A 56198-nucleotide genomic window follows, 5' to 3' on the forward strand; every position below is an offset into this window, starting at 1 on the left:
CCGACAGTGGAATTGCCGATGCCCAGGTGCTCGAGTTTGCGCATGATTTGCGGCAGGACCGCGTCGGAGGAAGCGGTGCCAAGGACGATGGTCAGCTCTTCGCGCAGGTACTTGATGAACGGCAGGATGCGCAGGCCCGACAGACGCATCACGCCACCGAGGATCAGCAGTACGAAACCGATGCAGGTCAGGTAGAACAAGGCGACCAGGCCACCCAGGTGCTGCAGCGATTCCAGGCCATATTTGCTGGTGGTGAAGGCGATGGCGCCGAACACACCAATCGGCGCCAGGCGCACGATCATGCCCATGATGCGAAAGATCACATGACTCAGTTCATTGATCAGCCGCGAGATCCCCGAGGCTGCTTCACCTACCAGGTTCAGGGCACTGCCGAACAGCACAGAAAACAGCAGCACTTGCAGGATGTTGTTGTCAGCGAAGGCACCGATCACTGACGTCGGGATCAGGTCCATCAGGAACGCGGCGGTGCCGTGGATGTGCTGGCCACGCTCGGCCAGATTGCCGGCTTCGGCGGTAGAGAGTTGGTCGAGGTGAATGTTGGCGCCGCTGCCGATCCCGGAGGTAAAGGCAAACACCAGGCCGATGACCAGGGCAATGGTGGTCAGGATTTCGAAGTAGATCACCGATTTCAGGCCGATCCGCCCGACCTTTTTCAAGTCACCGGCACCGGAAATACCGCTGACCACAACACAGAACACGATCAGCCCGATGAGCATCTTGATCAGCTTGATAAAGCCGTCACCCAGGGGTTTGAGCTGCAGGGAAACTTCGGGAAAGCTGAGGCCACAGGCGACGCCAAGCACCAGGCCGAGCACTACTTGGAGGAAGATCGAACGCGAGCACCATTTGAGCATGGGAGGGATCTCTGATCGGTGTCCTTGCTTCGATGCCGGGGAGGGCGAAAGAGCGGAGGACTTAATTATTGTGGTCTTACCGGTATGTCCAGTGCGGGCTCAGTGTAGGCGTGGATTTTCCAGCTTTGCAAGGGCTTTTCGGCTGAAAGGGAAGAAATTGGTTTTACCGGTCTGACCAGTTGAAATTCATCATGCTGATATAGCCAGTACAGGCCAGGTTCACCGTAGGGCGAAGCAGGGGCTAACGCTTGGACAGGGCCCGATCGACAGCCGCGATCAAATCGCCCAAGGCGTGGGACGGGGCATTGTGGATGACGCCGAACAGGTACGCGCGCTGTTCGTCTTCGTCGTCTTGATCGGCGAAAAAGGCTTTCAACTTGATGCCCAGGACTTCGGCAAAGACCAGCAGGGCGTCGACGCTAGGGGTGTAGGTGCCGGTTTCAAAGCGGCTGATGGTCTTGGGGTCGAAACCGGACCGCTCACCGAGTTCAGCCTGAGTAAGCCCTGCGACCTTGCGGTATCGCCTGATGGCCGAACCCAAACTTGAATATTTCATCGCTTGATTCCCATTTAGAATCAAGAACTTAACGGCAATCGTCGGGATAGCACAACGCCATAATTCGTCACATTTGTTTACGGAATGTGATGTAATTCATCCCATCAATGGGTTGGACAGGTCAAAAGCCATCAAGTTTCAACCCGGTTTCGTGGCTCGGATTGCTGAGTGGAGCCCACGACAGATCGCTTCAAAGGGAGTTTTTACGTGCGTCTCAACCTGCCGGTCACCTCTGTCGAACAGACGTTCGGAGATGACCAACGGCTCATTTCTGCCACCGATATCGCCAGCAACATCACCTATTGCAACGCTGAATTTGCCGCCATGAGTGGCTTCAGCCAGGCCGAACTGATCGGTAGCCCGCACAACCTGGTCCGTCATCCCGACATGCCCGCCGTGGTGTTCCAGCAGATGTGGCAGTACCTCAAGGCCGGCCAGAGCTGGATGGGGATCGTCAAGAATCGCTGCAAGAACGGCAACTTCTATTGGGTCAGCGCTTACGTCACGCCGATTCTCGAAGGCGGTCGCCTGGTTGGCTACGAGTCGGTGCGGGTCAAGCCGAGTCGTGAGCAGGTGCGCCGCGCCGAAACACTTTATGCACGTTTACGCGAGGGCAAGGCGGCGGTTCCTGCGGGCCGGCGTCTGGCACTGCTGGCGCAGGTCATGGCTGTACCGCTGCTGGCAGGCGCGGCGGCCATTGGGGCGCAGCAGTTGCTACCAGGCTGGCCTGGCCACGGCATTACCCTCGGGTTGTTCGGCGTGGTCGGTCTGTGGGCTCATCAGCGTCTGGGACGTCAGTTGGCGCAGATCGTTCAGGGTTCGAGCAACACCTTTGCCGACCCGGTCGTGGCGCTGACTTACAGCGATGCCCTGGGGCCAGCGGCGCAGTTGCAGATGATCCTGATCAGCGAAGAGGCGCGGTTGAAAACCGCCTTGACACGTCTGAGCGACCTTGCGGTGCAAATGAGTGAGGCGGCCAGAGACTCCAGCAGCCTGTCGCGCCACACCGAATCGGCCCTGCTTGAACAGCGCGCGGAAACCGACATGACCGCCACCGCGATGACCGAGATGACGGCGTCGATTGCCGAGGTCGCGCGCCATGTGCAGGAAACCGCCGGTGAAGCGCACACGGCCAATCAACTGGCCGGGCAGGGCAGTGCGGTGGCGGGCAGCATGCGCGAGGCGATCCAGCTGCTGGCCGGTACCGTCAGCCAGATCAATCAGGCGGTAACCCATCTGGCCGGCCAGACCCAGGATATTTCCCTGGCCGCCGAAGTGATTCGCGCGATTGCCGAACAGACCAACCTGCTGGCCCTCAATGCCGCCATTGAAGCCGCCCGTGCTGGTGAGCAGGGCCGCGGTTTTGCCGTGGTTGCCGATGAAGTGCGGGCGCTGGCCAGCAAGACCCGGCAATCAACCGTACAGATCCAGGGCATCATCGAGAGTTTGCGCGCCGGTGCCGACCAGGCCGTGAGCATTGCCAGTCTGGGCATCGATGAAGCGCAGCACGGTGTGGCGCGGGTGCTGGAGGCACAGCAGGCGTTGCAGGGTATCCGCGTGGCGGTGGAGCGTATCAGTGACATGAGCCAGCAAATGGCGGCGGCGTCTCAGGAGCAGTCGTCGGTGGCCGAAGAGGTCTGTGCGCAGATCAACAGCGTCGCCAGTACCGTGCAGCACACCGCGCAGAATGCCAATGCTGCCGCCACCCGCGGAGCAGAACTGGAACACATTTCTTCGGGCCTGCGTGCCCTGGTCGAGCGCTTCAATCGCTGAGCCTTCAGGGTACGAGATTTTCATGGACGACAATTACCGCACGGCCGTAGATGCGGCCGCGATCTTTTCCGAAACCGACTTGAGTGGTCGGATCACTTACGTCAACGAACAGTTCTGCAGCATCTCCGGCTATCGACGCGACGAGCTGCTGGGGGCCAATCACCGGATCCTCAATTCCGGTCTGCACGATCCGGCGTTTTTCGATGGCATGTGGCGTGCCCTGGTCGCCGGCAAGGCGTGGAAGGGCGAAATCTGCAACCGCGCCAAGGACGGTTCGCTGTACTGGGTCGACAGCACCATGGTGCCGTTGATCGATCCGGCCACTGGCCAGGTGCGCAAGTACGTGTCGATCCGCTTCGACGTGACCGAGAAGCGTCAGTTACTGCATACCCTGCAGTGGCGAGTGGGCCATGACGTGCTGACCGGTCTGCCCAATCGGGCCTATCTGTCTGACCTGTTGAATCAGGCGCTGGAGTTCTCGCGGCGCGAAGACATTGCCTTGGCCGTGTGCATGCTCGATCTGGATGGCTTCAAGGCGGTCAATGACGGCTACGGCCATGCCAGTGGCGACCTGTTGCTGGTGGAAGTGGCCAATCGCCTGAAAGGCATCTTGCGTGGCGGCGACGCGGTGGCGCGGCTTTCGGGCGATGAGTTCGTGTTGATCTTGCGTCACGTACAGGACCCTGCACAGTTGCAGCTGGCACTGCAACGGGTGCTCAAGGCGATTGCCGCGCCGTACTCGATCCGGGAGCGCGAGGTCAGTGTCAGCGCCAGTATCGGAGTGACCCTGTTCCCCCTCGACAATGAAGATGCCGACACCCTGGTGCGGCATGCCGATCAGGCGCTGTACGTGGCCAAGCAGAGTGGACGCAATCGCTACCACCTGTTCGATGTGTCGCTGGACCGCGAGGTCAAGGCCACTCACCAGACGGTGGCACGGGTGCGCCAGGCGCTGACCATGGGCGAGCTGTGTCTGCATTACCAGCCCAAGGTCAACATGCGCAGTGGCCAGGTCCTCGGATTCGAGGCTTTGCTGCGCTGGCAGCACCCGCTCAAGGGCTTGGTGGCACCGGCCGATTTCCTCCCGCTGGTGGAGCAGACCGACCTGATTGTCGACATCGGCGAGTGGGTCATCGACCAGGCCATGGCGCAGATGCAGCGCTGGCAGCAAGCCGGGCACGTATGGCCGGTGAGCGTGAACATTGCTGCCCGGCACGTTCAGCGCAGTGACTTTGTCGAGCGTCTCAAGCACCTGCTGGCGCGTCACCCGGGCGTGGCACCGCAGATGCTCGATCTGGAAATCGTCGAGTCGGTAGCGATCGAGAACATCCAGCGTGTCAGCCAGTGCCTGGACGCCTGCCAGCAGTTGGGCGTGCAGTTCTCGCTGGATGATTTCGGCACCGGCTACTCGTCGTTGAGCTACCTCAAGCGCCTGCCGACCCGCACGATCAAGATCGACAAGTCCTTCGTGCGCGACATCCTCCATGACCATGACGATCTGGCGCTGACCCGGGCGGTTATCGGTCTGGCCAGGGCCTTTGGGCGCCAGGTGATTGCCGAGGGCCTGGAGACCATCGAGCACGGTCAGTTGCTGATGGACCTGGGGTGTGATGTCGCCCAGGGCTACGGCATTGCCCGGCCAATGTCGGCCGAGGCGGTCGCCGACTGGGTTGCCAACTACGTACAACCGTCACAGTGGCTGGCATTGGCAGGGCACTAACGGCGTTCTTTACGCATTCTTTATGACCTGGCCAAGGTCCTGATCTCGCGCCTTTACAGCAGCTCTACCGACAATGACCGTCAGCGGCAAAGTGCCGTAAGGACGGAGAGTTTCGATGAGCATTCTGGACGGGGTGTCACTGCTGCTGGCAGTGGCGTTGATGATCTACCTGATGGTCGCGCTGCTGCGCGCTGACCGGGGTTAGGAGCGACCATGCACAGTTACGATTATGCGTTGCTGCTGGCGTTCTTTGCGCTGGTGTTGCTCCCGGCGCCCTGGCTCGGGCGTTTCTATTACAAGGTGATGGAGGGCCAGCGCACCTGGCTGACGCCGGTGTTGGGGCCGGTGGAGCGTGGCTGCTACCGGCTGGCCGGGGTCGATGCCGGGGACGAGCACAACTGGAAGCAGTACACCCTGGCCTTGCTGGCTTTCAACCTGGCCGGTTTCGTGCTGGTGTTTGCCGTGTTGCTGCTGCAAGGCTATCTGCCACTCAATCCGCAGCACCTGCCGGGTCAGGAGTGGTCGCTGGCGTTCAATACGGCGGTGAGTTTTGTCACCAACACCAACTGGCAGGCCTACAGCGGCGAAGCGTCGGTCAGCTACCTGAGCCAGATGATCGGCTTGACAGTGCAGAACTTTGTCAGCGCCGCCACCGGCCTTGCCGTGCTGGTCGCGCTGTGCCGTGGCATTGCCCGGCGCTCTGCCCACACCCTGGGCAACTTCTGGGTCGACATGACCCGGGCCACGCTCTACGGCCTGCTGCCGTTGTGCCTGCTGCTGGCTTTGTTGCTGGTCTGGCAGGGCGTGCCGCAGACCTTCGGTCATTACGTCCAGGCCCTGACCCTGCAAGGGGCTGACCAGACCATCCCGCTGGGCCCGGCGGCCAGCCAGATCGCCATCAAGCAACTGGGCACCAATGGCGGCGGCTTCTTCGGCGTCAACTCGGCGCACCCGTTCGAGAACCCGACGGCCTGGAGCAATCTGTTCGAGGTGGCCTCGATCATTCTGATTCCGGCGGCCCTGGTGTTCACCTTCGGACACTACGTCAAGGACCTGCGCCAAAGCCGGGCGATCATCGCCTGCATGCTGGCGCTGTTCCTGATCGGTGGCGGCACGGCGTTGTGGTCGGAATACCAGGCCAACCCGAGCCTGAACAACCCGCAGGTTGCACAGAGCGCACCACTGGAAGGCAAGGAGAACCGCTTCGGCACCACCGCCAGCGTACTGTGGACGGTGACCACCACTGCCGCCTCCAACGGCTCGGTGAACAACATGCACGACAGCCTCAACCCCATCAGCAGCATGGTCGCGCTGGTCAACATGATGGTTGGCGAGGTGATCTTCGGCGGTGTCGGTGCCGGGCTCTATGGCATGTTGCTCAACGTGCTGATCGCGGTCTTCCTGGCGGGCCTGATGATCGGCCGCACACCGGAATACCTCGGCAAGAAACTCCAGGCGCGGGAAGTGCAGCTGCTGGTGGCGACCCTGCTGGTGATGCCGGTCGGCGTGCTGATTCTCAGTGCCCTGGCGGCCAGCCTGCCAGGCCCTGCAGCCTCGGTCACCAACCCCGGTGCCCACGGCTTCAGCCAGGTGCTTTATGCCTACACCTCGGCCAGCGCCAACAACGGTTCGGCCTTTGCCGGCTTCGGCGCCAACACCACCTTCCACAACCTGATGCTTGGCTTGGGCATGTTGATCGGCCGCTTCGGCTACATCCTGCCGGTGCTGGCCCTGGCCGGCAGTCTGGCGCTGAAGAAGACCGCGCCGCTGGGCGAGAGCAGCTTCCCGACCCACGGTCCGTTGTTTGCCACCTTGCTGGTCGTCACCATTCTGTTGATCGGTGGATTGACCTTCCTGCCGGCCCTGGCTCTGGGCCCGATCACCGAACACCTGAGCCTGGGTTTCTGAGGAGCGAATCATGAATATGCCGATTCCTGAAGTGAAAGCGGCTCCGGCCCCGGCGGCACAGACTACCTTTGCCGCACTATGGCGCCCGGCGCTGCTGCAGGCGTTCGTCAAGCTCGACCCACGTCAGCTCAAACGCTCACCGGTGATGCTGGTGGTCGAGCTGACCGCCGTTTTCACCACCTTGCTATGCCTGGTGCCCGACACTGCTGTGCCGACCGCGGTGGCAGTGCAGATTGCCCTGTGGCTGTGGTTCACCGTGTTGTTTGCCAACTTTGCCGAAGCCCTGGCCGAAGGCCGTGGTAAAGCTCGTGCCGACAGCCTCAAGGCCGGTAGCCAGGGTCTCAGCGCCCGGCGTCGCAACGCGTCGGGCAGTTTCGAGATAGTGCCGGCGACCAGCCTGCGCAAGGACGATGTGGTCAAGGTCATGGCCGGGGAGATGATCCCCAGTGACGGCGAAGTGCTCGAAGGGATCGCCGCGGTCAACGAAGCGGCGATTACTGGTGAGTCCGCGCCGGTGATCCGTGAGTCCGGTGGTGATCGCTCGGCGGTGACCGGCAATACCCGGCTGGTCTCCGACTGGTTGCTGATCCGCATCACCAGCAATCCTGGCGAATCGACCCTGGACCGCATGATCGCCCTGGTCGAAGGCGCCAAGCGCCAGAAGACCCCCAACGAGATCGCCCTGGACATCCTGCTGATCGGCCTGACCATGATCTTCCTGGTGGTCGTGGTAACCCTGCAGCCGTTCGCGCACTTTGCCGGTGGCAGCATTCCGCTGGTGTTCCTGGTCGCGCTGCTGGTCACTCTGATTCCGACCACCATCGGTGGGCTGCTGTCGGCTATCGGTATCGCCGGTATGGACCGCCTGGTGCGCCTCAACGTGATAGCCCGCTCTGGCCGCGCGGTGGAAGCCGCTGGTGACGTACATGTGCTGATGCTCGACAAGACCGGCACCATCACCTTCGGCAACCGTCGCTGCAGTGCCTTGCATGCCGCTCCTGGCGTGACCTCCAAGGAGCTGGGCGAGGGCGCCTTGCTGGCTTCGCTGGCTGACGACACCGCCGAGGGCAAGTCGATCGTCGAGTACCTGCGCCAGTTGCACGACTTCGACGAGCCGAGCGCCGAGCAGCTGACACCCGTGGCCTTCAGTGCCGAGACGCGCCTGTCCGGCGTCGACTACCAGCAGCGTCGGTTCCGTAAGGGCGCGGTAGATTCAGTGCTGGCCTTCGTTGGCCTGCAGCGCCTGGAAATGCCGGCGCCGCTGGCCCGTGAAGTGGACAAGATCGCCCAGAGCGGCGGCACCCCCTTGCTGGTCTGTGTCGACAAGCGCCTGCTGGGTGTGATCCACCTCAAGGACGTGGTCAAGCCGGGGATTCGCGAGCGCTTTGCCGAGCTGCGCAAGCTGGGCATCCGCACCGTGATGGTCACTGGCGACAACCCGCTGACGGCTGCTGCCATCGCCGCCGAAGCCGGGGTCGATGATGTGCTGGCCGAAGCCACGCCGGAGAAGAAGCTGGCACGCATTCGCCAGGAACAGAACGACGGCCGCCTGGTTGCCATGTGCGGCGACGGCGCCAACGACGCCCCGGCACTGGCCCAGGCCGATGTCGGCATGGCCATGAACGACGGCACCCAGGCCGCCCGCGAGGCCGCCAACATGGTCGATCTGGACAGCGACCCGACCAAGCTGCTGGATGTGGTCCAGGTCGGCAAGGAACTGCTGGTGACCCGCGGCGCCTTGACCACCTTCTCGATCGCCAACGACGTGGCCAAGTACTTCGCCATCCTCCCGGCACTGTTTGCGGCGATCTATCCGCAGCTGGGTGTGCTCAACCTCATGCGGCTGACCAGCCCGCAGAGCGCGATTCTCTCGGCGATTGTTTTCAACGCCCTGATCATCGTCGTGCTGATTCCTCTGGCTCTGCGTGGCGTGCGGGTGCAGGCCGCCAGTGCTGCCCAGCTGCTGCGCCGCAATTTGCTGATCTACGGCGTGGGCGGGCTGATCGTGCCGTTCGCCGGGATCAAGCTGATCGACATGCTGCTCACCGCTTTGCAGCTGGTCTGATACCAAGGAGATGACCATGACTACTTATCTACGTCCGGCCACAAGCCTGATCCTGCTGATGACCCTGATCACCGGTGCGGTGTATCCGCTGGTGGTCACCGGGGTGGCCCAGATGGCTTTCCCCGAGCAGGCCAACGGCAGCCTGCTGCGCGATGACCAGGGCCAGGTGCGCGGCTCGCTGCTGATCGCCCAGGCGTTCAAGGGCGATGCCTGGTTCCACGCGCGGCCATCGGCGGCTGACTATGCCACCGTCGCCAGTGGTGCCAGCAACCTGGCACCGAGCAACCCGGCGCTGGCCCAGCGCATCGACGACAGCGCCGCGCAGCAATATATCGAGGCGCAAGGGCCGGTGCCGCTGGACCTGCTGACCACCTCCGGCAGTGGCCTGGACCCGCATTTGTCGCCAGCCGCAGTGGCTTATCAGCTGCCGCGGGTGGCGGCAGCGCGGCAGCTTGGCACGCAGGCCTTGCAAGCCCTGGTCGAGCAGTCCACCCTGCAGCCATTGATTGGTCCGCCGGTGGTCAATGTACTGGTGTTGAACGCCGCTCTGGAGCGGCTGGCCCCGGCTTCGAATTAAGGACATGCAGTGAGCGATAGCAACTCCGAACGCGCTGATGCGTTGTTGGCCGGGCTGCCGCGCGAAGGGCGCGGCAGGCTCAAGGTGTTTTTGGGCGCAGCGCCGGGGGTGGGCAAGACCTACGCCATGCTCCAGGCCGCCCATGCCCAGGTGCGCCAGGGCGTGCAGGTGCTGGCGGCGGTGGTCGAAACCCATGGTCGGGCCGAAACCGAATCCTTGCTCGCCGGGTTGGCGCAACAACCTCTGGTGCGCTCGGAGTATCGCGGTGTGCAACTGGAAGAGATGGACCTCGATGGCCTGCTCAAGGCCGCGCCGCAACTGGCGCTGGTCGACGAACTGGCCCACAGCAACGCGCCCGGCAGTCGCCATGCCAAACGCTGGCAGGATGTGCAGGAACTGCTGGCTGCCGGTATCGATGTCTATACCACGGTCAACGTTCAGCACCTGGAAAGTCTCAACGACCAGGTGCGCGGCATCACCGGCGTGCAAGTGCGTGAAACCTTGCCGGACTGGGTGCTGCAGGAAGCCTTCGAACTGGTCCTGATCGACCTGCCGCCGCGCGAGTTGCTTGAGCGCCTGCGCGAAGGCAAGGTCTATGTGCCGGAGCAGGCGCGGGCGGCAATCGATGCCTTCTTCAGCCAGACCAACCTCACCGCACTGCGCGAGCTGGCCATGCAGACGGCGGCGGCCCAGGTCGATGCCGACCTGGCGCATGGTTACCGTCAGCTGGGCCAGGATGCGCCCTCGTTGCGCGGGCGTTTGCTGGTCGGGGTGGATGGCGATGCCCAGGCCGAGCGTCTGGTGCGCCATGCCAGCCGGGTGGCCCAGCGTCGTCACCTGCCCTGGAGCCTGGTGCATGTCGACAATGGCAAACTGCGGGACGAAACCGCCCGTCAGCGTTTGCAGGCAGCCCAGCAGCTGGCCGAGCGCCTGGGTGGCGAAGTGGTGTTGCTGCGCGCCGGTGAAGTGGCGAAAACCCTGATCCAGCACGCCCTCGAACGTCGCGCCAACCTGGTGTTGGTCGGCCAGTCCCGGGATCGCTTGCGTCGGCGCTTGTTCGGTGCCGGCGTGGCCACGCGCTTGTTGCGTGAGGCCCATGGCTTGGAAATCAACGTGCTCGACCGCGACGAGCGCCCCGAGCCGCAGAGCGCGGCGGTGAAGAAGGTCTGGGTCTGGCGGCACTACCTGTTGGCGCTGGTCGCCACCGTGCTGGCGGCGGGGATTTCCTGGGGCGTTTCCGGTGTTCTGGCCTTGCCCAACATCTCGCTGGTGTTTCTTGCCGCGGTGTTGCTGGTGGCCGTGCGCAGCAGTCTGGGCCCGGCGCTTGCTTGTGCGGCGATGTCGTTCCTGACCTATGACTTTCTGTTCATTCCGCCGAACTTCTCCTTCAGCATCCAGCGTGAAGAAGATGTGCTGACTTCGCTGTTCTTTCTGTTAATGGCGGCGCTGACCGGTAACCTGGCTGCCCGCCAGCGTCGGCAGCTGCAGGCGCTGCGCGAGACGCAGGAGCAGACCAATCAGTTGCTCGATCTGTCACGCAAGCTGACCGCCGCCACCGACCGCCAGGCGGTGTTCAATGCGGCCGGACAACATCTGGATGGCTGGAACGATTTGCAGGTGTGCCTGCTTGAGCGCGATGTGGAAGGGCGCTTGCAGGTTGCCAGTGCTGCCAGCGTGCAGTTCAACGACAACGAGCGGGCCGCAGCCGACTGGGCCTGGCAGCATGATCAGGCCGCAGGCCTGGGCAGTGATACCTTGCCCAATGGTCGTTGGTGGTGGTGGCCGTTGTCGGTGGAAGAGCAACCGCTGGCACTGCTTGGCGTGCGCCCGCGGCAGGGCCAGAGCCTCACCGCGCAGCGCCGGCGTCTGCTCAAGGCGCTCAGTCAGCCGCTGGCCCAGGCGCTGGCCCGGGCGCGGCTGGCTGAACAACTGGAAGCGGCGCGCCTGCATGGCGAAACAGAGCAATTGCGCAGTGCGTTGCTGGCGTCAGTGTCGCATGACCTGCGCACACCCTTGACTGCCATGCGCGGCAGCATCGACAGCCTTTTGGCCCTTGGCGAGGCGATCCCCATGGAGGATCGCCAGGAGTTGCTTGAGGGCACGCGTAACGAAGCCGAACGCCTGGACCGGTATATCCAGAATCTGCTGGACATGACCCGCCTGGGCCACGGTGGCCTGAAACTGGCCCGTGACTGGGTGGCGCCCACCGATATCGTCGGCAGTGCGCTCAACCGCTTGCGGGTGCTGCTGGCGCCATTGCAGGTGTCTACCGAAGTGGCAGACGGCTTGCCGCTGCTGTTCGTGCATGCTGCCTTGATCGAGCAGGCGTTGGTCAATGTACTGGAGAACGCCGCGCGCTTTTCGCCGGTCAACGGCCGCCTGCAGTTGCAGGTGTCGGCTGACGATGAGTACTTGCGTTTCGCGGTCAGCGATGAAGGCCCGGGTATTCCAGCGGCTGATCGCGAGAAGATCTTCGACATGTTCTACACCGCCGCCCGGGGCGATCGCGGCGGGCAGGGCACCGGCCTTGGCCTGGCCATCTGCCAAGGCATGATCGGGGCGCACGGCGGGCATATTCTGGTGGGTGAGGGTATCGATGGTCACGGCACCTGCATCACATTATGCTTGCCGCTTCCGACCCAGCCCGAGCCTGAAAGCGAAGCGCCATGAGCCAGATTGCCACCCTTCTGGTCATCGATGATGAACCACAGATCCGCAAGTTCCTGCGCATCAGCCTCAGTTCCCAGGGCTATAAGGTAGTGGAGGCGGCCAGCGGTGCCGAGGGCCTGACCCAGGCGGCGCTGGCCCGGCCCGATCTGGTGGTGCTCGACCTTGGCCTGCCGGACATGGACGGTCAGCAGGTGCTGCGTGAGCTGCGCGAATGGAGCCCGGTGCCGGTGCTGGTGTTGTCAGTGCGCGCCAGTGAAATCCAGAAAGTCGAGGCCCTTGATAACGGCGCCAACGACTACGTGACCAAGCCGTTCGGCATCCAGGAGTTTCTGGCCCGGGTGCGCGCGTTGTTGCGTCAGGCGCCTCAGGCTGCGGCAACGGATGTCGCGCCAAGCTTCGGTCCCTTGACGGTTGACCTGGCCTTTCGCAAGGTCACCCTGGAAGGAGTCGAGGTGGCCTTGACCCGCAAGGAATATGCGCTGTTGGCACAGCTGGCAACGCATCCGGGGCGGGTGATTACCCAGCAGCAACTGCTCAAGGACATCTGGGGGCCAACCCATGTCGACGACACCCATTACTTGCGCATTGTGGTCGCCCATGTGCGGCAGAAGCTGGGTGATGACCCGACGGCGCCACGCTTCATCATCACCGAGCCTGGGGTCGGGTACCGGTTGGTGGGGCCGGAGCAGGGCTAACGGCCGGTTCCCACCATCAGCGCCGCTCCGCCTCGTAGTTCTCCATGGTATCGCGCGCAATCTCCCGGCCCAGGGCGATCAGTTCCGGCGCTTTGTAAAACTCGAAAAAACGACACACGCGCTTGGGGACGTTGATCAGCACGTCCGGCGGGTAGCCAGCGATCTTGTACTGGGCCAGCGAGGTCTGCATCACTTCAAAGCTCTGGTTGATCAGATCCAGCAGTGACGCGGGGCCGACGTTGTCGATGATGAACGAGCCGGCCGCCGACTTCGGTGCGCCGTCACTCTCCGGCGCTGCAGCCGGTTGCTGGGCTTCGGGGTTGGCCGCATCGCTGAGCCAGGGATTGGGGATATGTACGGCCTGCGGTGCGAGTTCCTGCTCGATGCGCATCAGCTGTTCGGCCTGTTTACGCCGGAACGGCAGGTGTGAACCCAGGGAACTGATCAGGTTGTCGAAACGCAGCTTGAAGGCCGCCGGGCGTTCGATAACAGGTAGCTGATACTGCTTCTGGTTGGTCGAGTTGAGGTTCACGGCAATGATCAGGTCGCAGTGGCTGGAGACCACCGGAATGATCGGCAACGGGTTGAGAATGCCGCCGTCGACCAGCATGCGGTTGCCTTGCACCACCGGGGTGAACAGGCTGGGGATCGCTGCCGAGGCGCGCATGGCCTGGTGCAGGCAACCTTCCTGAAACCAGATTTCCTGCTGGTTGGTGAGGTCGGCGGCCACTGCGGTGTAGGGGATGCGCAGTTCTTCGATATTCACTTCGCCGACGATCTTGCGGATCTGCCCGAAGACTTTCTCGCCACGGATCGCCCCCAGGCGAAAACTCACATCCACCAGACGCAGCACATCCAGGTAGTCGAGGCTCTCGATCCAGTTGCGATACTCCTCGAGCTTGCCCGCCGCATAGATGCCGCCAATCACCGCCCCCATGGAGCAACCGGCGACACAGGCGATGTCATAGCCGCGACGTTCCAGTTCTTCGATCACCCCAATGTGCGCATACCCGCGAGCTCCGCCCGAGCCCAGTACCAATGCCACGCGTTTGCTCATGATGGCTCCCGGTTGTAATGCGTCGATGGTCTAACAATGCGCCCATTCGCGTCTGTGCTTCAATCGTCATCCGCGCTGCGCTACGCTTTGCAGGGCACTTTTCTTCTTTGTAGCCGTCGAACACGCCACTTTGCACTTTTCTTTTGAGGAATCACCGATGAAAGCCTGGATTTGCCTGCCCCTGATTGCCCTGGTCCTGACCGGTTGTGCTGGCAAGACAGCCTATCGCGACAGTTGTGCCAATCAGCTGGACTCGGCCTGGAAGGAACTCGATCTGGCCAAGGCTGAAGGCTTTGCCGGTACTGTCAGTTACTCCAAAGCGCTGTCGTTGTTGACCGGGGCCAAGACCCAGCAGCAGTTCGAAGCGTTCGAAGGGTGCAGCAACAAAGCTGAAAAAGCGCGTTTCTACATTCGTGAATCCCGCGCCGGTCGCTGATACAGGAGAACACCATGTCAGCCATGCTTGACCATGTGATTGCCCAGGTACTGGCCCTGCAGGTTCGCCTGCTCGGTTGTCAGGCACGGCTGGCGGCTGACACCGACAGCGAGGCACTGCATGACCTGCGGATTGCCACGCGTCGCTTGCGCAGCTTGCTGCGACCGCTGCGTGAGTTGCCAGGCGTCGAGCAACTGGAGGGCGCGGCGCAGGCGCTGGGCAATCTGACCACCCCGCTGCGTGACCGCGAGGTGCTGGCCGCGCAGTTGCTTGAGCGCGAGCAGCTGGCGGCGGCGCAGGTGCGTCTGGCTCACCGCCGGGAAACTTTCGCCAGCGTAGCCGAGAGTGCCGAGCTGGGCCGGCTGCTGGCGATTGTCGATGCCTTTCCGATCTTCCTGCGGGCCGCCGAGCGTGAAGGCTTGATCCGTAAACTGCACAAGCGCATCGACAAGCGCCTGGAAAAGCAGTGGAAGCAGCTGCGCGAAGCGCTGCAGGATCCGGCCCATGACCGTCATCGCCTGCGTTTGCTGATCAAGCGTGTGCGTTATGCGGCTGAAGCCTACCCGCAACTGGAGCATGCCGGGCGCCGTTTGCAGCGCTTGCTCAAGCGTGCGCAAAGCGACCTGGGTAGTTGGCACGATCTTCTGCAATGGTTGCTGCAGGCCGGGCAACAGCGAGACCTGGCGCCTTGTGTCGAGCATTGGCAAGCACAGCTGCAGGACGCCGAGCAGCGAGCCGATGTCACCCTGGAGCGCTTGCAAACGCTGCTGGTGCAGCGATAAGCCGCTGATATGGCGCAAATGCGGGCTGCCGCTGGCGCCTCTGCTGGTTAAGATCGGCCTTTTCCCACGGATGAGGTCGGCATGAATTTCTCGCAATTGCTCAAGACGGTCCGCCTGCATCCCCAGGCGGTAACCATTCCTGCCAGCTGGGCGCAAGGGCGCGCCTGTTTCGGTGGCCTGATGGCGGCCCTGCTCTACGAAACCATGCTCACCAAGACTTCGCCCGGTCGTCCGGTACGTTCCCTGGCGATCACCTTCGTTGGCCCGGCCGAGCCCGAGGTGCCGATCAGTTTTGAAGTCGAGCTGTTGCGCGAGGGTAAAGCGGTCAGCTCCTTGTTGGGCCGCGCGGTGCAAAATGGCCAGGTAGTGACCCTGATACAGGGCAGCTTCGGTGGCGGACGCGATTCAGTGGTCAATCTTCCGGCATTGCCTGCGGTGGAGATGAGCAGCCTTGAGGCTGCCTCCAGCGAGCTTCCCTATATCAAAGGCGTGACCCCTGAATTCATGCAGCATGTGGCCCTGCGCTGGGCGATTGGCGGGATTCCGTTCAGCAACAACCCCTCGCGCAGCATGGGCGGTTGGGTGCGCTTGCGTGACGAAGGCGGTGACGAAACCCTGAGTGAAGCGCACCTGTTGGCGCTGGTCGATGCCTGGCCACCCAGCTTGTTGTCGCACCTGAACAAGCCTGCGGCCGGCAGCACCCTGACCTGGACCATCGAATTCATTCAGCCAGTGGCGAGCCTGACCACCCAGGACTGGTGCAAGTACTGCGTGCAGACCGAGTATGCCCGCGATGGCTACGGGCACGCGGCGGCCGCCCTGTGGACGGCTTCAGGTGAGTTGCTGGCCATCAGCCGGCAAACGGTAACCGTCTTTGCCTAGGCTCTGTACGAAAAGCCTTGATACTCGGTGATGCTGCGTTGAAAACAGCCTCGGAATGCTCATTTACAACCCGTAAACTCCGCTTCCTCGGCTGTTTTCGCCTTGCCTGACCTTCGTCTCAAAACTTTTCACACAGAGCCTAGTGACGATGGCGCTTGCGCCAGGCGCGCCACCAGGCGCCACTGAGCACAAAGCGCGGAAAGGTGATGAACTGTTCCACCAACAACCGGCCGATGGCGTCCTTGCGGTCGCTGAAGGGTTCCGGTTGTTCGGCTTCCAGGCGATGGCCCTGACGCTGCAGACCAAGGCCTGCGATCAGGGCGATGATGCCGACGGCCAGTTGCCCCAGATCCAGCGAGAACAACCCGGACAGCACCAGTAGCACGCCGAGGATGAACAGCGGCACAGCGATCAGGTGCAACACCAGGTTGGTCGGGTTGCGGTGATTGTGGTGGTAGCCACGCCATTGCCAGGCGTGCAGGTTGGGCAAGCGTTTGCTCATGGGAAATTCCTCAGGGCCATGTCTGAAGAATAGTGCGGCCCCCGTCAGGGGGCCAATGAGCGCCGGCTATCGGGTCTATAGCTTGAGTTGGCCAATGGCCTTGTTCAGTTCACCGGCCAGGGTGGCCAGTTCGCTGCTGGTGGTGGCCGAGTCGACGGTCTGCTGAACGGTCTCTTCGGTGACGTCGCGAATACTCACCACCGCCCGGTTCATTTCTTCGGCCACCTGGCTTTGCTGCTCGGCAGCGACGGCAATCTGTGTGTTGCTTTCACGCATCTGCGCGACCGCACTGGTGATCTCGGCCAGGGCGGCACCGGCTTCCTGGGCCTGCTGAACGCAATCGTCAGCCTTGAACGAGCTTTCCTGCATGAAATCCACTGCATCGCGGGTGCCTGCCTGCAGCGCCGCAACCATGGTGGTGATTTCGTCGGTGGAGGTTTGCACACGCTTGGCCAGGTTGCGCACCTCATCGGCGACGACGGCAAAGCCACGACCCAGGTCGCCAGCACGGGCAGCTTCGATGGCCGCGTTGAGGGCCAGCAGGTTGGTCTGCTCGGCAATGCTGTGAATCACGCCGACCACACCGTTGATCTTCTGGCTGTCCTCGGCCAGCTGGCGAATCATTTCGGCGGTCTGCTGCACGCCGCTGGACAATCCGGAAATCGAGGTCTGTACGCGGCTGACCACTTCCTGGCCGCTGCCGGCCAGGGTGTCGGCGGTCTGCGACAGGTCGCGGGTGGCGCCGGCATGCTGGGCGATGTGATAGACCGTGGCCGACATCTCGTTGATCGCGGTGGCGGCCTGATCGGTTTCGCTCTGCTGGCCGAGCATGCCGTGGCGCACGTCGTTCATGCTCGCGGCCAGGCGCGCGGCACCGGAGTCGAGCTGGGCGGCGGTACGCGCCACGGTGTTGACCACGCGGTGATAGGTGGTCTGCATGGCGTTGAAGGCGCTGGCCATCTGCCCGACCTCATCGCCACAGGACAAGGGCACCCGGGCTGAGAGGTCGCCGGTCTTTTCGACATGCAGCATCACGTCCTTGAGGGTGTTGAGCTGGCTGAGCAGGAAGCGGATCAGCAACTGCGAGGCGCAGAGCATTGCCAGCATCAGGATCAGCACGCAGACCGCGTAGTTGGTGAAGCGGTCGGTAAACACCTGAAGCAGGCTGGGGGTGGGGGCGAGAACGGCAATTTGCTGGCCGTCGCGGCTGATCACCTGGGCGCCGCTCAGTGGATCGGTGCCGGTCAGGGCCAGCCCCTGCAGTTCGACCCAGCCCTGAGCGCTGGCCAGGGCTTCGAGGTTGTGATCGGCAAACGAGGGCACTTGCCCCGGGGGGTACTGCAGCCACAGCGGGTTTTGCGGCAGGTCCTGGCCAGCCGGCCAGGCAGCCAGCAACTGAGCCTCGGACTGGGCCTTGGCCTGGGCTTCCTGCGCCCTGGCCTGCTGTTCCAGGTGCACGGCATACAGCACCAGGAACAGGGTTGTGACGAAGGCCACCGCATTGACGGCCCAGAATTTGTATTTCAGGGAGATATTGCTAAGCCAGGCACCCATGGAAGGTCTTCTCTGATTGAGCGGAAACATTGTTGGCAAGGTGCCATCATTGTGCCGAACCGAGCAGGGGTGCGCCTTGATATGCGTCAAATAATCGCGGGCAGGGCAAAGAAGGCGCGTGCGCAGGCGGTGGTATGAGCTGCCAGATGCTCGGTGCTTTCGTTCCGGTGCAAGGCAACTTCGCGCAGTACTTCGGTGAGGAATGCCGGCTCGTTGCGGCCGCTCTTGGGCTTTGGTCGCAGGCTGCGCGGCAACAGGTACGGCGCATCGCTTTCGAGCATCAGTCGGCCCCGGGGAATACTGCTCACCAATGGGTGCAGGTGGGTGCCACGGCGCTCGTCGCAGATCCAGCCGGTGATGCCGATGTGCAGGTCGAGATCGAGGTAGCCGAACAGCGCGGTGCGTTCGCCGGTAAAGCAATGCACCACCGCGGCGGGCAGGCGGTCACGGTAGTCCTTGAGGATCGCCAGCAGGCGCTCGCTGGCATCACGTTCATGGAGAAATACCGGCATCTGTAATTCAACCGCCAGCGCCAGTTGTTCCTCCAGGGCTTTCTCCTGCTGTGGACGAGGGGAGAAATCACGGTTGAAATCCAGGCCGCATTCGCCCACCGCACGCACCCGGGGCTGCTCCAGCAAGGCCCGCATCTGCCGGGCACTGTCGCTGCTCCAATGGCTGGCATCGTGAGGGTGAACACCGGCGGTGCTGAACAGCCGTTGGCCACTTTCATCCAGCGAAAGGCACAACTCCAGCGCCTGTTCGCTGCCCTCCAGGCTGGTGCCGGTCACCATCATTTGCACCACGCCAGCGGCCTCGGCACGCTCGAGAATCGCTTGGTGTTTGTCGGCAAAACTTGGGTTGGTCAGATTGACGCCGATGTCGATGAGTTGCATGGTGCTACCTCAGGCCGCTGGCCGGCCAGCATAGCAAAGCTCGAGTAATTTCGATAAATCGAAGAACTTCAACGAGTTGTCGTGGTCTTTTGCGGTCAATTGTCATGGAGTGACCGCAGGCTATGACGCCAACCCCACACGCGCGGACCTTGATACGGATGACCCGAGCGCTGTTTTTGTTGATCGTACTGGGCTTTGGCCTGCTTCTGGCAGGCCCGGCCAGCGCGCGCCTGCCCGGTCCGCAACAAACGGTGAGCAAAACCCAGGCCCGCGACCTGGCGCAGATTCGCAGCAGCCGGGTCCTCAAGGTGCTGGTCAACCAGAGCCGCAACAGCTCCGGCGAAGTCAAAGGCGAGCCGGTGGGCGTGGAATATCACCGTCTGCGTGCCTTTGAGCACTACCTCAATGGTCGCGCCCGCGATGGCCAGGAAATCCGCCTGAAAGTCATTCCGCGGGCCAAGGAGCAACTGCTGGCGGCGCTGCAGCGCGGCGAAGCCGATCTGGTGGCGCCGGGCGAACTGCTCGACCCCACCTCTACCCGTGGCCTGGTGGCCAGCGATCCGGTGGTGGACAACGTGCCCATGGTGCTGGTGGGACGCAAGGGCGAACGCAGCTTTCAGCGGGTCGAGCAGCTGTCCGGGCGGACCCTGGCCCTGACCAGTGCCAGCGCCGCCGGCGATACCCTGCATGAAATCAACCAGAAGCTGGCCCTGCGCAAGCTGCCGCCGATCAAGGTCGAATGGGTCGATCCGACATTGGCGGTGGAAGATGTTCTGGAAATGGTCCAGGCCGGGATTTTTCACCTGACAGTCGTCGAGCAGCCAATCGCCGAGCGTTGGGCCAGGGTCATGCCCAAGCTGCGTATCGATCGCAAGGTGCAGGTTGCCGCTCCCGAGGCGATGCGTTGGTACGTGCGGCGCGATGCGGTGATGTTGCATGCCAGTGTCGACCGCTTCTTGCAGGGCTATCGGCCGCCGGAGAACCAGGATGCGGCGTTCGAGCGTATCTATCGGCGCCTGTACCGGGTGCACAATCCGTTGGCGCGCAATGACCGCAAGCGGCTGGAAGCGCTGCGGCCGGTGTTGCAGCGTCATGCCAGTGAGCAGAATATCGATTGGTTGAACCTGGCCGCGGTGGCCTTCAAGGAGTCTTCGCTCAACCCTGCGGCCCGAGGTGCCGGGGGAACCCATGGGTTGATGCAAATCACTTCCAGCGCGGCGCAGCGGGTGGGGGTGAGCAACATCAGTAATGTCGATGGCAATGTGCAGGCCAGTGCGCGCTACATGGCGATGATTCGGCGCAAATTCTTTTCCAGTAACCAGCTTAATGAGCGCGAGCGTATGGCCTTTACCCTGGCGGCCTACAATTTGGGGCCGGAGCGGGTTCAGGCGATGCGGGCTGAAGCGCGACGCCGGGGTTTGAACGGCAATCAGTGGTTTTTCCAGACCGAGCGTATCGCCATGGAGCAGGTGGGGATGGGGCCAGTCAGTTACGTCAACAGCGTTAACAAGTACTTCCTGGCATTCGACCGTGAACGTGAGTCGCTGGAGCCGCAGGGGCGTAAGGTAGTGGGGCGAAAATAATCAATTTATTCGATTGTTATTTCGCAATTTTTGCGATTTTAACATTCCTATATTTGATTAATATGGCGCCCACACCACCTCACACCGAACCAAGGAAGTCTTCATGAACACCACTCTCAACGCCGTATTTGCTAGCCGAGCCAGCTGGGGTCTGAGTGTCATCCGCATCATCGTCGGGGTCATCTTCATGGCTCATGGCGCACAAAAACTGTTTGGTCTGTTTGGCGGTGGCGGCTTGGCCGGGACTGCCCAATTCATGGAAAGCCTGGGCCTGGCGCCGGGATTGCTGATGGCGTTGTTGTCGGGTAGTGCCGAATTCTTCGGTGGCCTGGCGCTGGTCATTGGCCTGCTGGTACGACCGGCCGCTGTAGCACTGACCATCACCCTGATCGTAGCCATCTTCTCGGTGCACATCAGCAATGGCCTGTTCATGGCCAACAACGGCTATGAGTTTGCCTTGGCGCTGATGGCAGGTACCGTGGCGGTATTGATTGAAGGTGCGGGTAATGCATCGCTGGATCGATTGATAGCGCGCTGAATCAAATCCACCTCAGGCAAAAAGGCGACCCGGGCGGTCGCCTTACGCCCACGCCTTCAAACCCGGCACGTTGCCGTATTTTTGTGCGCCATCGTGTTGACAGCTCGCCCGCGGCTTCTCTAGGATGCTGACTTGCGCCGATTTAAACAGCTACTTGCGGGGCGCAGGAGAACCCCATGTGGTTCACCGAATACCGCTAAAGCGCTGGTTCGGTGACGCCTCCCACCGCAGCCCAGCGGGATCTGCGAGGCGGAGAATTACTCCATGAGTTGTCCACGTACCAGTGTCTGTCTGACCCCTCTGCCTGCCAGCCAGGCCACCCGTGTGCCGCGCATTTTGCTGGGCGGTAGCCACCAACCTACACTCCTGCGATTTCTCGATGGCTGGCCGCGCCGCAAAGGCAGCGCCACCGCATTTCTGATTCAGTTCGCCGACACCCGCGCTTCCCTTGACCAGTTCGCCAGCGACCGCTTCGACCTGGCTGTGATCCAGTCGCCCAGCGCTGAAGACGCCGCCGAGGTGATCGGGCACCTGACCCGCGTTGCGCGGCAAGGCTTGATCACCCGCGGTTGATCGCCAGTTTTACACTGAGTTATGTATCTTTGGGGGAAGCGGGTGGCTTGTAGGTGACACTGTTGATGTACCAGGTGGCTTCACCTCCAGGCGTTTGCACAACCACCTCGTCATCCTTGCCTTTCTTCAGCAGCGCGCGGGCCATGGGCGAGTCGATGGAGATGTAGTCGTTTCGCCCATAGATCTCGTCGTAGCCGACGATCCTGAAGGTCTTGATCTCGCCTTCGTCGTTCTCGATCTCTACCCAGGCGCCGAAGAACACCTTGCCTTCCTGCTCAGGCGAATAATCGACGACTTTCGCGTCCTCCAGGCGTTTGCGCAGGTAGCGCACGCGCCTGTCGATTTCCCGCAACAGCTTCTTGTTGTACTGATAGTCGGCGTTTTCACTACGGTCGCCCAGTGACGCGGCCCAGGCAACCTTGGCGGTAATCTCGGGGCGGTAAGTGCGCCAAAGGTGATCCAGCTCGCTTTTCAGCGCCTCGTAACCTTCTCGGGTGATGATGTTTGTAGCCACGCTTGGTCCTTCATGGGGTCGGTATGGCGAGAGATGTACGGATTCTAACGATATCCCGCCAATACCACCTGCTTTCTGTCAGCCTTCACGCAGTACTTTAAGCGGGCTGGCATTGAGTGCACGGCGAGTGCCGTAGACCCCGGCACCACCCACCAGCAAAGCACCGATAACCGGCAGCAACAGCAACCATGGATGTGGACTCCAGCTCAGGTCGAAGGCGTAGCGGTACAGCAGCAGGGTGATCAGCTCACAGCCGATGGCCGCCAGTAAACCGCTGGCGGCACCCAGCAAGCCGAACTCGATGCGCCGGGCCTTGATCAGCAGGCTGCGCCCGGCGCCCAGTGCACGCAACAGGGCGCCTTGGCGAATGCGCTCGTCCAGTGTCGCCTGCAGGCCGGCAAACAACACTGCCAGCCCCGCCGCAAGGACAAACAACAGCACATACTCAACCGCCAGGGTGACCTGGGCGAGGATGCTGCGTAGCTGTTCGAGCAGTGCATCGACCTGCAGGATGGTGACTGCCGGGAACGCCCGCGACAATGCCACCACCTGCTGATCGTGGCCGGCGGCGAGGAAGAAGCTGGTCAGGTAGGTGGTGGGCAAATTCTGCAACGTGCCGGGCTGGAAGATCATGTAGAAGTTCGGCTGGAAACTGTCCCAGTTGACTGTGCGCAGGCTGCTGACCACCGCCTGGCGCTGCTGGCCACCGATGCTGAAGGTGAGCTGGTCGCCAAGTTTCAGCTTGAGGTTCTGCGCCAGTTCGCTCTCAACCGACACGCCGGGCAGGCCATTGCCACTGCCAGGGCTGGCCTGCCACCACTGGCCTTCGCTCAGGGCGTTGCCCTGGGGCAGGTCGGCGGCCCAGGTCAGGCTCAGGTCGCGCTGTACGGCGCGATCGCCGGTGGACTCCTTGCTGACGATCTGCTGCACGGCCTGGCCGTTAATTTCGGTCAGACGCCCGGGAATGACCGGGTAAAGCGGTGCGGCTTCGGCGGAAAATTCGTTCAGGCGCTGGGCGAAGGTGTTTTTGTCGTCGGGCAGAATGTTCAGGGCGAAGTAGTTCGGCGCGTCCTTGGGCAACTGGTTTTGCCAGGTGTCGAGCAGTTCGGCACGCAGCAAGGCGATCAGCGCCATGGCCAACAGGATCAGGCCGAAGGCCAGGGATTGTCCGGCAGCTGCCAGCGGGTGGCGTAACAGTTGGCCCAGGCCCAGGCGCCAGGCCAATGGCGAGCCGGCAAGCAAGCGCCGCAGGCTGCGCAGGCCGAGCAATAGCAGGCCGCCGAGGAGTACCGCCGCCACCAGGCCGCCGCCGAGCAGGGCAAAGGTCAGCAGCAGGTCGAGGCTCAAACGCCACATGATCAGGCCCAGGGCGAGCAGGGCGGCGCCGTACACCAGCCAGCTACTCGCTGGCACCGGCAGCAAGTCGCGGCGCAGCACGCGCAGCGGTGGCACCCGGCCCAAGGCGGCCAGTGGCGGCAGTGCAAAACCCGCCAGAGCGACCATGCCGGTAGCGATCCCGGCCAGCGCGGGGGCCAGTCCACCGGGCGGGATCTGCGCGGGCATCAGGCCTTGCAGCAGCTTGAACAGACCGAGCTGTGCCAGCCAGCCGAGCAACGCGCCACCCAAGGCGGCCAGGCTGCCGAGGATTGCCAGCTGCAGGCAGAACAGGCTCAGTGCCTGGCGCCGCGACAGCCCCAGGCAACGTAGCAGGGCGCTGGCATCAAATCGGCGGGTGGCAAAGCGGCTGGCCGACAAGGCCACAGCGACGCCAGCCAGCAGCACCGCAACCAGGCTGGCCATGTTCAGATAGCGTTCAGCTTTGCCCAGGGCACCGCCGATCTGCCGGTTACCGTCGCGCGAATCCTGCAGGCGCTGGTTTGGCGCCAGGTCTTTGCTGATGCTGTCTCGGTAACTGGCCAGGGCCTCGGGTTCACCGCGCCAGAGATCACGGTAACTGACCCGGCTGCCAGGTTGCACCACGCCAGTGGCGTCGAGGTCGGCAAGGTTGATCAGCACGCGCGGTGTCAGGCTGTAGAAGTTGCCGGCGCGGTCAGGCTCGTAGGTCAGCACCCGGCTCATGCGCAAAGTTTTCATGCCGACGTCGATACTGTCGCCGATTTTCAGGTTCAGGGCCGCCAACAGTCGCGGTTCGACCCAGGCCTCGCCCGGTGCCGGCCCGCTGCCGCTGGTTTCACTGGCATAGGGTTCGGCAGCGCTGCGCAGTTCGCCGCGCAGTGGATAGGCGTTGTCGGCTGCCTTGATGCTCGACAACTGGATGCCGTTATCGGTGGCAATCACGCTGGAGAATTCAACCACCTGGGCGTGCAGCAGCCCGGCGGACTTGCCACTGGCGATCTGTTCGGGCCGGGCTGGCGAGCTGCCTTGCAATACCAGGTCGGCGCCGAGGAACTCAGTGGCGCGAAGCAGCATGGCGCCGTTGAGGCGGGCACCGAAGTAGCCGATCGCGGTGCTGGCGGCCACTGCCACCAGCAGGGCGAAGAACAGCACGCGCAGCTCGCCGGCACGGGCGTCGCGCAGCAACTGGCGCAGGGCCAGGGCGAACAGGCGGAAAAACGGCAGGCGGGCCATCAGGGCTCCAGCGGCGCGACCAGGTGGCCGGCGTCCAGGCGGATCAGACGACGGCAGCGCTGGGCCAGACGTTCGTCATGGGTGACCAGTACCAGGGTGGTACCGCGTTCCTTGTTCAACTCGAACAGCAGGTCGCTGATACGCTCGCCGGTGTGGCTGTCGAGGTTGCCGGTCGGCTCGTCGGCGAACAGCACCGCAGGTTCCGCAGCAAAGGCTCGGGCGATGGCCACGCGCTGCTGCTCGCCACCCGACAATTGCCGTGGCGAGTGGCTCAGGCGCTGACCCAGACCGACCCGTTCGAGCAGGCTGCGGGCATGTTCGCGGGCGTCGCGGCGACCGTCCAGTTCCAGGGGCAGCATGACGTTTTCCAGGGCGTTAAGGCTGTCGAGCAACTGGAACGACTGGAACACGAAGCCCACATGTTCGGCACGTACCCGCGCGCGCTGGTCTTCGTCCAGCGGGCCGAGGTCGTGGCCTGCGAGGGTCACCGAGCCGGCGCTGGGCAGGTCCAGGCCGGCAAGCAGGCCGAGCAGGGTCGACTTGCCCGAACCCGATGCCCCGACAATGGCCAGGCTGTCGCCCTGTTTCAATTCCAGTGAGAGTTCGTGCAGGATGGTCAGGTCGCCTTCCGCGCTGGGAACCACTTTGCTAAGGTTCCGCGCAGTGAGAATGCTGGGGCCCATGGAGAATCCGATGCGAGTGTGGTTATTGAGTGCTGGCCTGGCCTTGATGTGCATGGCCCAGGGCGCAGCAGCGGGTACCGTGCTGATTGTCGGCGATAGTATCAGTGCCGCTTTCGGCCTGGATACCCGCCAGGGCTGGGTTGCCTTGCTGGAGCAACGCCTGAAAGCCGAGGGAATCGACGCCACCGTGGTCAATGCCTCGATCAGTGGCGACACCAGTGCAGGCGGCCAGGCGCGCCTGCCTGCGCTGCTTGCAGAGCACAAGCCGGAGTTGGTGGTGCTGGAACTGGGTGGCAATGATGGCCTGCGCGGGCAGCTTCCAACGCAATTGCAACAAAATCTTGCCTCGATGATCGATGAGTCCCGCGCAGCCGGTGCCAAGGTGCTGTTGCTGGGCATGCGTTTACCGCCCAATTACGGCAAGCGTTACACCGATGCGTTCGCTCAGGTTTATGAAAATCTGGCGACGCAAAAACAGGTGCCGCTGGTACCGTTTTTCCTTGAAGGGGTGGGCGGTGTGCCCGAGCTGATGCAGGCCGACGGTATCCATCCGGGGCAGGGCGCCCAGGCGCGCTTGCTGGAAAATGCCTGGCCGCAGCTAAAACCGCTGCTTTGATGCTTTTATACTGACCGGCTTTCGGCTAATGTGGCGCCCCCGATTTGGAGCCCCCGATGCCGCGTCCCGCCTGGTCCCTGTTTGCCTATCAATTGATCGAGCCTGACGAACAGCTTGACCTGTTCGCCTGCCAGGAGATCCGCGTCCATCTTGTGGCCCGTCAGCTGGAGCTGGGAGGCTCGGCCGACCGCACGCTGTGCGGTACCTTGTTGCCGGCGCAGCCGCGCTGGTCCACGGTCGAGCGCGGTATCTACCGCGATCGGCGCCTGTGCACACTGTGCCGGGCCATTCTCGATGCCCAGCGCCGCGGTACGCGGCCTGTATGGCCGGAACTGTAACGCTCCGATATAACCTTTCATCCCTTGTAACGCCTTCCTCCGTCCGGATCACTCCCGATTGTGCCGGGGGCGGTGTACAATTGTCGTCTTGACCTCACTGAATTAGCGAAGGATTTCCCGGATGTTGCCGCGCTTTCCCGCCGTCACCCGTTGCCTGTCCCTGGCCGCCCTGCTGGCGGCAGGTCCTGTTGCTGCGCTGGAGTTCCCCCTGCCACCGCCGGGCGAAGATGTCATTGGTCAGGTTCAGGTGATCAAGGCCAAGTACGAAGACACCTTTGCCGATATCGGCACGGCCAACGACCTGGGCTACCTGGAAATGATCGCCGCCAACCCGGGCGTCGACCCCTGGCTGCCAGGCGCCGGCACCGAGATCATCCTGCCGACCCGTTTCATCCTGCCACCAGGCCCGCGCGAAGGCATCGTCATCAACCTGGCCGAGTACCGCATGTACTTCTACCCGAAAGGGCAGAACGTGGTGCATACCTATCCGCTGGGTATCGGGCGTGAAGGCTGGGGATCGCCGATCGCCAATACCAAGGTCACGGCCAAGACGCCGAATCCGACCTGGACGCCTCCGGCCTCGATCCGCAAGGAGCACGCCGAAGACGGTGACATCCTGCCTGCCGTGGTACCGGCAGGCCCGGATAACCCGCTGGGTCCGTACAAGTTCACCCTGGGCGTACCGGGTTACCTGATTCACGGCTCGAACAAGAAGTTCGGTATCGGCATGCGCACCAGCCACGGTTGCTTCCGCATGTTCAACAACAACGTGCTGGAGCTGTCGAAGATGGCCCCGGTCGGTGTTCCGGTACGCATCATCAACGAGCCGTACAAGTTCGGTATCAGCGCTGGCAAGGTCTACCTCGAGGCGCACACGCCGCTGGACGACAAGGGCGATCCGTCGGTGGTCGACAAGCACACCGCCGTGATCAACGCCTTGCTCAAGCGCGAAGACCTGGCCAACAACCTGCGCATGAACTGGGACATGGTGCGTGACGTGGTTGCCGCGGAAGACGGCATGCCGGTGGAGATCGCCGTGCCAACCACCGGCCAGCAGCCAATGGTTTCAAGCGTACCGCTAGACATGCAGTAACCCCCGGGGTTGTTGCATCCGAGGCCTGCCATTGTGCAGGCCTCGTCGTTTCTGTCGGTTACTTTCTTGCAGGCAATAAAAAAGCCGACCCACAAGTGGGTCGGCTCCAAATAAAAATCCCGAGGGATAATTATTTACGGCTGGCTTTGTCCAGCATACGCAGAGCGCGCTCGTTAGCTTCGTCAGCGGTCTGTTGTGCTTTTTGAGCAGCAGCCAGAGCGTCGTCAGCTTTGCGGTAGGCTTCGTCAGCGCGAGCTTGTGCACGAGCAGCTGCGTCTTCAGTAGCGGTCAGACGAGCTTCAGTTTCTTTGGATACGCTGCTGCAACCGGTAGCCAGAACTGCGGCCAGAGCCAGAGCAGAAAATTTCAGAACGTTGTTCATCGTGTTCCCCTTCAAGGACTTTCTATTAAATAGCCATCTCTCAGCAAAGAGAAACTAGCCGGTGTACATAGTACCCATTACTTGTAGTAAGTAAACTGACAGAGCGCAAGAACTGCAAAAAAATACGCCTGTCCCGGGGCCGCCACAGCCTTTGTAAAAAAACTGTGAAGGCGCCGCCGCAGCGGCTGTAATCTAGTGTAGCAAGTGTGTTTTTTTGTTGAACTAACGGTGACTTAAAGTGTCATCCAACGTCTTAGCTCTACAACATCCGGCAAGTGTTCAGGGCGCTGCCCGCTGTCTGGTTCGCTGACTGCTAGTGCACGATTTTTGCGACCAGACACCTTGAGCATTCGGGCCCGGGGCGCCTACTATTTGTACGTGCTCTTTTGCCAGAGAACGACCAAGCTGTTCTTGCTGTCCAAACGGGCACGGGGTGGCGTAGAGGTTCCTTCGCCGGATAAACATCGGTAAGGTAGGGGTCAAATCATAAGACCCGCGAGGAGTAGTGATGAGCGAGGCGTTGTCCATCCACCATGACCAGGCTGGTCATCAATTCGAGACCAGTGTGGACGGTCATCGTGCTTACCTGACCTACATGGACCTGGGTAAGCAAACCCTGGATATCTACCGCACCTTTGTTCCCAATGCGTTGCGGGGCCGGGGTATTGCCGCGGCGCTGACCGAGAAGGCGTTGCAGTACGCTGAAGACATGGGCTACACCGTGATTCCGTCATGCTCGTACGTGGAACGTTACATGGAGCGCCAGCAGCGGCACTCCAGCAAAGCCTGAGAATCGCGAAGGGCAGCCTGCTGCTGCCGTTCAACGCACATACAAAAACGCCGGGCTTAGCCCGGCGTTTTTGTGTCTGCCTGTCAGGTGCGGTTGCGCTTGGGCAGCACGTCCTTGAGCTTGGCGTGCATGCTACGCAGGGTCTTCTCGGTGGCGTCCCAGTCGATGCAGGCGTCGGTGATGGAAACACCGTACTGCAGGTCGTTGAGGTCCTTCGGAATCGCCTGGCAGCCCCAGTTCAAGTGGCTTTCGACCATCAGGCCGATGATCGACTGGTTGCCTTCGAGGATCTGGTTGGCGACGTTTTCCATCACCAGCGGCTGCAGGGCCGGGTCCTTGTTGGAATTGGCGTGGCTGCAGTCGACCATGATGTTCGGCTTGATCTTGGCCTTGGCCAGCGCTTGTTCGCACAGGGCGACACTGACCGAGTCGTAGTTCGGTTTGCCGTTGCCGCCGCGCAGTACCACGTGACCGTAGGCGTTGCCTTTGGTGGTGACGATGGACACGCCGCCTTCCTGGTTGATACCGAGGAAGCGGTGAGGGCTGGAGACCGACTGCAAGGCATTGATTGCCACGGTCAGGCCGCCATCGGTGCCGTTCTTGAAGCCGACGGCCGACGACAGGCCCGAAGCCATTTCGCGGTGGGTCTGCGATTCGGTAGTACGCGCACCGATGGCCGACCAACTGATCAGGTCCTGCAGGTACTGCGGCGAGATCGGGTCGAGGGCTTCGGTCGCGGTAGGCAGGCCCATTTCCGCCAGGTCCAGCAGCAACTGGCGGCCGATGTGCAGGCCGTCCTGAATCTTGAACGAGTCGTCCAGGTACGGATCGTTGATCAGGCCTTTCCAGCCGACCGTGGTGCGCGGCTTCTCGAAGTACACACGCATGACCAGGTACAGGGTGTCGGACACTTCGGCAGCGAGGGCCTTGAGGCGCTCGGCGTATTCGTGAGCGGCTTTGATGTCGTGGATCGAGCAGGGACCGATCACCACGAACAGGCGGTGATCCTTGCCGTCGAGGATGTTGCGCACCACTTCACGGCCCGCAGTCACGGTCTTGAGCGCGGTGGCGCTCAGGGGAATTTCCTTCTTGAGCTGATCGGGGGTGATCAAGGTCTCGTTGGAGGCAACGTTTAGGTCATCGATCGGTAAATCAGCCATCGTGTTACTCGTCAGGTCACGGGTGCCGGCCGCCAGCGATCCCCGTGCGGCGGAGCAGCGAAAATTGTACGCAGCGGGGAGCCGAACCTTAGCGCGTTACACCGTGGCTCGACAATGGGTAGAGCCCGCTTTCCTGCGTGTGAAAGCCTGCTGGCGCAGGGTTTTTTGCAGTTAAACGAGAATCTGGCGGGTATGGGTGGCCTCAAGGTTGGCTTCGGAGAATTCGCCGGCGTGCAGGCTGACCCATTGCTCGGCAAGGGCATTGAGGTCGGGCGGGGTGCTTTGGTCGAGGGCTTGCTGCTGGTAGAGGTGCTGAATCTGGCAGACCTGTTCGCTCATTCTGGCCCCGAACAGCGCCTGTTCATCAACAAAGGCGATGCCAACCCGGTAGCCGTCCTGCTGCTTCTGGCACCAGGCCACGTAGCCTGGGTAACGGGCTGATTCACCGAGGGAAGGGATGATCATTTCGATGGCCATGCCGCGGCGGTAGGCGCGGGGATGGTTGCAGGCGATACCGCCCAGGCTGATAGTGTGCAGGCGCTGGCGAAACAGGCTGGGCGACTGGCGCAGCGCCAGTACGACCGGAACATCGTCCGGGTGGGGCAGGTATCCACGCATGATCGACTCCGTGTCGATTTTTTGACCTTGTTCGCCTCAGTATAGTGAAGGTTCGTAAAGCGCTTGATTTGCGTGTAAAAAAATTGAACAAAAAATGAACGGTTAAAGGAGAGCAGGATGAACACCAGCAGTCCGCGTATTGGCATCATCGGTACCGGCGCCATTGGCGGTTACTACGGCTTGATGCTGGCCCGGGCCGGGTTCGATGTGCATTTCCTTCTGCGTAGCGAGTTCGATGCGGTCAGCGCCAACGGGATTCGGGTCGAAAGCGCAGTTCATGGCACGCTGCAAATGCCGGTGCAGGCTTATGCCGATGTCGCCGACATGCCGCCCTGCGACTGGTTGCTGGTGGGCGCCAAGACCACCAGCAATGCCGAGCTGGCACCGTTGATCGCCAAGGCTGCGGCCAGCGATTGCAAAGTGGTGCTGTTACAGAATGGCCTGGGTGTCGAGGAGAGTCTGCGTCCGTTGTTACCGGCCCATCTGCACCTGCTGGGCGGTTTGTGTTTTATCTGCGTCAATCGCGAGGCGCCTGGCGTGGTCCGCCATCAATCCCTCGGGGCGGTGAACCTGGGGTATCACAGCGGCCCGGCTGCCGATGCCGCCGCGCGTCAGCATGTGGTCGAAGCGGGTGCCGAGCTGTTCCGCGCGGCTGGCATCGACTCGCAGGCCATGAGCAACCTGGCCCAGGCGCGCTGGCAAAAGCTGGTGTGGAATGTGCCTTACAACGGTCTGTCCGTCCTGCTCAGGGCCAGCACCACGCCGTTGATGGCGGATGCGCAGAGCCGTGAGCTGATCCAGGCGCTGATGGCAGAGGTGGTGGAGGGCGCGCGTAGCTGTGGCCACGAGTTGCCCCAGGGCTATGCTGAGCATCTGTTCGCCGTAACGGAAAAGATGCCGGACTATTGGCCGAGCATGTACCACGACTTTGCCCAGCAGCGGCCGCTGGAGCTGGCAGCAATCTATGCCGAGCCGTTGGCGCAAGCGCGTGCGGCGGGTTGCAGCTTGCCGCGCATTGAGGCGTTGTATCAGGCGCTGGGCTTTATTGACCGGCATAATCTACAGCGCTGAAGCCCGCATAGAGCGCACAAGAGGAGCAACACATGAGCAAGAATCTCGGCGACAAACTGGTGGTCGCCATCTCCTCGCGGGCGCTGTTCGACCTCAGCGAAAGTCATCGCCTTTACCTGGCAGAGGGAGTCGAGGCCTACCGCCAGTATCAGATCGATCACGAGGACGAAGTACTGGCACCCGGTGACGCCTTCCCGCTGGTGCAAAAGCTGTTGGGCCTTAACGCTCGTCTTGGCCAGCCGCGGGTCGAGGTGGTGCTGGTGTCGCGTAACAGTGCCGATACTGGTTTACGTGTGTTCAACTCCATCGAGCATCACGGTCTGGGTATCTACCGTGCTGCCTTTGTTGGTGGGCGCAGTCCGTATCCGTATCTGGCGGCTTTCGGCTGTCATCTGTTCCTGTCGACCGATGCGGACGATGTGCGCAGTGCGCTTGAAGCCGGGTTCGCTGCGGCGACCATCTTGTCTGGAGGTGCGCAACGAGCCGCCAGCGATGAATTGCGCATCGCTTTCGACGGAGACGCTGTGCTGTTCTCCGACGAGTCGGAACGGGTCTATCAATTGGGTGGGCTGGAGGCGTTTCAGGCCAGTGAGCGCCAATCGGCCCGCGAACCATTGCGAGGCGGACCGTTCAAGCCGTTCCTCGCCGCGCTTAACCTGCTGCAGAAGGAATTCCCCGAAGGCACCTGTCCGATCCGCACGGCGTTGGTCACCGCACGTTCAGCGCCCGCGCACGAACGGGTGATCCGCACGTTGCGCGAGTGGGATATCCGTCTTGACGAGTCGCTGTTCCTGGGCGGTCTGGACAAGTCGGCGTTCCTTGAGGCCTTCGCCGCCGATGTGTTCTTCGACGACCAGGCCGGTCATTGCGAGCGGGCGCGCAGCGTTGTCGCAACTGGCCATGTGCCGCATGGCATCAGCAACGAACCGACCCTGGGCCAGGCCGTGGATACCGGGCGCTAGACGGAACGGCACGACATCGGCGCGCTGCTAAGCTGAAGCTTGCTCTGCCCACGCGGCAGTCGAGGAGGTCGAATGATCCGTTCCATGCTGTATGCCACTGACCTCGGTGTCTACGCGCCTTTTGTCCTGCAACACGCGCTGGCATTGGCGCGCACGTTCAATGCGGAGCTTTATGTGATCCACGCCGTCGAGCCCATGGGGCAATTCGCCGAGTCGCTGCTGCAAAGCTATCTGGACGAGCAGACGTTGGACCAACTGCACAGCCAGGGGGTCAACAACGTCATGGCCAATATCGAGCAGCGAGTTCTGGAAAACTTTCGTGACGAGCTGGGCGAAGAAGCGGAGCTGGCGCTGATCAAGGCGGTGCGGGTGCGCCAGGGCGATCCGGCCCAGGTGATTCTGGAGCAGGCGCAGCGCCTGAGTGTCGACCTGCTGATCTTTGGCAGCCATAGCCAGGGGGCGGGTGTTGATATTCCTATCGGCCGCACGGCGGTGCGTCTGCTGCAGCTTTCGCCAGTACCGGTGTACATGGTGCCGTTGGCCCAGCACCTGGGGCGTCGGAAGGCTTAGGGCTGCCTTGTCAGTGGATTCCTACTAGACTGTTAAAATAGTTCTAGATTTATTCTTCAAACCACTAATATAGTTATAAATCGTCGCTGCTGCCGGTGACGCCCCAGCTGATTTGAGGGATACCTATGAAGCTTCAACAATTGCGCTACATCTGGGAAGTGGCGCACCACGACCTCAACGTCTCCGCGACAGCGCAGAGTCTGTATACGTCCCAGCCGGGTATCAGCAAGCAGATCCGCTTGCTCGAGGACGAATTGGGCGTTGAAGTGTTCGCCCGCAGCGGCAAGCACCTGACCCGCGTGACCCCGGCCGGTGAGCGTATCATCACCACCGCTGGCGAGATCCTGCGCAAGGTTGAAAGCATCAAGCAGATTGCTCAGGAATTCTCCAACGAGAAGAAGGGCACCCTGTCGATTGCCACCACCCACACCCAGGCGCGCTATGCGTTGCCACCGGTGATCAGCAGCTTCATCAAGCAGTACCCGGAAGTGGCCTTGCACATGCATCAGGGTTCGCCGATGCAGATCGCTGAAATGGCTGCCGACGGCACCGTCGATTTTGCCATTGCCACCGAAGCCCTGGAACTGTTCGGTGACCTGGTCATGATGCCGTGCTATCGCTGGAATCGTTGCGTGGTGGTGCCGCAAGGCCATCCGCTGACCAAGTTGCCCAAGCTGACCCTCGAAGCCCTGGCCGAATACCCGATCGTTACTTATGTGTTCGGTTTCACCGGCCGCTCCAAGCTTGACGAAGCCTTCAGTCATCGCGGCCTGACCCCGAAAGTGGTGTTCACCGCCGCTGACGCCGACGTTATCAAAACCTATGTACGCCTGGGTCTGGGCGTGGGCATCGTGGCCAAGATGGCGGTCGATACCAAGCTCGACAATGACCTGGTGGTCCTTGATGCCAGCGAACTGTTCGAGTCCAGCGTGACCAAGATCGGCTTCCGTCGTGGCACGTTCCTGCGTGGCTTCATGTGCGACTTCATCGAGAAGTTTGCCCCGCACCTGACCCGTGAAGTGATGGCCAAGGCCATCCAGTGCCACAACAAGCAAGAGCTTGAAGAGCTGTTTGCGGATGTCGAGTTGCCGGTGCATTGATACCAGCAGCAGGCATGAAAAAACCGGCCATCGTGCCGGTTTTTTCTTGTCCTCGGTTCGGCTCAGAAAATGATGAGCATAAGAGTGCCAATGTAGATCGACGCCATCAGCAGCGCGGTGCCCATGCCCCACTGGAATTTGCTCAGCGCACCCCGCCAGGCGAGTCTGGCCAGGCCAAGGCTCAATGCGAGCATGAATGCGCTGAAGGCAATCGCAGCCAGTGGCCGGTGCAATCCCGGGCTGTCGTTGTGTATCCCCATGGCAATCAGCAGCAAGGTCATGAGCACTTGGCGCTCGAGCAGGCTGCTACGTAGTTGGCGCAGCAGGCTTGCTTGCAATTGCTCGCGTGGCGGCAGGCCAGGCGCCAGGAGCAGTTCGGCCAAGGTCGCGCGGTTGCGTCCGTGAAGGTCGATCAGCGTGCCTATGGGTTGCATGGGCGCCCAGACCAACAGGGCCGCCACCCACATGGCAAGGAAGCCACTGTTGTAGTCCGGCTCTATCCAGTAGACGAACGTCATGACGCTTGCCAGTGCCAGGTATGTCAGATACCGGCCGCGTTTACCGTATATCTGCTCGATGGTCTGGCAACTGCGGCCAAGCAGGGCGGCCATGCGCTCCTGGCACTGTTGGTTCTGATAGGGAGCGCTGCTGCTGACAACGTCTGGTGCTGCAGCCGTGCACGCCTTGCCTGTGCCCGGCGAGCCAAAGGTGAGTCCGTTCAGTGCTACTCCCAGTGGCGTCATGAGCTTTGTCCGTGGACGCTGCGAATGGTACTGCCACAGTGCCCAGGTCAACAGCAGCGCCAGTACGCCTAGCAGAGCACTTTGGCCGGGGTTGGCGAGCACAGGCCAGTAAAGGCTGAGCAGGGTTACCGGGATGAAGTTCAAGGCCCACGGCATACTGATGGTCAGCAAGCCGAAACATGAACCCAGCCATAATGCCGCCGCCAACTGCGGGAGGTGATGGCTGGCCGTTGGCCATAGCACCAGGCACATCAGTGGTGGGGTGATACTCAATGCCATGTGCATGCCGACTGCGCCCAGCAAGGTGCGACGAACCTTGGGTGCGCGTAAAGCAATCATGTTCCAGGTCAGGTTGCACAGCCTTGGGCCATGGAACAGCCACCACAGGGCGGCGGCAACGGCCCAGGTGAAAGGCCAGGCCAGTGATGCCTGGTCTTCAGGCGCGAGGTGCCAGAGGCTGACACCGATAGCCAGCGTCAGCACGTAGCACAGAGCGCCCACAGCGAGCAGCCACGAGCCGAAGAACAGCGGCTTGAGCGCCGAGACCTTCATGCTGCCAGCTCCATGAACAGGTCTTCCAGGCTAAGGCGCAATTCATCCTTGAGCTGGTCAACTTCGGCATACAGTCGCAGCTGACCCTGATGGATCAGGGCGACATGAGAGGCGATGCGCTCCAGGTCGGAAAGGATGTGTGTCGAGAACACCACGGTGCTGCCATGTTCGCTCGCCAGCTCGACGATTTCCCGCAGCAATTCGCGACGAGCCAGTGGATCAAGGGCTGCGGCCGGTTCGTCCAGCACCAGCAGGCGCGGGCGTGGGGCCAGGGCGCGAATGATCGCTACTTGCTGGCGTTGGCCTGGGGAGAGGCTGTGAATCAGGCGCTGGCTGTCCAGATTCCAGCGCTGCAGCAGCGTTTCGGCCAGCTCGCTGTCCCAGGTCGGGTACAGGCTGGCAAAGAACGTCAGGGCCTCGCCGACTTTCATCCAGTGCAGACTGCCGCCCTGTTGTGGCACATAACTCAAGGCGGCCTTGTCTTGGTCATCGATCTGGTTGGCAGGTTTGCCAAACAACCGGGCCTCACCACTGTCAGCCTGGCGCAGCCCCAGCAGGCACTCGATCAGGGTGCTTTTGCCTGCACCATTGCGTCCCAGCAAACCCAGTACCGTTCCCGGTTCGATGTTCAGCGAAACACCGTCCAGTGCCATGTGATCCTTGTAGCGTTTGGTCAGACCGTGGGCTTCGACCACGGGGGGCAGGTTACTCATTGCGATCCTTCGAAAGCGCTGCTTCGTTCATGAGAGGGGTAAGGGCCTCGACCAATTGTTCGAGGCTAAGGTCCAGCTGTCGGGCCTGGCGGGCCAGTTCCTGCAAGGTCGGCTGCAGCACCTGCAGGCGTGTTTCTGTCGGGGTGACGGCCTGACGATCGGCAGCGACCTGCATGCCCTTGCCACGCTGGCGCTCCAGCAGGCCCTGGGCTTCCAGCAAGGCATAGGCTTTGGAAACGGTCATCGGGTTGATGGCATGAGCGGCGGCCACTTCGCGCACCGAGGGCAGGCGGGTGCCGGGTGGGCAGGTTCCGGCGCTGATCAGGCGGGTGATCTGGCCGACGATCTGGCGATAGATCGGGTCGGGAGAGCTGGGCTCGATGTGTAGTGTCATGGCGTCCATGTGTATTAGTGTAGCAATACACTATGGGCGCTAGGCAAGTGCTTTCTTTCGGGCATGAAAAAACCGGCCGAAGCCGGTTTTGCGAATCTGGAAGAACGTCAGCCTTTGCTGATCAGGTTGCCGGCATGCAGGCCGCATTCCTTCTGGGTCGACTCTTCCCACCACCAGCGGCCTTCGCGTTCGTGCTGGTTCGGCAGTACCGGGCGGGTGCAAGGTTCGCAACCGATGCTGATGAAGCCGCGCTCGTGCAGGCTGTTGTATGGCAGCTCGAGCATGCGGATATAGCCCCAGACCTCTTCGCTGCTCATCTGCGCCAACGGGTTGAACTTGAACAGGGTACGCTCGGGGGTAGAGAACGCGCTGTCGATTTCCAGTGCCGCCACCTGGCTGCGGGTGCCGGGGCTCTGGTCGCGGCGCTGGCCGGTGGCCCAGGCGCTGACGGTGCTGAGTTTGCGGCGCAGCGGTTCGATCTTGCGGATGCCGCAGCATTCGCTGTGGCCATCTTTGTAGAAGCTGAACAAGCCTTTCTCTTTGACAAACGGGTCAAGTTTGCTGCGATCAGGGGAGAGGATCTCGATCGGCAGGTTGTAGAACTCGCGCACCTGATCGATGAAGCGGTAGGTTTCCGGGTGCAGGCGGCCGGTGTCGAGGCTGAACACCTTGACGTTCTTGTTCAGCTTCCAGGCCATGTCCACCAGCACCACGTCTTCGGCGCCGCTGAAGGAGATCCACAGGTCGTCGCCAAAGTGTTCGAAGGCAAGCTTGAGGATGTCTTGCGGGGACTTGTCGGCATAAGTCGCGGCCAGGGCGGCGACGTCGAAGGGTTGGCTCATCAGGCGGCTTCCGGTCATTGAATGGCGCTTGGCGCTCGTAATACCACGATCTTAACAAAAATTGCCGGGGCCGACGCCGCACATGTAGAGTGCGGCTTCCCATTTTTGGCGTTGTTCGAGGAGTGTGCTGTGGAAATTGCCTGTCTCGACCTGGAAGGCGTACTGGTCCCGGAGATCTGGATCGCCTTTGCGGAAAAAACCGGAATCGAATCATTGCGGGCCACCACCCGTGATATTCCCGATTACGATGTGCTGATGAAGCAGCGCCTGCGCATTCTCGATGAGCATGGGCTGAAGCTTTCCGATATCCAGGCAGTAATCGCCACCCTCAAGCCGCTGGACGGCGCCATCGAATTCGTTGACTGGTTGCGCGAGCGTTTCCAGGTGGTGATTCTCTCTGACACCTTCTACGAATTCTCCCAGCCGCTGATGCGCCAGCTGGGCTTCCCGACCTTGCTCTGCCATCGGCTGATCACTGACGAAACGGACCGGGTGACCGGCTACCAGTTGCGCCAGAAAGATCCCAAGCGCCAGTCGGTGCTGGCGTTCAAGAGCCTGTACTACCGGGTGATTGCTGCCGGTGACTCGTACAACGACACCACCATGCTGGGTGAGGCTGACGCAGGGATTCTGTTCCATGCGCCGGAGAATGTGATCCGCGAGTTCCCGCAGTTTCCGGCGGTGCATGATTTCGAGGCGTTGAAGAAAGAGTTCATCAAGGCTTCGAATCGGTCTCTGAGTCTCTGAGTCTCTGATGGGTTTGGGGCTGGTCTGCACCGTACGCGGACCGGTCCATCGCCGGCAAGGCCGGCTCCCACAATGGTCCAGTGCATACAGGGCCTGTGGGAGCCGGCCTTGCCGGCGATGCTTTTTAAAGGCTTTGCAGGGTGTCGAGCAGCACCTTCACCTTGGTGATCGACTCTTCATACTCCGCCTGCCAGTCCGAATCGGCCACCACCGCACCACCACCCCAGCAGCACACCTGGCCATCCTTGACCAGCAAGCTGCGAATGGCGATCGAGCTGTCCATTTCGCCGCGCACGTCGACGTACAGCAATGACCCGCAATACAGCGCCCGACGGCTAGGCTCCAGCTCGTCGATGATCTGCATGGCGCGAATCTTCGGTGCGCCGGTGATCGAGCCGCCGGGGAAGCTGCCGGCGATCAAGTCCAGGGCGTCCTTGTCGGCGGCCAGCTGGCCGGTGACGCTGCTGACCAGGTGATGCACGTTGGGGTAGCTTTCCAGGCTGAACAGCTCCGGCACTTTCACCGAGCCGATCTCGCAGGTGCGGCCCAGGTCGTTGCGCAGCAGGTCGACGATCATCAGGTTCTCCGCACGGTCCTTGCTGCTGGCCAGCAGTTCGGCGCCGTTGCGTGCGTCCTCTACCGGGTCTGCGCTGCGTGGCCGGGTGCCCTTGATCGGACGGGTCTCGACCCGGCCTTCACTGACCTGGATGAAACGCTCCGGCGAGAAACTCAGCAGCGTGCTGCCATCGGCCAGGGTCTGGAAGCCGGAAAAAGGCGTCGGGCAGACCTGACGCACCGCCAGGTAGGCATGCCAGGGGTCGCCCTGGCATGGCGCGCGAAAACGCTGGGTGAGATTGATCTGGTAGCAGTCACCGGCATGGATGTACGCCTGCACCCGCTCAAAGGCCTGGTGATAGTCCTCGGCGCTGATGTCGCCGCGCATCGGTGCCAGCAATGAGAAGTGCGTCTCGCTGTTCGGCACGGGGGCATCGAACAGTGCAATCAGACGCTGGCGCTCGCTCTCGGCCAGGCTCGGGTGAAACAGCAACTGGCTGCGCCCGAGCTGATGGTCGCTGATCAGTGCCCAGGCATACAGGCCGAGGCTGGCGTCGGCCAGGCCGAGGTCGTCGGCAGCCAGGCTCGGCAGCTGCTCCAGGCGCCGTCCGAAGTCGTAGCTCAGGTAGCCGATCAGGCCGCCGGCAAAGGGCAGTTCGACGCCGTCTGGCAGGGTTGCCCGTCCCAGTTGTGCAAGGCTGGCGCGCAGGCGCTGCAGGTAGGCTTCACCGCTTTCGGCGGCTTGCGGTGCCAGGGTTTGCACTGGCCAGGCGCTGAGCAGGTCGAAACGGCCGCGCTCGGCGTTTGGGCGGGCGCTGTCGAGCAGCACGGCACCGGGTGCCTGGCGGATACGCGCAAAGTAGGCCGCAGGGTCGGCGAGGTAGGGCAGGGGATGGAGCGTACAGGTCGGCATGCAAGTAACAGCTATGAATGCGGGGAGGCGATTGTAGTCCTGTGTAGGAAATGCGCCTAGCGCAGACTACGACCTTGAGTGCCTTGCCGGCGTCGGCCAGGGCTGGCTGACGCAGGCAAGGTGGGTTGCACTCAGTTGGACGGTACGTGACCGAACAGCTCCTGGGCGAAGCGTACGCGCTCTTCGGCGGTTTCCTGGCGGCCGTCTTTGGCCAGTTGCTCCAGATGCGCTTCCACCGCGTGAGTACGCTTGGTCAGGCCGCAGTCGTTGGCGATCTGGATGTTCAGGCCGGGACGGGCGTTGAGCTCGAGAATCAACGGGCCCTTGTCCTGGTCCAGAACCATGTCGACACCGATGTAGCCCAGCCCGCACAGCTCGTAGCAGCCGGCGGCCAGCTTCATGAAGCCGTCCCAGTTCGGCAGTTGCACGCCGTCTACCGCGTTGGTGGTGTCCGGGTGCTTGCTGATGATGTTGTTCAGCCAGGTACCGCGCAGGGTCACGCCGGTCGCCAGGTCTACACCGACACCGATGGCGCCCTGGTGCAGGTTGGCCTTGCCGCCGGACTGGCGGGTCGGCAGGCGCAGCATGGCCATCACCGGGTAACCCATCAGGACGATGATGCGGATGTCCGGCACACCTTCATAGCTGATGCTTTTGAAGATCTGGTCGGGGGTCACCCGGTACTCGATCAGGGCACGGTCGCGGTGGCCGCCCAGCGAGTACAGGCCGGTGAGGATGCTGGAGATCTGGTGCTCGATTTCCTCGTGGCTGATGATCTTGCCCGAGACCGTGCGATAACGGTCTTCGAAGCGATCGGCGACCACCAGGATGCCGTCACCGCCGGCGCCCTGGGCAGGCTTGACGACGAAGTCGTTGCGCTGGCCGATGATCTCGCCGAGTTTTTCGATCTCTTTCTCGGTGGAGATGATCCCGTACATTTCCGGCACGTGAATGCCGGCCTTGATCGCACGCTCCTTGGTGATGATCTTGTCATCGACGATCGGGTACAGATGGCGCTTGTTGTACTTGAGGACGTAGTCCGCATTGCGCCGGTTGATACCCATGATGCCCCGGGCCTCCAGGGCTTTCCAGGTTTTCCAGAGACCGAACATCAGGCGTCAGCCTTCACGAAAGCTTTGAAACGCACCAGCTCCGTCAGGCGGTAGCCGCGGTAGCGACCCATCGCCAGCATGAAGCCCACCAGAATCAGCAGTACCGCCGGGAAGGTGAAGACGAAGTACACCAGCTCCGGCACGCTCATCAGCAGGTGCGCCAGGGAGGCGGCGAACAGGGTGCCGATGGCGACTTTCATCGCATGGCCACCGCCACGCTCTTCCCAGGTGATCGACAGGCGTTCGATGGTCATGGTCAGGATCACCATCGGGAACAGCGCCACCGACAGGCCGCGCTCCAGGCCCAGCTTGTGGCTGAACAGGCTGATGGCGGCGATCAGCACCACGACGAAGGTCAGCACCACCGACAGGCGCGGCAGCATCTGCAGCTTCAGGTGCTCAAGATAGGAGCGCAGTGACAGGCCGAGAGCGGTAATCACCGTGAACAGGATGATACCGAAGCCCAGCTGGGTTTCACGGAAGGCCAGGGCGATCAGTACCGGGGTGAAGGTACCCAGGGTCTGCAGGCCGATCAGGTTGCGCAGCACCAGGATCACCAGCACGCCGATCGGGATCATCACCATGATCATGAAGGTCTGCTGGGTCTGCAGCGGCAGGCCGTACAGCGAGTATTCGAGGAAGTCGGCGTCGGTGTTCTCGTCGGTCAGCTTGGCCAGGCGGATGGCGTTCATCTCGCTGTTGTTCAGGCTGAAGCTGACGTTGGCTTTCTTGCCGCCATCGACGGTGATCAGGCTGTCATCACCGGTCCACCACAGCAGGCGGTCGGTCGGCAGGCCCTGTTCGCCGGTATCCGGGTTGAAGTACAGCCAGTCGGTGCCGTTGAAGCTGCGCAGCCACAGTTCAGGGGTTTGCGGCTGGTCGGCGACCAGGCGGATGGTGTGGACCTTTTCCACCGGCACGTGGGCGATGGACAGCAGCAGGTCGATGACCTTGGCTTTGTTCAGCGACGAGGTGTCACCGGCAAGCAGCAGCTTGACGTTGTCGTCATTGAGGTTGTTGACCCGCTTGATGGTTTCGCTGACAAAGGTCTCGACGTCCGCCGAGTGCTGGCGGATCGGTGCCATCAGGGCTTCGGCGGCGATCTTTTCCGGGCCTTCTACGGCCAGGCTGTCGCGGAAAGTCGGGCCCTTGATCTTGGCTTTTTCGGTGCTGTAGCGCTTGGTCAGGACCAGGCGGTAGTACAGGGTCTGGTTGCCGCTGGCGCGACGGGCCGACCAGGTGACCTTGCGGTTGCCGTCGACGCGGTTGACGCTGACCCCGTAGTTGTTGGAGATGAAGCTCTCATTGAGGCTGACGTAGTCGCGGTTCAGCGGCGGTACGAACATCTGTACCTTGATCGGGTCCTTGGGGTTGGCGACGAACTCGACCTTGGCGTCGATGTTCCACAGGTCGTCGGTCTCGTCTTCGGTCACCGGAATCCCGAGAAAGAAGATCTGATAGGCCGTGACGATGATGCCCAGTAGCACCAGTACGGTGATCAGGACTTTCAGATGAAGGGTAAGAGAGCGCATCGGGATTACTCTGCGGTGTGAGCGACAGGGGCGCAGGCAGGTTTGCCGGCCGCGTATTTAAGGCTTGGGTCGACCAGCGCATCGAAGTGCTTGAGTGCCTCGGAGCCGATCAGCAGTGGGTACTGGAACGCGCTGCGGTCGGTCAGGTTCACTTCGATCACGCGTTGGGCCGTGCCCATGCAGATGTTCAGTTCAATCACCGGGCGGGCGGTATAGGCCTTGCCCTCATCCGGGTTGTAATCGCCGGCGCGCCGCTTGATCTTGCTGACACGGGCCAGCGGTCGTTCTATCGGATGCGCGTGGGCGGCGTCAATCGCCAGGTAGAAGCGTACCCAGGATTCGCCATTGCGCTTGAAGCGCTTGATGTCGCGGGCGCTGAGCGAGGCAGTCTTGGCCCCGGTATCGAGCTTGGCGGCAACCTCCAGGTCGATATCGGCGAGGCGGGCGTATTCATTAAGGCCGTACACGGTCTTTTCCGCAGCCTGGCCAACGGCAGGCAACAAAAACAGGCTGAGCAACAGTAGAAGGGGCGTAAGTCTCATAAATCCTGGCGCGGTGCTGTGCGGTGTTCGGGTCAAGGCCACTGGCAGTACTGCGCAAGCTTCCTCGTTTATCTGCCATCACCACAAAATGATGACAAGCCCACTATTCATGCCCTGTGTGGGGCGCGGCATTCTATCACGCTGGTGTGCTGGCGCCAGCGGCTGCACTCAGACAACACCTCGGCAGGTGAAGTTCGTTCTTAGACGATTGTCGACAATATTGATTTTGTCTTTGACTATGCCGCTCGATTTGGCTAGTTTTGGCCTCATTGATTTATGAGGTGTCGACAATATGCTGGACACAGCCCAAGCCCCCGGCGCAACCGCAGAGGATACCGAAACCCTCTCGGAAAACGTCTTCCGGCGCATCCAGGCGGCCATCGTCAAGGGCGAGATCGCCCCTGGCAGCAAGATCTCCGAGCCTGAGCTGGCGCGCACCTACGGCATCAGCCGCGGGCCGCTGCGCGAGGCGATCCATCGCCTGGAAGGCCAGCGCCTGCTGGTGCGCGTGCCGCATGTCGGCGCGCGGGTGGTATCGCTGAGCCATGCCGAGCTGATCGAGCTGTACGAGATCCGCGAGTCCCTGGAAGGCATGGCCTGTCGCCTGGCTGCCGAGCGTATGAGCGTAGCCGAGATCGACGAGCTGCGCCGGGTCCTCGATACCCACGAGCGCGATGCCACCTTTCAGGCCGGCCTGGGTTACTACCAGCAGGAAGGCGATTACGACTTCCACTACCGGATTATCCAGGGCAGCGGCAACCGTACCCTGGTGCAGATGCTCTGCGGCGAGCTGTACCAACTGGTGCGCATGTACCGCATCCAGTTTTCCGCCACGCCCAACCGGCCACACCAGGCGTTCGCCGAACACCACCGGATTCTCGATGCCATCGCCGACCGTGACGGCGAACTGGCCGAGCTCTTGATGCGCCGTCACATCGGCGCTTCCAAACGCAATATCGAGCGTCATTACCTGGACGCTACCAGCCCACGAGGTGAGTCATGAGTCAGAAAAGCAGTCCCGGCCAGCGCTTTCGCGATGCAGTTGCCGCCGAACACCCCCTGCAGGTTGTCGGTGCGATCAACGCCAACCATGCATTGCTGGCCAAGCGTGCCGGTTTCAAGGCCATCTACCTCTCGGGTGGCGGTGTCGCCGCAGGCTCCCTGGGCCTGCCGGACCTGGGTATCACCGGGCTGGATGACGTACTGACCGACGTCCGTCGTATCACCGACGTCTGCGACCTGCCGCTGCTGGTGGATGTCGACACCGGTTTCGGTTCCTCGGCGTTCAACGTCGCCCGTACCGTCAAGTCGATGATCAAGTTCGGCGCGGCGGCGATCCACATCGAGGACCAGGTCGGCGCCAAGCGTTGCGGCCATCGTCCGAACAAGGAAATCGTTTCCCAGCAGGAAATGGTCGACCGCATCAAGGCGGCGGTGGATGCCCGTACCGACGACAGCTTCGTGATCATGGCGCGCACTGACGCCCTGGCCGTCGAAGGCCTGGAATCTGCGCTGGAGCGTGCCGCTGCGTGTATCGAAGCGGGTGCCGACATGGTGTTCCCGGAAGCCATTACCGAGCTTGCGATGTACAAGACCTTCGCCGACCGGATCAAGGCGCCGATCCTGGCCAACATCACCGAATTCGGTGCGACCCCGCTGTACACCACCGAAGAACTGGCGTCGGTCGACGTATCGCTGGTGCTCTACCCGCTGTCGGCGTTCCGCGCCATGAACAAGGCGGCCGAGAATGTCTACACCGCGCTGCGTCGCGATGGCACGCAGAAAAACGTCATCGACACCATGCAGACCCGGATGGAACTGTACGACGCCATCAACTACCACGCGTTCGAGCAAAGCCTCGACGCCCTGTTCGCCCAGAAGAAGGGCTGAACACCTGCTGAACCCTGTAGATGCGGGCTTGCCCCGCGATTAGCCAAAGATTCCATAACAAATTCAAGAGTGGAGAAAAGCGATGGCCGAAGCAAAAGTACTCAGTGGAGCCGGCCTGCGTGGTCAAGTGGCCGGGCAAACTGCACTGTCGACAGTCGGACAGGCCGGAGCCGGCCTGACCTACCGTGGTTATGACGTCCGTGACCTGGCCGCTGGCGCCGAATTCGAAGAAGTCGCCTACCTGCTGCTGTACGGCGATCTGCCGAGTGCAGCCCAGCTGGCCGAGTACAAAGGCAGGCTCAAGACCCTGCGCGACCTGCCACAAGCGCTGAAAGAAGTGCTCGAGCGCATCCCCGCCGATGCACATCCGATGGATGTGATGCGTACCGGTTGCTCGGTGCTTGGCACCCTGGAACCCGAGCTGACCTTCGAACAGCAGCGCGACAAGACCGATCGCCTGCTGGCCCTGTTCCCGGCGGTGATGTGCTACTGGTACCGCTTCACCCACCATGGCGTGCGCATCGACTGCACCAGCGACGAAGACACCATCGGCGGCCACTTCCTGCACCTGCTGCACGGCAAGAAGCCGAGCGAGCTGCACGTAAAAGTGATGAACGTCTCGCTGATCCTCTACGCCGAGCACGAATTCAACGCTTCGACCTTCACCGCCCGCGTTTGTGCTTCGACCCTGTCGGACCTGTACTCGTGCATCACTGCAGCCATCGGTTCGCTGCGCGGCCCGCTGCATGGTGGTGCCAACGAAGCGGCGATGGAGCTGATCGAGCGCTTCCAGAGCCCGCAGGAAGCGGTTGCCGAGCTGCTGCAGATGCTCGAGCGCAAAGACAAGATCATGGGCTTCGGTCACGCCATCTACAAAGAGTCCGACCCGCGTAACGAAGTGATCAAGGGCTGGTCGAAACAGCTTGCCGACGAAGTTGGTGACACTGTGCTGTATCCGGTGTCCGAAGCCATCGACAAGACCATGTGGGAGCAGAAGAAGTTGTTCCCCAACGCCGACTTCTACCATGCCTCGGCGTATCACTTCATGGGCATCCCGACCAAGCTGTTCACCCCGATCTTCGTCTGCTCGCGCCTGACCGGCTGGGCCGCCCACGTGTTCGAACAGCGTGCCAACAACCGCATCATCCGTCCGAGCGCCGAATACACCGGCGTTGAGCAGCGCAAGTTCGTGCCAATCGAACAACGCTGAGCCTGGCTCATTGAGCCAGCACCGGAGTTTGAGCAGTTGTTGTGGGAGCCGGCCTTGCCGGCGATGGAATCAACGCGGTGTCAGTTGTTCCGCGGTGTTTGCATCGCTGGCAAGGCCAGCTCCCACAGGTTCCGGGCTGGCCTTGCCACCGACCTTACCGTGATTGAGTCCCTGTGCCATGAATACTGAATTTCGCAAGAACCTGCCGGGCACTGGCCTGGATTATTTCGACGCTCGTGCCGCTGTCGACGCGATCGCGCCCGGCGCTTATGACCGTCTTCCCTACACCTCGCGCGTGCTGGCGGAAAACCTTGTACGCCGCTGCGATCCGGCGACCCTCAATGCCTCGCTGAGTCAGCTGATCGAGCGCAAGCGCGACCTCGACTTCCCGTGGTTCCCGGCCCGTGTGGTGTGCCACGATATCCTTGGCCAGACCGCGCTGGTCGACCTCGCCGGCCTGCGTGACGCCATCGCTGATGGCGGCGGTGACCCGGCCCAGGTCAATCCGGTGGTGCCGGTGCAACTGATCGTCGACCACTCGCTGGCGGTGGAATGCGGTGGTTTCGACCCGCAGGCGTTCGAGAAGAACCGCGCCATCGAAGACCGCCGCAACGAAGACCGTTTCCACTTCATCAACTGGACCAAAAAGGCGTTCAAAAACGTCGACGTGATCCAGCCGGGCAACGGCATCATGCACCAGATCAACCTGGAGAAGATGTCGCCGGTGATCCATGCCGAGCGTGGCGTGGCTTACCCTGACACCTGTGTCGGCACCGACAGCCACACCCCGCATGTCGATGCCTTGGGTGTGATCGCCATCGGCGTCGGCGGCCTCGAAGCCGAGAACGTCATGCTCGGCCGCGCCTCGTGGATGCGCCTGCCGGAAATCGTCGGCGTCGAGCTGTCCGGCAAGCCGCAACCGGGCATTACCGCCACCGACGTGGTGCTGGCCCTGACCGAGTTCCTGCGCAAGGAAAAAGTGGTCGGTGCCTACCTCGAATTCTACGGCGAAGGCGCCCGCGCCCTGACCCTGGGCGACCGTGCGACCATCTCCAACATGGCCCCGGAATACGGCGCCACTGCAGCGATGTTCTCCATCGACCAGCAGACCATCGACTACCTCAAGCTGACCGGTCGCGAAGACGAGCAGGTCAAGCTGGTGGAAACCTACGCCAAGGTTGCCGGCCTGTGGTCCGACAGCCTGGCCAACGCCGAATATGAGCGTGTGCTGCGCTTCGACCTGTCCAGCGTCGTGCGTAACATGGCCGGTCCGTCCAACCCGCACGCCCGCGTGGCGACCAGCGATCTGGCCAGCAAGGGTATCGCCGGTCAGTGGGAAGAAGTGCCGGGGCAGATGCCTGACGGCGCGGTGATCATCGCCGCGATCACCAGCTGCACCAACACCAGTAACCCGCGCAACGTGATCGCTGCCGGCCTGCTGGCGCGCAACGCCAACAAGCTGGGGCTGATCCGCAAACCATGGGTCAAGTCGTCCCTGGCGCCAGGCTCCAAGACTGTGGCCCTGTACCTGAAAGAAGCGGGTCTTGATGCAGAGCTGGAGCAGCTTGGTTTCGGCATCGTGGCCTTTGCCTGCACCACCTGCAACGGCATGTCCGGTGCGCTGGATCCGGTGATCCAGCAGGAAATCATCGACCGCGATCTGTACGCCACCGCCGTGCTGTCGGGCAACCGCAACTTCGACGGGCGTATTCACCCTTACGCCAAGCAGGCGTTCCTGGCTTCGCCACCGCTGGTGGTGGCTTACGCCATTGCCGGGACCATCCGCTTCGACATCGAGAAAGATGTGCTGGCAGTGGTCGATGGCAAGGAAATCCGCCTCAAGGATATCTGGCCGAGCGATGAAGAGATCGATGCCGTGGTCAAGGCCGCGGTCAAGCCGGAACAGTTCCGCCAGGTCTACATCCCGATGTTCGCCATTCAGGAAGACACCGGACCGAAAGTCGATCCGTTGTACGACTGGCGTGAGATGAGCACCTACATCCGTCGTCCGCCGTATTGGGAAGGCGCCCTGGCCGGAGAGCGTACGCTCAAGGGTATGCGTCCGCTGGCGGTACTGCCGGACAACATCACCACCGACCACCTGTCGCCGTCGAACGCGATCATGCTCGACAGCGCCGCCGGTGAATACCTGGCGAAAATGGGCCTGCCGGAAGAGGACTTCAACTCCTACGCAACCCACCGCGGCGATCACCTGACCGCACAGCGCGCTACCTTCGCCAACCCGAAACTGTTCAACGAAATGGTTCAGGAAGGCGGCAAGGTCAAGCAGGGCTCGCTGGCGCGGATCGAGCCGGAAGGCAAGGTCACCCGCATGTGGGAAGCCATCGAAACCTACATGGAGCGCAAGCAGCCGCTGATCATCGTTGCCGGTGCCGACTACGGTCAGGGTTCGTCCCGTGACTGGGCGGCCAAGGGCGTGCGTCTGGCGGGTGTCGAGGCCATCGTCGCCGAAGGTTTCGAGCGCATCCACCGCACCAACCTGGTGGGCATGGGGGTGTTGCCGCTGGAGTTCAAACCGGGAGTGAACCGCAAGACCCTGGACATCGACGGCACCGAGACCTTCGACGTGATCGGCGAGCGTACCCCGCGGGCCACCCTGACCCTGGTGATCACCCGTCACACCGGTGAGCGCGTAGAGGTGCCGGTGACCTGCCGCCTGGATACCGCTGAAGAAGTCTCGATCTACGAAGCGGGCGGGGTGCTGCAGCGCTTTGCCCAGGACTTCCTCGAGTCGGCGGCGGTTTGATCGGTTGAGGTACAGCTGATCCTTGTGGGAGCCGGCCTTGCCGGCGATGAAATCAACGTGGTGTCAGTCAATCCGCGGCGTCTGCATCGCTGGCAAGGCCAGCTCCCACACAGCCTTAAGTTTGCGTGTTTTTTCACAGGACAAGATTCCCATGGCTCACGTACCCCAGATCAAAATCCCCGCCACCTACATCCGTGGCGGCACCAGCAAAGGCGTGTTCTTCCGCCTCCAGGACCTGCCTGAGCGCGCGCAGGTGCCGGGCCCGGCCCGTGACGCACTGCTGCTGCGGGTAATCGGCAGCCCCGACCCTTACGGCAAGCAGATTGATGGTATGGGTGGCGCGACCTCCAGCACCAGCAAGACCGTGATCCTCTCGCACAGCACCAAGGCCGATCACGATGTCGACTACCTGTTCGGTCAGGTGTCGATCGACAAGGCCTTCGTCGACTGGAGCGGCAACTGCGGCAACCTCTCGGCAGCGGTTGGCTCCTTTGCCATCAGCGCCGGTCTGGTCGACAGCAGCCGTATACCGCAGAACGGTATCGCCACCGTGCGCATCTGGCAGGCCAACATCGGCAAGACCATCATCGCCCACGTGCCGGTCACCAACGGCGAAGTGCAGGAAACCGGTGATTTCGAACTGGATGGCGTGACCTTCCCGGCGGCTGAAGTACAACTCGAATTCATGGACCCGGCCGCCGACGAAGACGGCGAGGGCGGTTCGATGTTCCCCACCGGCAACCTGATCGATGACCTGGTGGTGCCTGGTATCGGCACCCTCAAGGCAACCCTGATCAACGCCGGTATCCCGACCATCTTTATCCAGGCCGAAGCCATCGGCTACACCGGCACCGAGCTGCAGGACGCGATCAACCGCGACCCCGAGGCCCTGGCCCGATTCGAAACGATTCGCGCCTATGGCGCCGTACGCATGGGCCTGATCGAGCACATCGATGAAGCCGCCAAGCGCCAGCACACCCCGAAAGTCGCCTTTGTTGCACCGCCGACCGCTTATCAGTCGTCCAGCGGTAAAGCGGTGGCGGCGGCAGACGTTGATCTATTGGTACGTGCGCTGTCGATGGGCAAATTGCACCACGCCATGATGGGCACTGCAGCTGTGGCCATAGGTACCGCTGCGGCGGTTCCCGGCACCCTGGTCAACCTCGCGGCCGGTGGTGGCGAGCGCAGCGCCGTACGTTTCGGTCACCCCTCGGGCACCCTGCGCGTTGGCGCCGAGGCTCGGCAGGTGAACGGTGAGTGGACTGTTACCAAAGCAATCATGAGCCGCAGTGCGCGGATACTGATGGAGGGCTGGGTGCGGGTACCCGGTGATGCCTTCTAACCAGTAAAGGCGCTTGGCTCCCTGTTACCTACAACAGAGAGATTTGAAATGAGTGCCAACGTTGATCTGAACAACCGCCCCGACTATGACCGGGTGCTGCAGGATATCGCTGACTATGTCCTGAATTACCAGGTCGGGTCCGCGCCGGCGCTGGATACGGCGCGTAACTGCTTGATGGACACCCTGGGCTGCGGCCTGCTGGCGTTGCGCTTCCCGGAATGCACCAAGCACCTGGGGCCGCTGGTGGAGGGCACCGTGGTGCCGTACGGCGCGCGGGTGCCGGGCACCAGCTACCGCCTGGACCCGGTCAAGGCCGCCTGGGACATCGGTTGTATCGTCCGTTGGCTCGATTTCAACGACACCTGGCTGGCCGCCGAGTGGGGGCACCCCTCGGACAACCTCGGCGGCATCCTGGCGGTGGCCGACCACCTTTCGCAAAAGCGCGTGGCCAATGGCGAAGCCCCCTTGAATATGCGGGCAGTGCTGGAAGCCATGGTCATGGCTCACGAAATCCAGGGGGTGATTGCCCTGGAGAATTCCTTCAACCGTGTTGGCCTCGATCATGTGTTGTTGGTCAAGGTCGCCTCCACGGCGGTCTGCGCCAGGCTCATGGGCGCCAATCGCGAGCAAATGCTGTCGGCGCTGTCTCATGCCTTTGTCGATGGACAGGCACTGCGTACCTATCGTCATGCCCCTAATGCCGGTTCACGCAAGTCCTGGGCGGCGGGGGATGCCTCGAGCCGCGGTGTACGCCTGGCGGATATCGCCCTGCGTGGCGAGATGGGAATTCCGGGTGTTCTGACGGCGCCGCAGTGGGGTTTCTACGATGTGCTGTTCAGCCACACCAACAAGGATCTGGCGCTCAAGCCTGAAGACAAACGAGCCTTCAGCTTCTCTCAGCCGTTCGCCAGCTATGTGATGGAAAACGTGCTGTTCAAGATCAGCTTCCCTGCCGAGTTCCATGCCCAGACAGCCTGTGAGGCGGCGGTGACCCTGCACCCGCTGGTGCGTAATCGCCTGCATGAAGTCGAGCGGATCGTCATTACCACCCATGAGTCGGCGATTCGCATCATCTCCAAGGTTGGCAAACTGGCCAACGCTGCCGACCGTGATCATTGCATTCAGTACATGACCGCTGTGCCGCTGATCTTCGGCGACCTGGTGGCTGAGCAATACGAGGATGAATTCCACGCTGCCCATCCGCTCATTGACCGTTTGCGCGAGAAGATGGAGGTCGTCGAAGACCCGCGTTTTACCCGCGAGTACCTGGAGGCCGACAAGCGTTCGATCGCCAATGCCGTGCAGGTGTTCTTCAATGATGGATCAAGCACCGAACAGGTGGTGGTGGAGTACCCGATTGGCCATCGCCGGCGTCGGGCTGAAGGGATTCCATTGCTTGAGGAGAAGTTCAAGGCCAACCTGGCGACGCGCTTTGCCGGGCAGCGGGTGAACGAGATCTTTGCCTTGTGCAAGGATCAGGCGGCGCTTGAGGCGACGGCGGTGCATCGGTTTGTAGATCTGTTTGTGATTTGAGGGCCTAATCGCCGGCAAGGCCGGCTCCCACAAGGGAATGGACTATTCAGTTCCTGTGGGAGCTGGCTTTGCCAGCGATGGCCTGCACAGCAGGCCCAAAAAAAACCCCGCCGGTTGGCGGGGTTTTTTTACGCTAGGTCAGCTTACGCTTGAACAACCGGGATGTTGGCGCTCGCAGCGGCTTCACGGAACTCGGCGATCTGGTCGAAGCTCAGGTAGCGGTAAACGTCGGCAGCCATGCTGTCGATGTTCTTCGCGTACTCCATGTACTCTTCGACGGTTGGCAGCTTGCCCAGGATCGAGGCAACAGCAGCCAGCTCGGCCGAGGCCAGGTAGACGTTAGTGGCGTCGCCCAGGCGGTTCGGGAAGTTACGGGTCGAGGTCGAGACCACGGTCGAACCGGTCTGCACACGTGCCTGGTTACCCATGCACAGCGAGCAGCCTGGCATTTCCATGCGCGCACCGGCTTTGCCGTAGATGCCGTAGTAGCCTTCTTCGGTCAGCTGGTGGGCGTCCATCTTGGTTGGCGGAGCCAGCCACAGACGGGTAGGGATGCCACCCTTGACCTTTTCCAGCAGCTTGCCGGCAGCGCGGAAGTGACCGATGTTGGTCATGCACGAACCGATGAACACTTCGTCGATCTTCTCGCCCTGAACGGTCGACAGCAGACGGGCGTCGTCCGGGTCGTTCGGCGCGCAGAGCACAGGCTCTTTGACGTCGGCCAGGTCGATCTCGATGATCTCGGCGTATTCGGCGTCGGCGTCGGCTTCCAGCAGGACCGGGTTGGCCAGCCAGGCTTCCATCGCCTGGGCACGACGCTCCAGGGTACGGGCATCGCCGTAGCCTTCGCTGATCATCCAGCGCAGCAGGGTGATGTTCGACTGCAGGTACTCGGCAATGGCCTTCTCAGGCAGCTTGATCGAGCAGCCGGCGGCGGAACGTTCAGCCGAGGCGTCGGACAGTTCGAACGCTTGCTCGACGGTCAGTTCGTCGAGGCCTTCGATTTCCAGGATGCGGCCGGAGAAGGCGTTGATCTTGCCTTTCTTCTCAACGGTCAGCAGGCCTTTCTGGATGGCGTAGTAAGGGATCGCGTGGACCAGGTCGCGCAGGGTGATGCCTGGTTGCAGTTTGCCCTTGAAGCGCACCAGTACCGACTCCGGCATGTCCAGCGGCATGACGCCGGTGGCAGCGGCGAAGGCGACCAGGCCAGAACCGGCCGGGAACGAGATGCCGATCGGGAAGCGGGTGTGCGAGTCACCACCGGTACCGACGGTGTCCGGCAGCAGCATGCGGTTCAGCCAGCTGTGGATGATGCCGTCGCCTGGACGCAGGGACACGCCGCCACGGGTGCGGATGAAATCCGGCAGGGTGTGGTGGGTGGTGACGTCGATCGGCTTCGGATAGGCCGCGGTGTGGCAGAACGACTGCATGACCAGGTCAGCAGAGAAGCCCAGGCACGCCAGGTCTTTCAGTTCGTCACGGGTCATCGGGCCAGTGGTGTCCTGGGAACCGACGGTGGTCATCTTCGGCTCGCAGTAGGTGCCTGGACGAACGCCAGTCACGCCGCAGGCCTTACCGACCATTTTCTGCGCCAGGCTGTAGCCTTTGCCGGTGTCGACCGGGGCTTCAGGCAGCTTGAACAGATCGGTTGGGCCCAGGCCCAGTTCGGCACGTGCCTTCTCGGTCAGGCCACGGCCGACGATCAGCGGGATACGGCCGCCAGCGCGGACTTCGTCGAGCAGCACCGGGGTCTTCAGTTCGAAGGTGGTGATGACGTCGTCAGTGCCGTGCTTGCAGACTTTACCGGCGTACGGGTAAACGTCGATGACGTCGCCCATGCCCAGGTTGGTGCAGTCGAATTCGATCGGCAGGGCGCCGGCGTCTTCCATGGTGTTGTAGAAGATCGGGGCGATCTTGGTGCCGAAGCAGAAGCCGCCAGCGCGCTTGTTCGGTACGTAAGGGATGTCGTCGCCGAAGAACCACAGCACCGAGTTGGTGGCGGATTTACGCGAAGAACCGGTACCGACCACGTCACCGACGTAGGCAACCGGGAAGCCCTTGGCTTTGACTTCTTCGATCTGCTTGAGCGGGCCAATGGCGCCTGGTTGCTCAGGCACGATGCCGTCACGGGCCATTTTCAGCATGGCCAGAGCGTGCAGCGGGATGTCAGGGCGCGACCAGGCGTCCGGGGCAGGGGACAGGTCGTCGGTGTTGGTTTCGCCTGGCACCTTGAACACGGTCAGGCTGTACTTCTGTTCGATCGCCGGGCGGGCGGTGAACCATTCACCGGCGGCCCAGGATTCCAGCACGGCCTTGGCGTGAGCGTTGCCGGCCTTGGCTTTTTCGGCGACGTCGTGGAAAGCATCGAACATCAGCAGGGTGTGCTTCAGCTGTTCGGCGGCAACGGCGGCCAGCTCAGCGTCGTCCAGCAGCTCGACCATGGTGGCGATGTTGTAGCCGCCCTGCATGGTGCCCAGCAGCTCTACAGCACGCTTTTTGTCGATCAGCGGGGAAGTGGCTTCGCCTTTGGCGAGCGCAGAGAGGAAACCGGCCTTGACGTAGGCGGCTTCGTCCACTCCTGGTGGAACGCGGTTGGTGATCAGGTCGACGAGGACTGCTTCTTCGCCAGCAGGAGGATTCTTCAGCAGCTCGACCAGGCCTGCGGTTTGTTCGGCGTTAAGCGGCTGGGGCACGATACCCTGGGCGGCACGCTCTTCGATGTGTTTGCGGTAGGCTTCAAGCACAGTTATTACCCTCATCAGTGGTCCCAAATGGGTGTCCGGGACGCTCATCCAGAAAGTCCGGCACCCGTGCGCAATACGGCTTCTTGGGCCGCGTAGCCAGGGTTGCAGGAAATCCTTACAGAAGCTGCTTTCAAAGTTTTACGCCTGTAGAACGGAGGCTGATGAGGGCTGGCGCGGGATATGCGATGAGGCGTATATCCCGGGCCAACGCCGTTCTACCGGATCAACTGTGCTCGTGACGCTTTGAAAACAGCTTCTAACGGACATTGCTGCCTTAAAAAGGCCGGGTGATTCTACGGTAAAAACTCGATAAAGGTAAGGCGCGGACGATGACTTTAGCGGGTGACCCCCGTTAGACAAAGGGCTAACATGGCAGCCTGTTCCACCGTCCAGTTGTAGATTTTTTCATGCCCAATCAGTCAATTAAAACGCCTTGTGTCGGCCTCTGCTCCACGGTTTACGGGGATCTGGTGTGCCGTGGCTGCAAGCGTTTTCACCATGAAGTGATCAACTGGAACGGCTACAACGAAGATGAAAAGCGTGCGGTCTGGCTGCGCCTCGAGCAATTGCTGGTGCAGGTCATGGTGGCCAAACTTGAAGTCTTTGATGCCAACCGTCTGCGCCTGCAACTGGAGCAGCGCAAGATCCGCTTCGTGCCTCACCAGTCCGAGTATTGCTGGGCCTACCAGCTGATCGCCCGGGGCGCACGGGTGATTCGTGAGCTTGAGGCTTACGGCATGGTGTTGTTGCCGGAGTTTCGTGACTGGGAATTGCCCGAGTTGCGCGATGCCATTGATCGGGAATTTTTCCTGCTGTCCGAAGCCCACTATCAGCGCTATATCGCGCCGGGGTTTCTCAAGGATGCTTTGGGTTGAAGACCGGGGCTGCTTTGCAGCCCATCGCCGGCAAGGCCGGCTCCCACAAATGCTAATGCTTGCAATCAGTGTGGGAGCTGGCCTTGCCAGCGATGAGGCCCTGAGGGCCCGCTGAGAAAATCAGCCTTGCGCTAACTCAGTCAGATGCACCTTCACTTCTTCAGTCTTGAGCACCAGCACATCGCACTCGAGCGAATCGAGCACCACCTCGGCGGTGTTGCCGATCAACGCCCCGGAAATTCCGGTGCGCGCCACGGTGCCGATCACCGTCACCACCGCATCGTACTTGTTGGCGGTGTAGGGGATCAGCACATCGGCCGGGCCTTCGGCGACATGCAGGCGATCGTCCTTGATATCGAACTCGGCCTGGAATGCGCTGCATTCTTCGCGGTAACGCTGTTCGATGGTTTCCTTCAGTTGATAGACCGGGTCGGCCGCCGACAGCATCGGCGACGGATGGGCGCTGATCACATGCAGGTTGCCCTTGGCCAGGTTGGCGATCTCGTAGCCGTGGTCGATGATGTTCTTGTGCAACAGACGATGCGCCTCGTCGTGATTGCCGACATCCACTGCAGCGAGGATCACCCCGCCAGTCCATGGCCGCTCGGTCTTGACCATCAGCACCGCGCAAGGGCACAGGCGCAATAGTTTCCAGTCGGATGGGGTGAGCAGGGCCTTTTTCAGCGGGTTGTCCGGCCGGTGCTCCTTGATCACCAGGTCGCAGCCTTCGGCCTGCTGCACGGCAATGATCGATTCGTGCAGGCTGCCGTGCCAGGCCTCCTCGTGGGTCACATTGTCGAACCCGTCGTCGTGCAACTGGCTGCTGAGCAGGCTGAGCAGGGCGCTGTGGTCGTGATTCTTGTCGGGCATCAACAGGTGCAGGCGCGCACCGGTGGCGCCGGCGATCAGTTTGGCCCGGGTCAGGGCACGGCTATGGGCGTGCTCGGGATCGAGGACCACCAGGATGCTGCGTACTTCTTGCATGAGCGTGAACTCCCTTCAGAAATGGCGACCGATGACTGACTATAGTCGGCGCCAAGTGCAATGGGCGTTGATATGTATCAAGC

At 62.0% G+C, this 56198-nt stretch carries 52 protein-coding genes and 1 pseudogene (1 of these 53 cut by a window edge); 31 read left to right on the forward strand and 22 right to left on the reverse strand.

Annotation, left to right across the window (positions count from 1 at the left end; translation table 11 throughout):
- Window positions 1-875, reverse strand: partial view of a C4-dicarboxylate transporter DctA gene (locus tag AC07OF_RS11680; RefSeq protein ID WP_157191872.1) — the 5' portion only. Its footprint begins 436 nt before the window's first position; only the first 875 of its 1311 coding nucleotides appear in the window; its start codon is at window positions 873-875; its stop codon lies off the left edge, out of view.
- A 241-nt stretch (window positions 876-1116) separates the two neighbouring features.
- Window positions 1117-1431 (reverse strand): helix-turn-helix domain-containing protein, encoded by a 315-nt coding sequence (locus AC07OF_RS11685; RefSeq protein ID WP_038609117.1) that lies wholly within the window; start codon window positions 1429-1431, stop codon window positions 1117-1119.
- A gap of 324 nt (window positions 1432-1755) precedes the next feature.
- On the opposite strand from AC07OF_RS11685, the pseudogene AC07OF_RS11690 reads away from it, so the two are divergent.
- The 9 genes and pseudogenes from AC07OF_RS11690 to AC07OF_RS11730 form a co-directional block, all read left to right on the forward strand.
- Window positions 1756-1917 (forward strand): annotated as a pseudogene (locus AC07OF_RS11690) (PAS domain-containing protein); the annotation flags it as partial.
- 177 nt (window positions 1918-2094) lie between these two features.
- Window positions 2095-3204: a methyl-accepting chemotaxis protein gene (locus AC07OF_RS11695; protein ID WP_476447482.1), complete on the forward strand. Its 1110-nt coding sequence runs from the start codon at window positions 2095-2097 to the stop codon at window positions 3202-3204.
- 22 nt (window positions 3205-3226) lie between these two features.
- Window positions 3227-4924 carry a putative bifunctional diguanylate cyclase/phosphodiesterase gene (locus AC07OF_RS11700; RefSeq protein ID WP_157191875.1) on the forward strand — a complete coding sequence of 566 codons (1698 nt, stop codon included), beginning with the start codon at window positions 3227-3229 and terminating at the stop codon, window positions 4922-4924.
- Window positions 4925-5039: 115 nt separating this feature from the next.
- Complete coding sequence (gene kdpF, locus AC07OF_RS11705; protein WP_105642480.1) at window positions 5040-5129, forward strand: K(+)-transporting ATPase subunit F; 90 nt, start codon at window positions 5040-5042, stop codon at window positions 5127-5129.
- Window positions 5130-5137: 8 nt separating this feature from the next.
- On the forward strand, window positions 5138-6832 hold the full coding sequence (gene kdpA, locus AC07OF_RS11710) for a potassium-transporting ATPase subunit KdpA (protein ID WP_495072906.1): 1695 nt from the start codon (window positions 5138-5140) through the stop codon (window positions 6830-6832).
- A gap of 10 nt (window positions 6833-6842) precedes the next feature.
- Window positions 6843-8897, forward strand: a complete 2055-nt coding sequence (gene kdpB / locus AC07OF_RS11715; protein WP_495072907.1) for a potassium-transporting ATPase subunit KdpB — start codon at window positions 6843-6845, stop codon at window positions 8895-8897.
- A 16-nt stretch (window positions 8898-8913) separates the two neighbouring features.
- Window positions 8914-9474, forward strand: coding sequence for a potassium-transporting ATPase subunit KdpC (kdpC, locus tag AC07OF_RS11720; RefSeq protein ID WP_476445579.1), 561 nt, complete (start codon window positions 8914-8916; stop codon window positions 9472-9474).
- Between the two features lie 9 nt (window positions 9475-9483).
- Window positions 9484-12144, forward strand: a complete 2661-nt coding sequence (locus tag AC07OF_RS11725) for a DUF4118 domain-containing protein (protein WP_157191879.1) — start codon at window positions 9484-9486, stop codon at window positions 12142-12144.
- Window positions 12141-12839, forward strand: coding sequence for a response regulator (locus tag AC07OF_RS11730; protein ID WP_495072908.1), 699 nt, complete (start codon window positions 12141-12143; stop codon window positions 12837-12839). The genes AC07OF_RS11725 and AC07OF_RS11730 overlap by 4 nt, the downstream gene beginning before the upstream one ends.
- A gap of 16 nt (window positions 12840-12855) precedes the next feature.
- Here the strand turns inward: AC07OF_RS11730 and AC07OF_RS11735 are convergent, their stop codons facing one another.
- Entirely contained in the window at window positions 12856-13896 is a 1041-nt protein-coding gene (locus AC07OF_RS11735; RefSeq protein WP_038609140.1) for a patatin-like phospholipase family protein, read from the reverse strand.
- Window positions 13897-14053: 157 nt separating this feature from the next.
- Here AC07OF_RS11735 and AC07OF_RS11740 point away from each other — a divergent pair, with 157 nt between their 5' ends.
- The 3 genes from AC07OF_RS11740 (at window position 14054) to AC07OF_RS11750 (ending at window position 15996) form a co-directional block, all read left to right on the forward strand.
- Complete coding sequence (locus AC07OF_RS11740; RefSeq protein ID WP_136475367.1) at window positions 14054-14332, forward strand: hypothetical protein; 279 nt, start codon at window positions 14054-14056, stop codon at window positions 14330-14332.
- A gap of 14 nt (window positions 14333-14346) precedes the next feature.
- Window positions 14347-15114, forward strand: coding sequence for a CHAD domain-containing protein (locus AC07OF_RS11745; RefSeq protein WP_157191880.1), 768 nt, complete (start codon window positions 14347-14349; stop codon window positions 15112-15114).
- A gap of 81 nt (window positions 15115-15195) precedes the next feature.
- Window positions 15196-15996, forward strand: coding sequence for an acyl-CoA thioesterase (locus tag AC07OF_RS11750; protein WP_157191881.1), 801 nt, complete (start codon window positions 15196-15198; stop codon window positions 15994-15996).
- A 139-nt stretch (window positions 15997-16135) separates the two neighbouring features.
- Here AC07OF_RS11750 and AC07OF_RS11755 read toward each other — a convergent pair whose 3' ends face one another.
- From AC07OF_RS11755 to AC07OF_RS11765, 3 genes are all read right to left on the reverse strand, one after another.
- On the reverse strand, window positions 16136-16498 hold the full coding sequence (locus AC07OF_RS11755; RefSeq protein ID WP_157191882.1) for an Mpo1-like protein: 363 nt from the start codon (window positions 16496-16498) through the stop codon (window positions 16136-16138).
- 75 nt (window positions 16499-16573) lie between these two features.
- Window positions 16574-18052: a methyl-accepting chemotaxis protein gene (locus AC07OF_RS11760; protein WP_495072909.1), complete on the reverse strand. Its 1479-nt coding sequence runs from the start codon at window positions 18050-18052 to the stop codon at window positions 16574-16576.
- An 86-nt stretch (window positions 18053-18138) separates the two neighbouring features.
- The gene (locus AC07OF_RS11765; RefSeq protein ID WP_476445578.1) at window positions 18139-18945 is read right to left on the reverse strand and encodes a TatD family hydrolase; all 807 of its coding nucleotides are present in this window, start codon (window positions 18943-18945) and stop codon (window positions 18139-18141) included.
- Window positions 18946-19103: 158 nt separating this feature from the next.
- On the opposite strand from AC07OF_RS11765, the gene AC07OF_RS11770 reads away from it, so the two are divergent.
- The 3 genes from AC07OF_RS11770 to AC07OF_RS11780 all read left to right on the forward strand — a co-directional run bounded on the left by AC07OF_RS11770 (window position 19104) and on the right by AC07OF_RS11780 (window position 21639).
- A complete protein-coding gene (locus AC07OF_RS11770) occupies window positions 19104-20528 on the forward strand; it encodes an MltF family protein (protein ID WP_495072910.1) in 1425 nt (474 codons plus the stop codon).
- 103 nt (window positions 20529-20631) lie between these two features.
- Complete coding sequence (locus AC07OF_RS11775; protein ID WP_157191886.1) at window positions 20632-21066, forward strand: DoxX family protein; 435 nt, start codon at window positions 20632-20634, stop codon at window positions 21064-21066.
- 264 nt (window positions 21067-21330) lie between these two features.
- Window positions 21331-21639, forward strand: a complete 309-nt coding sequence (locus tag AC07OF_RS11780; RefSeq protein ID WP_038609161.1) for a hypothetical protein — start codon at window positions 21331-21333, stop codon at window positions 21637-21639.
- A 19-nt stretch (window positions 21640-21658) separates the two neighbouring features.
- Here AC07OF_RS11780 and greB read toward each other — a convergent pair whose 3' ends face one another.
- The 3 genes from greB to AC07OF_RS11795 all read right to left on the reverse strand — a co-directional run bounded on the left by greB (window position 21659) and on the right by AC07OF_RS11795 (window position 25425).
- On the reverse strand, window positions 21659-22153 hold the full coding sequence (greB, locus tag AC07OF_RS11785) for a transcription elongation factor GreB (protein WP_157191887.1): 495 nt from the start codon (window positions 22151-22153) through the stop codon (window positions 21659-21661).
- Between the two features lie 78 nt (window positions 22154-22231).
- Window positions 22232-24742: an ABC transporter permease gene (locus AC07OF_RS11790; RefSeq protein ID WP_495072911.1), complete on the reverse strand. Its 2511-nt coding sequence runs from the start codon at window positions 24740-24742 to the stop codon at window positions 22232-22234.
- On the reverse strand, window positions 24742-25425 hold the full coding sequence (locus AC07OF_RS11795; protein ID WP_028941428.1) for an ABC transporter ATP-binding protein: 684 nt from the start codon (window positions 25423-25425) through the stop codon (window positions 24742-24744). The genes AC07OF_RS11790 and AC07OF_RS11795 overlap by 1 nt, the downstream gene beginning before the upstream one ends.
- Window positions 25426-25435: 10 nt before the next feature.
- Here AC07OF_RS11795 and AC07OF_RS11800 point away from each other — a divergent pair, with 10 nt between their 5' ends.
- The 3 genes from AC07OF_RS11800 to AC07OF_RS11810 all read left to right on the forward strand — a co-directional run bounded on the left by AC07OF_RS11800 (window position 25436) and on the right by AC07OF_RS11810 (window position 27472).
- Window positions 25436-26041, forward strand: a complete 606-nt coding sequence (locus AC07OF_RS11800) for an arylesterase (RefSeq protein WP_157191889.1) — start codon at window positions 25436-25438, stop codon at window positions 26039-26041.
- A gap of 56 nt (window positions 26042-26097) precedes the next feature.
- Window positions 26098-26379 carry a hypothetical protein gene (locus AC07OF_RS11805; RefSeq protein WP_038609179.1) on the forward strand — a complete coding sequence of 94 codons (282 nt, stop codon included), beginning with the start codon at window positions 26098-26100 and terminating at the stop codon, window positions 26377-26379.
- 121 nt (window positions 26380-26500) lie between these two features.
- A complete protein-coding gene (locus AC07OF_RS11810) occupies window positions 26501-27472 on the forward strand; it encodes a L,D-transpeptidase family protein (protein ID WP_038609182.1) in 972 nt (323 codons plus the stop codon).
- 130 nt (window positions 27473-27602) lie between these two features.
- Here AC07OF_RS11810 and oprI read toward each other — a convergent pair whose 3' ends face one another.
- Window positions 27603-27854, reverse strand: a complete 252-nt coding sequence (oprI, locus tag AC07OF_RS11815; RefSeq protein ID WP_003259780.1) for an outer membrane lipoprotei OprI — start codon at window positions 27852-27854, stop codon at window positions 27603-27605.
- 508 nt (window positions 27855-28362) lie between these two features.
- On the opposite strand from oprI, the gene AC07OF_RS11820 reads away from it, so the two are divergent.
- Window positions 28363-28644 carry a GNAT family N-acetyltransferase gene (locus AC07OF_RS11820; protein ID WP_038609187.1) on the forward strand — a complete coding sequence of 94 codons (282 nt, stop codon included), beginning with the start codon at window positions 28363-28365 and terminating at the stop codon, window positions 28642-28644.
- A gap of 83 nt (window positions 28645-28727) precedes the next feature.
- Here AC07OF_RS11820 and AC07OF_RS11825 read toward each other — a convergent pair whose 3' ends face one another.
- Both AC07OF_RS11825 and AC07OF_RS11830 read right to left on the reverse strand, forming a co-directional pair.
- On the reverse strand, window positions 28728-29804 hold the full coding sequence (locus AC07OF_RS11825) for a 3-deoxy-7-phosphoheptulonate synthase (RefSeq protein ID WP_157191890.1): 1077 nt from the start codon (window positions 29802-29804) through the stop codon (window positions 28728-28730).
- Window positions 29805-29975: 171 nt separating this feature from the next.
- Window positions 29976-30422: a PilZ domain-containing protein gene (locus AC07OF_RS11830; protein ID WP_038609193.1), complete on the reverse strand. Its 447-nt coding sequence runs from the start codon at window positions 30420-30422 to the stop codon at window positions 29976-29978.
- Window positions 30423-30539: 117 nt separating this feature from the next.
- On the opposite strand from AC07OF_RS11830, the gene AC07OF_RS11835 reads away from it, so the two are divergent.
- From AC07OF_RS11835 to cysB, 4 genes are all read left to right on the forward strand, one after another.
- Window positions 30540-31493: a putative 2-dehydropantoate 2-reductase gene (locus AC07OF_RS11835; protein WP_157191891.1), complete on the forward strand. Its 954-nt coding sequence runs from the start codon at window positions 30540-30542 to the stop codon at window positions 31491-31493.
- A 32-nt stretch (window positions 31494-31525) separates the two neighbouring features.
- The gene (locus AC07OF_RS11840) at window positions 31526-32455 is read left to right on the forward strand and encodes a 5'-nucleotidase (protein WP_157191892.1); all 930 of its coding nucleotides are present in this window, start codon (window positions 31526-31528) and stop codon (window positions 32453-32455) included.
- A gap of 72 nt (window positions 32456-32527) precedes the next feature.
- Window positions 32528-33025, forward strand: a complete 498-nt coding sequence (locus tag AC07OF_RS11845; protein ID WP_157191893.1) for a universal stress protein — start codon at window positions 32528-32530, stop codon at window positions 33023-33025.
- A 125-nt stretch (window positions 33026-33150) separates the two neighbouring features.
- Entirely contained in the window at window positions 33151-34125 is a 975-nt protein-coding gene (gene cysB, locus AC07OF_RS11850; RefSeq protein ID WP_038609205.1) for an HTH-type transcriptional regulator CysB, read from the forward strand.
- A 62-nt stretch (window positions 34126-34187) separates the two neighbouring features.
- Here the strand turns inward: cysB and AC07OF_RS11855 are convergent, their stop codons facing one another.
- The 4 genes from AC07OF_RS11855 to AC07OF_RS11870 form a co-directional block, all read right to left on the reverse strand.
- Window positions 34188-35420 (reverse strand): hypothetical protein, encoded by a 1233-nt coding sequence (locus AC07OF_RS11855; RefSeq protein ID WP_495072912.1) that lies wholly within the window; start codon window positions 35418-35420, stop codon window positions 34188-34190.
- Entirely contained in the window at window positions 35417-36133 is a 717-nt protein-coding gene (locus tag AC07OF_RS11860) for an ABC transporter ATP-binding protein (RefSeq protein ID WP_495072913.1), read from the reverse strand. Before AC07OF_RS11860 ends, AC07OF_RS11855 begins: the two co-directional genes overlap by 4 nt.
- Window positions 36126-36527 carry a GntR family transcriptional regulator gene (locus tag AC07OF_RS11865; protein ID WP_232478242.1) on the reverse strand — a complete coding sequence of 134 codons (402 nt, stop codon included), beginning with the start codon at window positions 36525-36527 and terminating at the stop codon, window positions 36126-36128. Before AC07OF_RS11865 ends, AC07OF_RS11860 begins: the two co-directional genes overlap by 8 nt.
- A 107-nt stretch (window positions 36528-36634) precedes the next feature.
- Entirely contained in the window at window positions 36635-37369 is a 735-nt protein-coding gene (locus AC07OF_RS11870) for a phosphoadenylyl-sulfate reductase (protein ID WP_157191897.1), read from the reverse strand.
- 129 nt (window positions 37370-37498) lie between these two features.
- Here AC07OF_RS11870 and thrH point away from each other — a divergent pair, with 129 nt between their 5' ends.
- Entirely contained in the window at window positions 37499-38116 is a 618-nt protein-coding gene (gene thrH, locus AC07OF_RS11875) for a bifunctional phosphoserine phosphatase/homoserine phosphotransferase ThrH (protein ID WP_038609216.1), read from the forward strand.
- Between the two features lie 124 nt (window positions 38117-38240).
- Here the strand turns inward: thrH and pabB are convergent, their stop codons facing one another.
- The 4 genes from pabB to rloA all read right to left on the reverse strand — a co-directional run bounded on the left by pabB (window position 38241) and on the right by rloA (window position 42770).
- A complete protein-coding gene (gene pabB, locus AC07OF_RS11880; RefSeq protein ID WP_157191898.1) occupies window positions 38241-39584 on the reverse strand; it encodes an aminodeoxychorismate synthase component I in 1344 nt (447 codons plus the stop codon).
- Window positions 39585-39715: 131 nt separating this feature from the next.
- Entirely contained in the window at window positions 39716-40696 is a 981-nt protein-coding gene (locus tag AC07OF_RS11885) for an alpha-L-glutamate ligase-like protein (protein ID WP_157191899.1), read from the reverse strand.
- Window positions 40696-42228, reverse strand: coding sequence for an osmotic stress tolerance membrane protein RloB (rloB, locus tag AC07OF_RS11890; protein ID WP_157191900.1), 1533 nt, complete (start codon window positions 42226-42228; stop codon window positions 40696-40698). The genes AC07OF_RS11885 and rloB overlap by 1 nt, the downstream gene beginning before the upstream one ends.
- A 5-nt stretch (window positions 42229-42233) precedes the next feature.
- The gene (rloA, locus tag AC07OF_RS11895; protein WP_157191901.1) at window positions 42234-42770 is read right to left on the reverse strand and encodes a retropepsin-like aspartic peptidase RloA; all 537 of its coding nucleotides are present in this window, start codon (window positions 42768-42770) and stop codon (window positions 42234-42236) included.
- A gap of 292 nt (window positions 42771-43062) precedes the next feature.
- Here rloA and AC07OF_RS11900 point away from each other — a divergent pair, with 292 nt between their 5' ends.
- The 6 genes from AC07OF_RS11900 to prpD all read left to right on the forward strand — a co-directional run bounded on the left by AC07OF_RS11900 (window position 43063) and on the right by prpD (window position 51512).
- Window positions 43063-43773 (forward strand): GntR family transcriptional regulator, encoded by a 711-nt coding sequence (locus tag AC07OF_RS11900; RefSeq protein WP_038609226.1) that lies wholly within the window; start codon window positions 43063-43065, stop codon window positions 43771-43773.
- Window positions 43770-44660, forward strand: coding sequence for a methylisocitrate lyase (gene prpB / locus AC07OF_RS11905; RefSeq protein ID WP_038609228.1), 891 nt, complete (start codon window positions 43770-43772; stop codon window positions 44658-44660). The genes AC07OF_RS11900 and prpB overlap by 4 nt, the downstream gene beginning before the upstream one ends.
- 82 nt (window positions 44661-44742) lie before the next feature.
- Window positions 44743-45870 carry a bifunctional 2-methylcitrate synthase/citrate synthase gene (prpC, locus tag AC07OF_RS11910; protein ID WP_157191902.1) on the forward strand — a complete coding sequence of 376 codons (1128 nt, stop codon included), beginning with the start codon at window positions 44743-44745 and terminating at the stop codon, window positions 45868-45870.
- A 178-nt stretch (window positions 45871-46048) separates the two neighbouring features.
- Complete coding sequence (gene acnD, locus AC07OF_RS11915) at window positions 46049-48637, forward strand: Fe/S-dependent 2-methylisocitrate dehydratase AcnD (protein ID WP_038609233.1); 2589 nt, start codon at window positions 46049-46051, stop codon at window positions 48635-48637.
- A gap of 151 nt (window positions 48638-48788) precedes the next feature.
- Window positions 48789-49979 (forward strand): 2-methylaconitate cis-trans isomerase PrpF, encoded by a 1191-nt coding sequence (prpF, locus tag AC07OF_RS11920; protein WP_495072914.1) that lies wholly within the window; start codon window positions 48789-48791, stop codon window positions 49977-49979.
- A 48-nt stretch (window positions 49980-50027) separates the two neighbouring features.
- On the forward strand, window positions 50028-51512 hold the full coding sequence (prpD, locus tag AC07OF_RS11925; protein WP_038609237.1) for a 2-methylcitrate dehydratase: 1485 nt from the start codon (window positions 50028-50030) through the stop codon (window positions 51510-51512).
- 143 nt (window positions 51513-51655) lie between these two features.
- Here prpD and acnB read toward each other — a convergent pair whose 3' ends face one another.
- Complete coding sequence (gene acnB, locus AC07OF_RS11930) at window positions 51656-54256, reverse strand: bifunctional aconitate hydratase 2/2-methylisocitrate dehydratase (RefSeq protein WP_038609239.1); 2601 nt, start codon at window positions 54254-54256, stop codon at window positions 51656-51658.
- Between the two features lie 407 nt (window positions 54257-54663).
- Between acnB and AC07OF_RS11935 the strand changes: the two genes are divergently transcribed.
- Window positions 54664-55131 (forward strand): DUF1289 domain-containing protein, encoded by a 468-nt coding sequence (locus AC07OF_RS11935; protein ID WP_157191904.1) that lies wholly within the window; start codon window positions 54664-54666, stop codon window positions 55129-55131.
- Window positions 55132-55251: 120 nt separating this feature from the next.
- On the opposite strand, the gene AC07OF_RS11940 is transcribed toward AC07OF_RS11935, so the two are convergent.
- Entirely contained in the window at window positions 55252-56115 is an 864-nt protein-coding gene (locus tag AC07OF_RS11940) for a universal stress protein (protein WP_157191905.1), read from the reverse strand.
- Between the last annotated feature and the right edge of the window lie 83 nt (window positions 56116-56198).

The sequence above is a fragment of the Pseudomonas sp. GW821-FHT10B02 genome (genome assembly GCF_059415665.1).

Coding starts and splice junctions, on each gene's coding strand:
- AC07OF_RS11685 (WP_038609117.1), bottom strand. CDS start 1,431: ATGAAATATTCAAGTTTGGGTTCGGCCATCAGGCGATACCGCAAGGTC.
- AC07OF_RS11695 (WP_476447482.1), top strand. CDS start 2,095: ATGGCTGTACCGCTGCTGGCAGGCGCGGCGGCCATTGGGGCGCAGCAG.
- AC07OF_RS11700 (WP_157191875.1), top strand. CDS start 3,227: ATGGACGACAATTACCGCACGGCCGTAGATGCGGCCGCGATCTTTTCC.
- kdpF (WP_105642480.1), top strand. CDS start 5,040: ATGAGCATTCTGGACGGGGTGTCACTGCTGCTGGCAGTGGCGTTGATG.
- kdpA (WP_495072906.1), top strand. CDS start 5,138: ATGCACAGTTACGATTATGCGTTGCTGCTGGCGTTCTTTGCGCTGGTG.
- kdpB (WP_495072907.1), top strand. CDS start 6,843: ATGAATATGCCGATTCCTGAAGTGAAAGCGGCTCCGGCCCCGGCGGCA.
- kdpC (WP_476445579.1), top strand. CDS start 8,914: ATGACTACTTATCTACGTCCGGCCACAAGCCTGATCCTGCTGATGACC.
- AC07OF_RS11730 (WP_495072908.1), top strand. CDS start 12,141: ATGAGCCAGATTGCCACCCTTCTGGTCATCGATGATGAACCACAGATC.
- AC07OF_RS11735 (WP_038609140.1), bottom strand. CDS start 13,896: ATGAGCAAACGCGTGGCATTGGTACTGGGCTCGGGCGGAGCTCGCGGG.
- AC07OF_RS11740 (WP_136475367.1), top strand. CDS start 14,054: ATGAAAGCCTGGATTTGCCTGCCCCTGATTGCCCTGGTCCTGACCGGT.
- AC07OF_RS11745 (WP_157191880.1), top strand. CDS start 14,347: ATGTCAGCCATGCTTGACCATGTGATTGCCCAGGTACTGGCCCTGCAG.
- AC07OF_RS11750 (WP_157191881.1), top strand. CDS start 15,196: ATGAATTTCTCGCAATTGCTCAAGACGGTCCGCCTGCATCCCCAGGCG.
- AC07OF_RS11755 (WP_157191882.1), bottom strand. CDS start 16,498: ATGAGCAAACGCTTGCCCAACCTGCACGCCTGGCAATGGCGTGGCTAC.
- AC07OF_RS11760 (WP_495072909.1), bottom strand. CDS start 18,052: ATGGGTGCCTGGCTTAGCAATATCTCCCTGAAATACAAATTCTGGGCC.
- AC07OF_RS11765 (WP_476445578.1), bottom strand. CDS start 18,945: ATGCAACTCATCGACATCGGCGTCAATCTGACCAACCCAAGTTTTGCC.
- AC07OF_RS11770 (WP_495072910.1), top strand. CDS start 19,104: ATGACCCGAGCGCTGTTTTTGTTGATCGTACTGGGCTTTGGCCTGCTT.
- AC07OF_RS11775 (WP_157191886.1), top strand. CDS start 20,632: ATGAACACCACTCTCAACGCCGTATTTGCTAGCCGAGCCAGCTGGGGT.
- AC07OF_RS11780 (WP_038609161.1), top strand. CDS start 21,331: ATGAGTTGTCCACGTACCAGTGTCTGTCTGACCCCTCTGCCTGCCAGC.
- AC07OF_RS11790 (WP_495072911.1), bottom strand. CDS start 24,742: ATGGCCCGCCTGCCGTTTTTCCGCCTGTTCGCCCTGGCCCTGCGCCAG.
- AC07OF_RS11795 (WP_028941428.1), bottom strand. CDS start 25,425: ATGGGCCCCAGCATTCTCACTGCGCGGAACCTTAGCAAAGTGGTTCCC.
- AC07OF_RS11800 (WP_157191889.1), top strand. CDS start 25,436: ATGCGAGTGTGGTTATTGAGTGCTGGCCTGGCCTTGATGTGCATGGCC.
- AC07OF_RS11805 (WP_038609179.1), top strand. CDS start 26,098: ATGCCGCGTCCCGCCTGGTCCCTGTTTGCCTATCAATTGATCGAGCCT.
- AC07OF_RS11810 (WP_038609182.1), top strand. CDS start 26,501: ATGTTGCCGCGCTTTCCCGCCGTCACCCGTTGCCTGTCCCTGGCCGCC.
- oprI (WP_003259780.1), bottom strand. CDS start 27,854: ATGAACAACGTTCTGAAATTTTCTGCTCTGGCTCTGGCCGCAGTTCTG.
- AC07OF_RS11820 (WP_038609187.1), top strand. CDS start 28,363: ATGAGCGAGGCGTTGTCCATCCACCATGACCAGGCTGGTCATCAATTC.
- AC07OF_RS11825 (WP_157191890.1), bottom strand. CDS start 29,804: ATGGCTGATTTACCGATCGATGACCTAAACGTTGCCTCCAACGAGACC.
- AC07OF_RS11830 (WP_038609193.1), bottom strand. CDS start 30,422: ATGCGTGGATACCTGCCCCACCCGGACGATGTTCCGGTCGTACTGGCG.
- AC07OF_RS11835 (WP_157191891.1), top strand. CDS start 30,540: ATGAACACCAGCAGTCCGCGTATTGGCATCATCGGTACCGGCGCCATT.
- AC07OF_RS11840 (WP_157191892.1), top strand. CDS start 31,526: ATGAGCAAGAATCTCGGCGACAAACTGGTGGTCGCCATCTCCTCGCGG.
- AC07OF_RS11845 (WP_157191893.1), top strand. CDS start 32,528: ATGATCCGTTCCATGCTGTATGCCACTGACCTCGGTGTCTACGCGCCT.
- cysB (WP_038609205.1), top strand. CDS start 33,151: ATGAAGCTTCAACAATTGCGCTACATCTGGGAAGTGGCGCACCACGAC.
- AC07OF_RS11855 (WP_495072912.1), bottom strand. CDS start 35,420: ATGAAGGTCTCGGCGCTCAAGCCGCTGTTCTTCGGCTCGTGGCTGCTC.
- AC07OF_RS11860 (WP_495072913.1), bottom strand. CDS start 36,133: ATGAGTAACCTGCCCCCCGTGGTCGAAGCCCACGGTCTGACCAAACGC.
- AC07OF_RS11865 (WP_232478242.1), bottom strand. CDS start 36,527: ATGACACTACACATCGAGCCCAGCTCTCCCGACCCGATCTATCGCCAG.
- AC07OF_RS11870 (WP_157191897.1), bottom strand. CDS start 37,369: ATGAGCCAACCCTTCGACGTCGCCGCCCTGGCCGCGACTTATGCCGAC.
- pabB (WP_157191898.1), bottom strand. CDS start 39,584: ATGCCGACCTGTACGCTCCATCCCCTGCCCTACCTCGCCGACCCTGCG.
- AC07OF_RS11885 (WP_157191899.1), bottom strand. CDS start 40,696: ATGTTCGGTCTCTGGAAAACCTGGAAAGCCCTGGAGGCCCGGGGCATC.
- rloB (WP_157191900.1), bottom strand. CDS start 42,228: ATGCGCTCTCTTACCCTTCATCTGAAAGTCCTGATCACCGTACTGGTG.
- rloA (WP_157191901.1), bottom strand. CDS start 42,770: ATGAGACTTACGCCCCTTCTACTGTTGCTCAGCCTGTTTTTGTTGCCT.
- AC07OF_RS11900 (WP_038609226.1), top strand. CDS start 43,063: ATGCTGGACACAGCCCAAGCCCCCGGCGCAACCGCAGAGGATACCGAA.
- prpB (WP_038609228.1), top strand. CDS start 43,770: ATGAGTCAGAAAAGCAGTCCCGGCCAGCGCTTTCGCGATGCAGTTGCC.
- prpC (WP_157191902.1), top strand. CDS start 44,743: ATGGCCGAAGCAAAAGTACTCAGTGGAGCCGGCCTGCGTGGTCAAGTG.
- acnD (WP_038609233.1), top strand. CDS start 46,049: ATGAATACTGAATTTCGCAAGAACCTGCCGGGCACTGGCCTGGATTAT.
- prpF (WP_495072914.1), top strand. CDS start 48,789: ATGGCTCACGTACCCCAGATCAAAATCCCCGCCACCTACATCCGTGGC.
- prpD (WP_038609237.1), top strand. CDS start 50,028: ATGAGTGCCAACGTTGATCTGAACAACCGCCCCGACTATGACCGGGTG.
- AC07OF_RS11935 (WP_157191904.1), top strand. CDS start 54,664: ATGCCCAATCAGTCAATTAAAACGCCTTGTGTCGGCCTCTGCTCCACG.
- AC07OF_RS11940 (WP_157191905.1), bottom strand. CDS start 56,115: ATGCAAGAAGTACGCAGCATCCTGGTGGTCCTCGATCCCGAGCACGCC.